40 protein-coding genes are annotated in these 49,153 nt (G+C 70.3%); 19 read left to right on the top strand and 21 right to left on the bottom strand.

Features of this window, described 5'->3' with window-relative positions; translation table 11 throughout:
- Nucleotides 1–393 precede the first annotated feature (393 nt).
- From IT371_25650 to IT371_25615, 8 genes are all read right to left on the bottom strand, one after another.
- Nucleotides 394–1,254, bottom strand: a complete 861-nt coding sequence (locus IT371_25650; GenBank protein ID MCC6751064.1) for a hypothetical protein — start codon at nt 1,252–1,254, stop codon at nt 394–396.
- Nucleotides 1,251–2,927, bottom strand: coding sequence for a hypothetical protein (locus tag IT371_25645; GenBank protein MCC6751063.1), 1,677 nt, complete (start codon nt 2,925–2,927; stop codon nt 1,251–1,253). Before IT371_25645 ends, IT371_25650 begins: the two co-directional genes overlap by 4 nt.
- On the bottom strand, nt 2,927–3,241 hold the full coding sequence (locus tag IT371_25640) for a hypothetical protein (GenBank protein MCC6751062.1): 315 nt from the start codon (nt 3,239–3,241) through the stop codon (nt 2,927–2,929). Before IT371_25640 ends, IT371_25645 begins: the two co-directional genes overlap by 1 nt.
- Before the next feature lie 539 nt (nt 3,242–3,780).
- Nucleotides 3,781–5,775, bottom strand: a complete 1,995-nt coding sequence (locus IT371_25635; protein MCC6751061.1) for a toxin-antitoxin system YwqK family antitoxin — start codon at nt 5,773–5,775, stop codon at nt 3,781–3,783.
- On the bottom strand, nt 5,772–7,709 hold the full coding sequence (locus tag IT371_25630; protein ID MCC6751060.1) for a hypothetical protein: 1,938 nt from the start codon (nt 7,707–7,709) through the stop codon (nt 5,772–5,774). Before IT371_25630 ends, IT371_25635 begins: the two co-directional genes overlap by 4 nt.
- 29 nt (nt 7,710–7,738) lie before the next feature.
- The gene (locus IT371_25625) at nt 7,739–8,764 is read right to left on the bottom strand and encodes an AAA family ATPase (GenBank protein ID MCC6751059.1); all 1,026 of its coding nucleotides are present in this window, start codon (nt 8,762–8,764) and stop codon (nt 7,739–7,741) included.
- A 14-nt stretch (nt 8,765–8,778) separates the two neighbouring features.
- On the bottom strand, nt 8,779–10,938 hold the full coding sequence (locus tag IT371_25620; protein ID MCC6751058.1) for a transglutaminase family protein: 2,160 nt from the start codon (nt 10,936–10,938) through the stop codon (nt 8,779–8,781).
- Nucleotides 10,938–12,209: a DUF58 domain-containing protein gene (locus tag IT371_25615; GenBank protein MCC6751057.1), complete on the bottom strand. Its 1,272-nt coding sequence runs from the start codon at nt 12,207–12,209 to the stop codon at nt 10,938–10,940. Before IT371_25615 ends, IT371_25620 begins: the two co-directional genes overlap by 1 nt.
- A 195-nt stretch (nt 12,210–12,404) precedes the next feature.
- Here IT371_25615 and ahpC point away from each other — a divergent pair, with 195 nt between their 5' ends.
- Nucleotides 12,405–12,968 (top strand): peroxiredoxin, encoded by a 564-nt coding sequence (ahpC, locus tag IT371_25610; GenBank protein MCC6751056.1) that lies wholly within the window; start codon nt 12,405–12,407, stop codon nt 12,966–12,968.
- Nucleotides 12,969–13,083: 115 nt separating this feature from the next.
- Nucleotides 13,084–14,649, top strand: coding sequence for an alkyl hydroperoxide reductase subunit F (gene ahpF / locus IT371_25605; protein MCC6751055.1), 1,566 nt, complete (start codon nt 13,084–13,086; stop codon nt 14,647–14,649).
- 39 nt (nt 14,650–14,688) lie between these two features.
- Here ahpF and IT371_25600 read toward each other — a convergent pair whose 3' ends face one another.
- The 3 genes from IT371_25600 to IT371_25590 all read right to left on the bottom strand — a co-directional run bounded on the left by IT371_25600 (nt 14,689) and on the right by IT371_25590 (nt 18,617).
- Entirely contained in the window at nt 14,689–16,236 is a 1,548-nt protein-coding gene (locus tag IT371_25600; GenBank protein ID MCC6751054.1) for a hypothetical protein, read from the bottom strand.
- 206 nt (nt 16,237–16,442) lie between these two features.
- On the bottom strand, nt 16,443–17,858 hold the full coding sequence (locus IT371_25595) for an MFS transporter (GenBank protein ID MCC6751053.1): 1,416 nt from the start codon (nt 17,856–17,858) through the stop codon (nt 16,443–16,445).
- A 75-nt stretch (nt 17,859–17,933) separates the two neighbouring features.
- Nucleotides 17,934–18,617, bottom strand: coding sequence for a hypothetical protein (locus IT371_25590; GenBank protein MCC6751052.1), 684 nt, complete (start codon nt 18,615–18,617; stop codon nt 17,934–17,936).
- A gap of 234 nt (nt 18,618–18,851) precedes the next feature.
- On the opposite strand from IT371_25590, the gene IT371_25585 reads away from it, so the two are divergent.
- On the top strand, nt 18,852–20,363 hold the full coding sequence (locus IT371_25585; protein ID MCC6751051.1) for a hypothetical protein: 1,512 nt from the start codon (nt 18,852–18,854) through the stop codon (nt 20,361–20,363).
- A gap of 27 nt (nt 20,364–20,390) precedes the next feature.
- On the opposite strand, the gene galE is transcribed toward IT371_25585, so the two are convergent.
- Nucleotides 20,391–21,371, bottom strand: coding sequence for a UDP-glucose 4-epimerase GalE (galE, locus tag IT371_25580; GenBank protein MCC6751050.1), 981 nt, complete (start codon nt 21,369–21,371; stop codon nt 20,391–20,393).
- A gap of 269 nt (nt 21,372–21,640) precedes the next feature.
- Here galE and IT371_25575 point away from each other — a divergent pair, with 269 nt between their 5' ends.
- Nucleotides 21,641–22,174 carry a hypothetical protein gene (locus IT371_25575; protein ID MCC6751049.1) on the top strand — a complete coding sequence of 178 codons (534 nt, stop codon included), beginning with the start codon at nt 21,641–21,643 and terminating at the stop codon, nt 22,172–22,174.
- Nucleotides 22,175–22,377: 203 nt separating this feature from the next.
- On the opposite strand, the gene IT371_25570 is transcribed toward IT371_25575, so the two are convergent.
- Nucleotides 22,378–22,746: a hypothetical protein gene (locus tag IT371_25570; GenBank protein ID MCC6751048.1), complete on the bottom strand. Its 369-nt coding sequence runs from the start codon at nt 22,744–22,746 to the stop codon at nt 22,378–22,380.
- Between the two features lie 232 nt (nt 22,747–22,978).
- Here IT371_25570 and IT371_25565 point away from each other — a divergent pair, with 232 nt between their 5' ends.
- From IT371_25565 to IT371_25540, 6 genes are all read left to right on the top strand, one after another.
- Entirely contained in the window at nt 22,979–24,280 is a 1,302-nt protein-coding gene (locus IT371_25565; GenBank protein ID MCC6751047.1) for a hypothetical protein, read from the top strand.
- 15 nt (nt 24,281–24,295) lie between these two features.
- Nucleotides 24,296–28,483 (top strand): hypothetical protein, encoded by a 4,188-nt coding sequence (locus tag IT371_25560; protein MCC6751046.1) that lies wholly within the window; start codon nt 24,296–24,298, stop codon nt 28,481–28,483.
- Between the two features lie 121 nt (nt 28,484–28,604).
- Entirely contained in the window at nt 28,605–30,143 is a 1,539-nt protein-coding gene (locus IT371_25555) for a hypothetical protein (GenBank protein ID MCC6751045.1), read from the top strand.
- Nucleotides 30,143–30,637 carry a hypothetical protein gene (locus tag IT371_25550; protein ID MCC6751044.1) on the top strand — a complete coding sequence of 165 codons (495 nt, stop codon included), beginning with the start codon at nt 30,143–30,145 and terminating at the stop codon, nt 30,635–30,637. Before IT371_25555 ends, IT371_25550 begins: the two co-directional genes overlap by 1 nt.
- On the top strand, nt 30,634–31,053 hold the full coding sequence (locus tag IT371_25545) for a hypothetical protein (GenBank protein MCC6751043.1): 420 nt from the start codon (nt 30,634–30,636) through the stop codon (nt 31,051–31,053). The genes IT371_25550 and IT371_25545 overlap by 4 nt, the downstream gene beginning before the upstream one ends.
- A 27-nt stretch (nt 31,054–31,080) precedes the next feature.
- Complete coding sequence (locus IT371_25540) at nt 31,081–32,745, top strand: GHKL domain-containing protein (protein ID MCC6751042.1); 1,665 nt, start codon at nt 31,081–31,083, stop codon at nt 32,743–32,745.
- 29 nt (nt 32,746–32,774) lie between these two features.
- On the opposite strand, the gene IT371_25535 is transcribed toward IT371_25540, so the two are convergent.
- Nucleotides 32,775–34,556 (bottom strand): serine/threonine protein kinase, encoded by a 1,782-nt coding sequence (locus IT371_25535; GenBank protein ID MCC6751041.1) that lies wholly within the window; start codon nt 34,554–34,556, stop codon nt 32,775–32,777.
- A gap of 46 nt (nt 34,557–34,602) precedes the next feature.
- Entirely contained in the window at nt 34,603–35,085 is a 483-nt protein-coding gene (locus tag IT371_25530; protein MCC6751040.1) for a metallophosphoesterase, read from the bottom strand.
- 135 nt (nt 35,086–35,220) lie between these two features.
- On the opposite strand from IT371_25530, the gene IT371_25525 reads away from it, so the two are divergent.
- Nucleotides 35,221–36,213, top strand: coding sequence for a hypothetical protein (locus IT371_25525; GenBank protein ID MCC6751039.1), 993 nt, complete (start codon nt 35,221–35,223; stop codon nt 36,211–36,213).
- Between the two features lie 551 nt (nt 36,214–36,764).
- Nucleotides 36,765–37,463: a sigma-70 family RNA polymerase sigma factor gene (locus tag IT371_25520; GenBank protein MCC6751038.1), complete on the top strand. Its 699-nt coding sequence runs from the start codon at nt 36,765–36,767 to the stop codon at nt 37,461–37,463.
- Between the two features lie 28 nt (nt 37,464–37,491).
- Here the strand turns inward: IT371_25520 and IT371_25515 are convergent, their stop codons facing one another.
- Both IT371_25515 and IT371_25510 read right to left on the bottom strand, forming a co-directional pair.
- Nucleotides 37,492–38,868: a sigma-54-dependent Fis family transcriptional regulator gene (locus tag IT371_25515; GenBank protein MCC6751037.1), complete on the bottom strand. Its 1,377-nt coding sequence runs from the start codon at nt 38,866–38,868 to the stop codon at nt 37,492–37,494.
- 49 nt (nt 38,869–38,917) lie between these two features.
- Nucleotides 38,918–39,604: a hypothetical protein gene (locus IT371_25510; protein ID MCC6751036.1), complete on the bottom strand. Its 687-nt coding sequence runs from the start codon at nt 39,602–39,604 to the stop codon at nt 38,918–38,920.
- Nucleotides 39,605–39,736: 132 nt separating this feature from the next.
- On the opposite strand from IT371_25510, the gene IT371_25505 reads away from it, so the two are divergent.
- The 3 genes from IT371_25505 to IT371_25495 are packed head-to-tail and all read left to right on the top strand — an operon-like array spanning nt 39,737 to nt 42,198.
- Complete coding sequence (locus tag IT371_25505; protein MCC6751035.1) at nt 39,737–40,165, top strand: single-stranded DNA-binding protein; 429 nt, start codon at nt 39,737–39,739, stop codon at nt 40,163–40,165.
- Between the two features lie 46 nt (nt 40,166–40,211).
- Nucleotides 40,212–41,033, top strand: a complete 822-nt coding sequence (locus IT371_25500) for a glycosyltransferase family 2 protein (protein MCC6751034.1) — start codon at nt 40,212–40,214, stop codon at nt 41,031–41,033.
- The gene (locus IT371_25495) at nt 40,987–42,198 is read left to right on the top strand and encodes a glycosyltransferase family 4 protein (protein MCC6751033.1); all 1,212 of its coding nucleotides are present in this window, start codon (nt 40,987–40,989) and stop codon (nt 42,196–42,198) included. The genes IT371_25500 and IT371_25495 overlap by 47 nt, the downstream gene beginning before the upstream one ends.
- Nucleotides 42,199–42,241: 43 nt before the next feature.
- Here IT371_25495 and IT371_25490 read toward each other — a convergent pair whose 3' ends face one another.
- The 4 genes from IT371_25490 to IT371_25475 all read right to left on the bottom strand — a co-directional run bounded on the left by IT371_25490 (nt 42,242) and on the right by IT371_25475 (nt 46,056).
- Complete coding sequence (locus IT371_25490; protein ID MCC6751032.1) at nt 42,242–43,156, bottom strand: sigma-70 family RNA polymerase sigma factor; 915 nt, start codon at nt 43,154–43,156, stop codon at nt 42,242–42,244.
- Between the two features lie 357 nt (nt 43,157–43,513).
- Nucleotides 43,514–44,800: a hypothetical protein gene (locus tag IT371_25485; GenBank protein MCC6751031.1), complete on the bottom strand. Its 1,287-nt coding sequence runs from the start codon at nt 44,798–44,800 to the stop codon at nt 43,514–43,516.
- 36 nt (nt 44,801–44,836) lie between these two features.
- The gene (locus IT371_25480) at nt 44,837–45,610 is read right to left on the bottom strand and encodes a hypothetical protein (GenBank protein MCC6751030.1); all 774 of its coding nucleotides are present in this window, start codon (nt 45,608–45,610) and stop codon (nt 44,837–44,839) included.
- A 23-nt stretch (nt 45,611–45,633) separates the two neighbouring features.
- The gene (locus IT371_25475; GenBank protein ID MCC6751029.1) at nt 45,634–46,056 is read right to left on the bottom strand and encodes a hypothetical protein; all 423 of its coding nucleotides are present in this window, start codon (nt 46,054–46,056) and stop codon (nt 45,634–45,636) included.
- A 138-nt stretch (nt 46,057–46,194) separates the two neighbouring features.
- On the opposite strand from IT371_25475, the gene tolQ reads away from it, so the two are divergent.
- From tolQ to IT371_25455, 4 genes are all read left to right on the top strand, one after another.
- Entirely contained in the window at nt 46,195–46,914 is a 720-nt protein-coding gene (gene tolQ / locus IT371_25470) for a protein TolQ (protein ID MCC6751028.1), read from the top strand.
- A 17-nt stretch (nt 46,915–46,931) separates the two neighbouring features.
- The gene (locus IT371_25465; protein ID MCC6751027.1) at nt 46,932–47,450 is read left to right on the top strand and encodes an ExbD/TolR family protein; all 519 of its coding nucleotides are present in this window, start codon (nt 46,932–46,934) and stop codon (nt 47,448–47,450) included.
- On the top strand, nt 47,447–48,226 hold the full coding sequence (locus IT371_25460) for a TonB C-terminal domain-containing protein (protein ID MCC6751026.1): 780 nt from the start codon (nt 47,447–47,449) through the stop codon (nt 48,224–48,226). Before IT371_25465 ends, IT371_25460 begins: the two co-directional genes overlap by 4 nt.
- Nucleotides 48,223–49,153: PD40 domain-containing protein (locus IT371_25455; protein MCC6751025.1), on the top strand; the 931-nt coding region annotated here is incomplete at its 3' end. The genes IT371_25460 and IT371_25455, both read left to right, overlap by 4 nt.

The following is a 49,153-nucleotide window of genomic DNA, read 5'->3' as shown; positions in this document are numbered from 1 at the left end:
CCCGGCGAAGGCTCGGGGTCGAAGCGACCAACCTTGCCGTAACAGGCGGGGCTCGACCAGGGTGGGTCGGGGGCCACCACCGCCGTCTCGGACGTCTGCGGCACGGCCGCCCGGCCGCACGCGCCGAGCAGCGCGACCGCGAAAACAACCCCGGTGCGTGGTAGTCGGACGAAAACAACCCCGGTGCGTGGTCGCCGGACGCCGAAGCAGGTCATGGAGTCGATTCATGCAGGTTGCGCACCAGAATGCGCCAAACCGCGTCCCTCCACTCTCTCCAGAAGCCTACGTGCTTACCGGCCTCGACGGGACGACCCATGCGGGCAGCCACCTCATCCGGGCTGGCCTGTATCCGCACGGTACGGGGCGGGGGTGCGGTCGCAGGGAGGTCGCGGGTCAGTTCTCGGCCTTGGTGAGCATGGCCAGGCGGGTGACGTGGACCATGATGAGATCGGTGTGGTCGAAGCAATGCTTGGTCACGCGGCGTAGCGCGTACCCTATCTGCACCGCGTACTCGACGCAGCCAATCTTCAGGATCCCGCCCTGCTTCTGCGCGAGGTCGACGTGGTCGTTGGCGCTCGCGATGCGCAGGCGCACCGGCTCGAAGGTGTCGGAGCCGTAGCCTTGATGTCGGCATTCCTTCTGTTCACGAGGACCGGTCACGTCCAGAGCCGTGATCGTGAGCTCCGGTACGGCGGCGCGACCGTATTCGTTGAGCGCGCCGTGGATCATGGCGGTGAGGAGCTGCTCGTCCTGGTTACGCAGGGCCAGCCCTTGCGAGCCCGGCGCGTCGGGCACCGCCACCGGGTCGGGGTCCTTGATGGACCGGGTGAGCACGACGGTCTGGTCGCTCGGGTCGGCGAGCTCCCATGGTGCGTACTCATTGAGAACGCCGACCACATCCGCTTCCGCGCGAAACGGCTCGCGGAGCACCACGTCGCCGAGCAGGAGCCGCCGGGGGCCATGGGGGTAGGGCCGGATGCTTACGACCCGCGCACGCAGGTGGGTGATCTCGTCGCCCCGGTCGCCGTAGCCTGCGATGCCCCCCACGTACGGCAGCGCAGCGTCCCGAAAGGTGAACGTCCGCGGGAGCGGACCCGCCGAAGGCTCGGGGTCGAAGCGCCCGACCTTGCCGTAGCAGGTGGGGCTCGACCAGGGTGGGTCGGGGACCACCACTGACGTCTCCGACGGCTTCGGCTGGCTGCAACCTGTCAAGCCCGCGACGGCGCAGGCGAGGTAGACCGATGGAAACCTCATGGGCATCCGTTGCCAGACGTACAGTCCGTGCAGCAGACGCCGAACTCAAGGGGGTGGCAGGAGTTGTCGCCGCAGAGGCGTGCGGGGTGCTTCAGCCTCTCCCACTCGTCGCAGTCACAGCCCACGCTCTCGTCCGGACAGGAGGTTCTGTCCTGTGGGTTGCAGAGAGGTCCGTTCTGTCCGTTCGAGTAGGACCAGCGTCGCACGCCGTCGGGGCCGAGGAAGCCATCGAACACGTAGTCCTTGTTCATGACGCTCTTCCTCACGGTGCCGTAGCCGTGGTGGAGATCGAAGTTGTGACCCATTTCGTGGAGCGTCTTGCCGCGTGAGGGCGGACCGTTCGTGGCCCAGACGGCCGAGAGCAACTCCTTGTATATGGCCTCGCCATGAACATCGGTGGCGGCGAGGCACCCATCGCCAGGGGGGCTCGATTCATATAGGGGATTGTAGTATATGCCGACGTTGCCCCCCTGGCCGGGCCGCTGGCCCACGGCCACGAAGTGCGAGATCGGCTTGAGCAGTGGGTTCAGATAGAGGCTTCGCAGCTCGTCGGCATGGGTCCAGTCGCTGGGGTTCTGCTTCTGGAAATGGCAGTAGCTGAGCCCCAGGTGCCCCTTGTTCGTGGTCGGTATGCCGGATAGCAGGTGTGTGTTGATCGAGTAGCCGGACCAGGCCGCGTCGTCGGTGAAGGCTGCCTTGTTCCATTGGCTCTCGTCGTTCGACAGCTTCGGCCCGGAAGCGAAATGGACCCAGGTGATGAACACATCGCGCTTCGCGGGCGAGCTCCCCAGGGCGTGCAGCTCGACGCCGACGTCCCCCCCGCCCATGCCGCTCGGATGGGGAACCCCGAAGACCTCCCAGTAGTCATTTATGTTGTCGCCATCGCTGTCCTTGCTGCTGTCGGAGCTGCCGAACGCTTGCTCCACGAGCAGTGGCACGCCATCCCCGTCGCTGTCGGCGTCTAGACCGCTATGCTTCACTAGCATGGCGTACCCTGGGTACACGAGCGACCAGGGAGCGACGATGACGGTGCACTCCGTGCTCGCGTCATTCACGCACACGTCGTTCATCGTCACCGTCGCCTGACGCGCGATATGGCTGTCGTCATCCCAGTGGAGCTGGGCGCCCGTACCCCCGAAGGCGTAGAGCAGAGAATCCGAGATCGGCGGCACCGCTTCCATGCTGGAATCGCCCACCACGGTGAGGGTATCTGCGGCGGTCCAGGGCCAGGAACCTGGCTGCCATCCACTGCCGAGTGTGCTGCGCCAGCCGCCGAAGGTCGCGTCATTGGCCTTCTGCACGTTGTTCACGACGACATCGCACGTTCCGCGCCGCGCGGGCGAGTACGCCACGACGAGCACGCGAAAGCGGTTCCCGGTGTAGAGGTTCGTGACCTTCGAGGCGTAGTTCTCGCTGCCTCCGTCGTCATCGGAGCCGGCCAGCACCCACAGCGCTCCGGTCCACCGGAACACATAGAGATACGTGTCGGGACTGGTCACGCCCGGCGCTGGCCGAAGGTCGCGGGTCTCGACCGTGTGGTACGTCGTCGCGGGATCATCGAAGGTCTGATCGTAGACCACCGAGTAGGCAGGGCCCCAGGAGACTTGCGCTGTGGCGGTGAAGGGCGCGGCCACGGAGGCCGCCGACAGAAGCAGCAAACCGAGAGTCTTCATCACGGCACCTCCTTGACCGCGAAGAGCTTCTTCTTGAGCTTTCCGAGCTCTTGCCGAGCCGAGTCGGTCATGGCCCCCTTGTGCTTGGCGAGTTCGGCCAGGTAGGCCTGCTCGTTCTCGGGCGTCGGGTTCGAGTTCTTGTGTATGCGATGGGGCGGGGGCGACACGACGGGCCCCTGTGCCCTGGGGGAGAGCCCATCGATCGTGGTGAGCAGGCTCTCGGCCGCCGCTCGGTCGGTCGCCGGCCACTGATCGAGAGGGAGCGCCCCGTGCTTGCTCTTCAGATCTCCCAGTTGGCGATGGAAGGCCGCCACACGGGCGTGCGTGGGATCGACGCCCGGCGGAACTTTGATCGTAGGGGCAGAGGCCGTGGGGCCGGAGACGGGCGCGTCACCGAGGCTGCAGGAGGCGACCTCTTTGGAGGTCTGAGCTTGGCTCCGCTGCCGAGTCGCATCGGGTGGCGCGTCACCACAGGACACGCCGCACAAGAGGAGCACTGTCGGCGCCATCGCTTGCGCGATCGGTCTCCTCCAGCGCGCGGTCACCACCCAGGGACGGACACGGCCGGTGTGCTCGATGCTGGGGGAGACGCTGGTGACGCGACTACGGTTGTTGGTCTGTTGGTCTGTTGGCGTGCGCCGAGCGTGGACGTGGAGCTGGCATTCGAGGACCCCCGGATAATGCGGCGTGGAACAGCGTGACCATAGCCGTATAGCAGGGCGTCATGCGCGCGTCAAGGCTTGGCTATGAAGGAAGAAATCGCGCAAGAGTTGCTTGCCTATCACGCAAACCTTGCGTGACTCCGCACGGCGGCGCTCCCCCGCGTCCCCCCGCTCCCCCGCGTCCCTCCCCGCTACTTCTCCACCCGCGGCGCTTCCTTCCCCTTCTGATAGGTCGCCTTCCGCCATACGGCGCCGTTTTCGCGCCACCAGACCCACTCGCCCTCGCGCAGGCCGTCTACGAAGGCCCCTTCGCTCCGCTTGGCCCCGCCCTCGTGCCAGGCGGTCCAGGCTCCTATGTGCTTACCGGCCTCGAAGCGGCCCTCGTCTTTCTTGCGACCGTTAGCGTGATAGTAGGTCCAGCGGCCGTGTTCTTTACCGCTCACGTATTCGCCTTCGCTCGCCAGGCGACCGTTAGCGTGAAAGGTGGTCCAGCGCCCCTGCTTCTGCCCCCGCTCGTAGGTCCCTTCGAAGCTCTTGCCCCCCCCGCGCACGTAGCCGGTCCAGCGCCCCTGCTCCTTCCCCTCGCTGTAGGTCCCCTCGAGCATCGGGCGGCCGTCGTCGTACCAGAAGGTCCAGCGCCCGTGCTCCTTGCCGTCCTTGAAGGTGCCGCGCTTCTCGCGCGCCCCGCTCGCGTGCCACCAGGTCCAGCTCCCGACGGACTTCTGCTCGATATGCCCATCGGTCTTCGGGATGCAGACCTGGCAGCCGAGGAAGCGCTGGTTCTTGTCCACCACGGGCGAGCCTCCCTCGGCCGTGCAGCTCTCGCGGTCGGAGTCGAGCTCGCGGTCCATGCGGTAGCGCACCTTGCGCCAGAACTTCCCCGAGGCCCACCACTCCGTGAACTCGCCCTCCTGGCGATCCTGCGCGTACGGTCCGCGCCGTGAGAGCTTGCCGCCGGCCAGGTACTCCGACCAGACGCCGTCCTTGCGGTCGTCGTCGAAGACGCCCTCGTTCTTCTTCTCGCCGGAGTAGTACCACTCGGTCCAGAGCCCGGTGCGCGCGCCCAGGCGGTAGACGCCCGACCAGACGCGCTGCCCCGTCGGGTAGAAGGCCTCCCAGCGGCCGGAGCGGAGCCCCTGCGCCAGCGCCCCCTTCACCATCAGCTCGCCGGTCTCGTAGTGGCGCGTGTACGGCCCGTCGGGGCGCCCGCCGCGATAGGTGATGCGCTCCTTCGCCCCGCCGTTCGCGTAGTAGCTGGTCCAGAGCCCAACCTGCACCCCGCCCTCGTAGCGGCCTTCTTCCTTCTTCTTGCCGCTCGGATAGAAGGCCACCCAGTTGCCCGTGCCGGCGAGGATCGTGGAGGTGCCGTAGAGCTGCTTCTTCGGGCCGAGGAAGGTGTGCGTCCCCGACGGCAACCCGAGCAGATACCGCCCCTGGTGCAGGAGCTCGCCCCCCGGGTGCAGCTCGCGGTACATCCCATCGAGCAGGTCCTCGCGGTAGGTCCCCTCCCAGGCGAGCTGGCCGTTTTCGTGCCAGCCGGCCCAGGGGCCCTCCTTGCGCTGGCCGATCTCGCAGCCCTGCGTGCGCGCCTTGTGGTCCTGGTGCCACGAGCCCTTCTTCTTGTCGCAGCGGCGCACCGCCTCGCCTTGCCGCTCGCCCCGCACGTACTCCACCTGCTGCCACCGCTGGCCGTTCGTGAACCACTCGGTGAAGGTGCCGTGCATCTGATCGTCCACGAAGGGGCCCTCGCGGATCTTGGCCCCCTCCTCGTGGTAGTAGATCCAGACCCCGTCGTGCTTGCCGCGACGGTAGGGTCCCTCGGCCGACTTGATCCCCGTCGGGTGGTACTCGATCCACAGCCCCTCGCGCTTGCCCGCCTTGTACTGCCCCTCGAGCGCCTTGATGCAGTTCGGGTAGTAGGCGCGGCTCGGCCCCTCGAGGACGTTCTTCTTGTAGGTCACCTCGAGGCGTCGCCCCGAGGCGGGGAGCGTGCTCCAGAGCCCTTCGCGACGCCCCCCGATGAGGCACCCCGCGAGCTCGCGCGTGACGCTCCACTGGCCCCCCTGCTTCTGACAGGCCTCGCGGGAGGCGAGCTCGGGTTCGGGGGCGGCGAGCGCGCCGCGCGGGAGCATCGCCAGCACGAGGGCCAGCGCAGCGCCCGGGCCGATGGAGCAGAGCCGGGTCATGGTCCGAGGATCTCCTTCAAGACCGCGTCCGCCTCGCCGCGCACCGCGCTGCCGTCGAGGCTGTTGATGTCCTGCTGGGTGAGGTCGATCATCGGCGCGAAGGCCCCCGTGTGGAAGGCGTCGATCGCCGCCGCGACCTGCGCGTCGGCGTCCTTCAGCCCCTTCAGCTCGGCGCGCCCGCAGGCGTAGCGCCTCCCCCGCGGGCCGCTCACGCAGAGGGCCACCTTGTCCCCCTGCTGGGCTATTTGCACCGTGAAGGCGTTCTTCGCCGCCACGCCCCCGAGGGAGCGCAGCCGTCGCGACCGGCCCAGCGTGCGCGCGATACGGTCGGTGACGGAGCCCGCGTGCGTCACCACGACCGTCGCCGGGAGCCGCACGCCGAGGAGTCGCAGCGCGGTGGGCCAGCGGTACATCACCTGGTCGAAGAGCTCGATCGCGTCGCCGGCCTTGCCGCGGCGCCAGGCGGCGTCGGCGGCCCACGCGGCCACGCGCATGCGCAGGAGCACCTCGTCCTTCGGCAGCGCGGCGAGCAGGCGTGGTGCGCGGGCGAGCGCCTCCTCGAGCAGCCCGTCCCGGTAGAGCATCTCCGCCTCGAGCGCTTCGAGGTACGGCAGGAGCGCGGGGCGGCCCGCGTTCCGCTGGCGGACCTCCTTGATCGCCCGACCGAGCACCCCGGCGCCGGCCACGTCGATGAGCGCGGGACTATTCCACGGGGCCATCGGCTTGAGATACGGGCGCACGAGCCCGAGGAGCAGCTCTCCCTTGCCGAGCAGGCGCAGGGCCTTGCGCCGCGCGGTCCAGGCGGCCACCTGCGTGCGGCTGCGCTCGAGCCAGAGCTTCAGCCGCGCGGTGAAGGGGCGCGCCGAGGCCTGCTCCTCGAGGAGCTCGAGCTTCGCGAGCAGCGCCGCGTGGTGATCGATCGTATAGATGAGGTCCATCAGCTCGCTCGAGTAACTCGTGAGGCCCACGCGGTCGGGGGCCCGGAGCACCCGCTCCGCCAGCTCGAGCGCCTTGTCGAACTGTCCGAGCGTGAAAAGGAGCCGCATCAGCCAGGCCGTGAGCCCCATCTCGAACTGCTGGCGGAGGCGCCGTTGCACGCCGGCCTGCCGCGCCTCCTTCACGGCGGAGACGGCGCGCTGGAAGTCAGAGCGCGCGAGGTAGAGGTTCGCGAGGTGCGGGTGCGCCGAGGCGGGGCAGTCCTTGAGCGGGGCCTGCAGTGACTTCAGGGCCAGCCGCTCCACCTCGCCGAACTTGAGCACCGCGAAGGCCGCCTCGGCCGTGTTCAGCGAGAGGATGCAGGACTGGTAGCCGGTGGCGTTCACCGCCTCCATCGCCACCTTGAAGCAGGCCTCGGGGCGCTCGCGCTCGAACTCGACCGAGAGGAGCCCGTTGTAGCCCGAGATGCGGGTCTCGAGCTCGTCGGAGAGGGTGGACTTGCGCGCGATGGCCAGCGCCTCGTCGAAGCGGTGGAGCTTCATGAGCGGCCAGATCCGCCGGTGGTCCTGGCGGGGCGTGTAGATCCGGTCGTAGCGGTCGAGCGTGGCGAGCTGCTCGTGCCGGCGGTCCATCTCGCCGAGGAGACCCTCCTGCGCGAGCAGGATGCGCCGGTGCCAACGCTGCGCGAGAGGGCCCTGGGGGAGCGCGCCGTAGCGCGCGCGGAGGAGCTCCTCGGCCTTGCGCATGTGATAGAGGGCGCGGGGGAGGTTCGCCTCCTCCTCGTGGAAGACCTGCGCCAGGGCGAAGCGCGCGATGAGCGAATCGGGACGGGCGCGGAGGATGCGCTCGGCTTCCTCACGCGCGCGGATGAACTTCTCCTTCTGCAGGAGCTTCATCACGGCCTGCTCGGCGGCGTCTCCCTCGAGCGGGTCCGCGGCGGCGCGCGCGTCACGCGCGAAGGCCGCGCTCGCCGCGCTCAGCACGAGCAGCAGGGCCACGCGACCCCAGGCGGCTCCTCCGCGCCTCCTCATGCGCGCAGCGTGGAGCGCGAGAGCGTTTCGAGCGGACGCTCGGCGGCGGTGAGGATGATCCCGCGCGGGTCGTCGGCCCCGGGGACGAGCTCGAGCCGGTGCGAGAGCAGCGGCGGCAGGAGGTACTCCACGTCCTCCGTCGAGACGTAGTCCCGACCGCGCAAGAGCGCGAGCGTCTGGAGCCCCGGGATGGCCTGCACGAGCGCGCGGGTCGAGACCCCCTGCAGGACCCGCTTGTCCTCCCGCAGGATGCGCGCCGCGTCGACCAGGCACTCCTTCACCCCGCGCGCGACGTGGATCTGCGCGCGCAGCGCCGTGCGCGCCGCGATGATCTCGTTCCGCCGCACCTTGGGCAGGCTCGAGGCGGTGCGCGGCGTCCCCCAGGTCTCGAGCACCTCGAGCTCGGCCGCGCGGTCCACGTGCTTCATCTTCACCTTGAAGAGGAAGCGGTCGATCTGGGCCAGCGGCAAGGGATAGGTGCCGGCCACGTCGAGCGGGTTCTGCGTGGCGATGACGAAGAAGAGGTCGTCCAGCCGATGGCTCACGTTGTCCACCGTGACCTGCTTCTCGGCCATGGCCTCGAGGAGCGCGGCCTGCACCTTGGGCGAGGTGCGGTTGATCTCGTCCACCAGCACCACGTGGGCGAAGATCGGCCCGTGGCGAAACTGGAAGGTGTTGTGGTCGGGGTCGAAGATCATGACCCCCGTGATGTCCGACGGCAGCAGGTCCGGCGTGAACTGGATGCGCCGGAAGGCGGCGATGGCGTCGTCGGGCTGGTCGTCCACGATCGACTCGCCGAGCGCCTTGGCGAGCGTGGTCTTGCCCGAGCCGGGGTAGTCCTCGAGGAGGATGTGCCCGTCGGCCAGGATCGACACCAGGACGAGCTCGATCACCTCGTCGCGGCCCATCACGTGATCGCGCATGCGAGCGCGCAGCCGCTCGGCCACCTGGCGCGCGGTGGCGAGCTCGGACGGAGGCCGGGCCTCGGGGGTGGCGTCGCTTACGGGCAGAGCAGCATCCATGGTCCTCTCCTCGATCACCGCGTGAAGAACCAGCCCACCGGATTCAAGAGGGCGAGCAGCCTCCGGTGGGTGGGCAGGTGCGTTTTCAGCTCGCGCCGCACGCTCTCGACGAGCGAGGCGAACTCGGGGGGCGCGGCGGCCTGGCGGCTGCCGAGCGCGCGTCCGAGGTGCGCGTGGGTCAGGGGCAAGAGCGCCGGGCTCAGCGGGGCCAGGCGGCCGGCGTGGCGTTCGCGCGTCTCGCCGGGGCGGCGGGCCGCTCCCAGGTCCGAGAGCTGGTCCAGCACCGCGCGGTAGGCGGTCCGGTAGTAGGCCTCGCCGCTGGCCAGGCCCGGGATGAGGCGCCGGTAGCCTTTCACGCCGTAGGCCAGGACGAGCAGCGCGAGCAGCCCGAGGCCCGCGCCGCGCCCGAGCTTGCCCCACGGGATGACGAGCGGCTTCCCCTCGGGCGAGAGGCCCCCGGTCGGGTCGTTGCGCGCCAGCTCCCCGAGGAGCTTCTCGAGGTCGTAGTCCACCGGGCTCGGCGCCGGCAGGTCCGTGCGCTCGGGGTAGACGTCGAAGGTCACCCACCCCACGCCCTCGACGTGGATCTCCGGCCAGGCGTGCGCGCGGTCCCCCATGATCAGCAGCGAGGAGCCGCCCCCCCGCTTGCCCATCTGCACGGCGTAGCCGAGCGCCACGCGGGCCGCGATCCCCTGGCTGCGGAAGAGATAGACCGCGGCGTGGGCGAAGTGCACGCAGTAGCCGCGGAGCGCCCCGAAGAGGAAGTCCGCCGTGGGGTCGGTCTCGCCGGCGTGGGTCACCTTGCGGGTGTAGAAGCCTTCCCGCTCGAGGTAGCGCTTGATGGCGTAGGCCTTGGCCAGGTCGTCGTGCGCGAAGCGCGGGTCCACGCGCCGCACGATGATGTCGGCGAGCGTCTTGTAGCGCGGGTCGTCGGGGAGCGCGGTGTAGTGCGCGCGGTCGGCGGCGCTCCAGCGCTCGGGGACCGACCGTCGGCCGAGGAGCCTGAGCACCGGCACCGAGAGGACCTGCGACTCGACCTCGTAGGCCGCCACGAACTGGCGCGGGTTCGGGTTCTCGACCAGGCGCAGCTTCTGCGCGTGCGTGAGCGCCGGCGGCTGCGGGTGGTCCACGAGCAGGTACATCGTGGTCGGGACCTTCAGGTGGTGGTCCAGCGTCTGGCTCGCCGCGGCCACGCGCTCCTTTCGCCCTGGGAGCTCGGTGATCACGTCCGCGTCCGCGCTCTCGGCGGCGATCAGGTGATGCCCGTTGTACTTGGAGAGGGCTCGCTGCCGAAAATAGATCACGGGCTCCTTGGGCTCGAAGTCGTCGCGCAGGATGGCCACGGCCACCGGCTGCGGAGGGCCCTGCTGCTCGTAGTTGTCCTTGAAGGGGTTGTCCGAGCCGCTGCCGCCGCGCCCCCCTTGACCGCCTTGCCCCCCCTTGCCGTCCCCTTTGCCCTTCCCCGTCAGGCCGAGCGCGTCGGCGGACTTGGCGGGCTCGATGCGCTTCTCTCCGACGAGGTAGAAGAGCACGCCCAGCAGACAGAGCAGCACCACGGTGCTGAGCAGCTTCAGGAGCGGCTGGTCGCGCAGGAAGAGAAAGACAGCCAGGAGCGTGGCCGCGGCGCCGAGTCCCATGAGCACCGTGCTCGGGTCCACGCCGAGGGTCCAGGCCCAGTCGGAGAAGAAGCGCGGGCGGTTGAGCATGCGATTGCGGTGCGCGGCCATGGCGGCCACGACCGAGCCGGCCACGAACATCACCTCCAGGATCGAAAAGGCGCGCGCGCGGTGGGCGAGCAGCCTGAGGAGAAAGGTGCCGCAGAGGGCGGCCAGTCCGAAGGTGAGCACGTCGGCGGCCACGACCGAGCCCCGCACGCCGAGGAGGCCGGCCATCGCGTCCGAGGCCAGAAGCCGGTCGCCGAGGAGCCCCGCGAGGACCAGGGCCGCCGGAGCCACGACGAGGGCCACGAGGAGGCGAAACCGCCGGCGGTGCGCGGCGTAGGCCAGCAGCATCCCACCGAGGGCGAGCAGGACCGCGGAGAGGATCCCCGCGCTCGAGGAGAGCGGGTGGAGGTAGAGCGCGATGGCGAAGGCGTAGAGGAGCGCCTTGATCACCGTGACGTGGCGTGGCTCGGCGCGAGAGGCCGGAGCGGCGAGGGCGCGTGCGGTCGGCATCAGCGGGAAAGGGCCTCGAGCTGGCCGAGGGGTACGAGCTCCCCGGTGGGGCGATGCAGGACCTTCACCTTGAGGCCCGCCTGGCCGAGGCGCTGCACCATCTTCGGCAGCTCCCGCGCCGCCTCGAGTCCGCGCTCGGCCGGGGCGAAGAGCAGGCGCCCGAGGCGTCCGGGGGCGGCCACGACCACCTGGTCGTCCACGGCCAGGATTGCGGTGGCGCCCGGGATGCGGGGGGCGGCGCGCTCGACCTGCGGAAGCCACGGCCCGGGGGCGGGCGGCAAGAAGAGCACGCAGCTGCGCCGGCGCCCCTCGTCCACGCGGTCGAGGAAGCGGGCCAGGCCGCTCCCGCCGGTGCGGCGGTGGCGGATGGAGCCGACGATCAGGTCCAGCGCCTCGGCCGGGTCCTCGGTCGGCTCCTGCGCCCCGTCGGCCGAGAAGAGAAAGCTCGAGCCGAGCAGCCCCTCCTCGATGAAGTAGCGGGCGGCGCTGGCGGTGGGCTCGTCCCCGGGCCCGGCCACCAGGTAGGCGATGGCGCTAGGGCTCGGGGCGATGGCCCGCTCGGGGGTGCGTACCAGGAGCTGGCGGCTCCGGGCGTAGACCTTCCATAGTATGAGGCGCAGGGGGTCCCCGGGGGCGTAGCGCCGCATGTCCAGGTACTCGCCCTCGACGGGACCGGACGGGTGCGAGAGCGCGTCGCCGCCCACGAAGTGCGTGATCACGTGCCCCGTGACGCGGGCCTTGGGGGGCCGGATACGTACGCGCTGGAGCGTGCGGCGGGGGAGGCCGAGGCGGGCCAGGCCGAAGATGTCCGTCACCACGAAGCGGCGGAGGACTCCGGCGGTGGTCCCGCGCTCGAGGGGACGGACCACCTCCTCGATTCGCCCCTGGGTGCGCTCCATCCAGACCTCCACCGGGGAGGGCTCGAGCCATTCGAGCTTCACCTGCACCATCGGCCAGCGGGCGAAGCGCGGGAAGGTATAGCCGGTCCCGGAGGTCACGCCGCTCTCGAGCTCCAGGTCTCCCCCGGCCTCGGTCAGCCGCAGCCCCCGGCGGAGCTTCAGCCAGAGGAGCAGGGTCACGAGCAGGACCATGAGCATGGCGAAGGCCACGAGGAGCATGGCCACCAGCGCCCCGCTATACAGGACAAAGTCCATTTCTCCCGTGGCATAGCGGAAGTAGACCCAGAGGGCGACGGCGACCACCAGGGCCCCGGGCGCCGTGAGGGGCAGGTAGTAGCGAAGCGCCCAGGCCCGGCTCATGACCTGTCGCATGGCCGTAGCGTGGCCTAGCTCTCTGGCGTAAGCAAGGGTCGGGAGGACGGTGCGGGGCCCGCGGTCCGAGGCGGGCGAAGGAGCCGGAGCGAAGAGGGTGGGCCCGGGGAGGGGCACTCGGGTAAGCTCCCGTTCCGCAGCCGTCCGTTCCCGCAAACGAGAACGCGAGAAAACCGAGCAGAGAGGGAGAGCAAGATGCCGATCATCAATTCCATGATCCCCGAGTTCACCGTCCAGGCCTACCACAACAACGAGTTCAAGACGGTCACCCGCGCGGACCTGAAGGGCAAGTGGTCGGTGTTCTTCTTCTACCCGGCGGACTTCACCTTCGTCTGCCCGACGGAGCTCGGGGACCTGGCCGACAAGTACCAGCAGCTCAAGGAGATGGGCGTCGAGGTCTACGGCGTGAGCACCGACACGCACTTCGTGCACAAGGCCTGGCATGACGCGTCCGAGACGATCAAGAAGATCAAGTACCCGATGCTCGCGGACCCGACCGGCAACCTGAGCCGCGCCTTCGGCGTGTATATCGAGGAGTCGGGGCTGGCTTATCGCGGAACCTTCGTGGCCGACCCCGAGGGAAAGATCAAGCTGGCCGAAATCCACGACAACAGCATCGGCCGAAACGCGAGCGAGCTGGTGCGCAAGATCCAGGCGGCGCAGTTCGTGGCCACGCACGCCGGCGAGGTCTGCCCGGCCAAGTGGACCCCCGGCGCGGCCACGCTGAAGCCGGGCCTCGATCTCGTAGGCAAGATCTAGGTTCGTCGGCGGCGCCCCCACGCGGGGCGCCGGCGCCTCGCCTTCAAGCGCCTCGCCCGTCCGCGCCCTCTCGCCGTGCTATCTTCCCCGGCACTTCGACCTGGGGAGGCAGCCCATGCTAGACGACGCGCTTCTGGAGCAGCTTCGAACGCACTTTTCGTCGCTCGCCGCGGAGTACACCTTCGCGCTCTTTCCGAGCGCCCACGACAAGCAGGCCGAGCTGCGGGGCCTGCTCGAGGGCCTCGCGTCGGCCAGCCCGAAGCTCCACCTGGTCGAGCAGGGGCCCGAGCAGCCGGTAGTGCAGTTCGATCTCCTGCGCGGCGGTGCCGCGACGGGGGTGCGCTTTCGCGGCGTCCCCGGCGGACACGAGTTCACCTCGCTCGTGCTCGCGGTGCTGAACGCCGACGGGAAGGGGAAGCTCCCCGACGAGGGGATCGCGCGGCGGGTGAAGGCGCTCAAGGGGCCGATCGACCTTCGCACCTACGTGTCGCTCTCGTGCACGAACTGCCCCGACGTGGTGCAGGCCCTGAACGTGATGGCGCTGCTCCACGGGGACCTGCGGCACACCATGATCGACGGCGGCCTCGTCGAGGAGGAGGTCGAGCGGCTCGGTATCCAGGCGGTGCCCACGGTCTACGCGGGGGACAAGCTTCTGCACGTCGGGCGCGGCTCTCTGGCCGAGCTGCTGGATCGCCTGGAGGAGCACTTCGGCAGCGCCCCCGCCCCCGTCGGGGAAGCCGGCGCCGCGGCGGTCCCGGCGGCGAGGCACTTCGACGTGGTGATCGTGGGCGGCGGCCCGGCCGGCTGCTCGGCGGCGATCTACACCGCGCGCAAGGGGCTGAGCACCGCCATGGTCACCCAGACGGTGGGGGGCCAGGTGCGCGAGACGCTCGGCATCGAGAACCTGGTTTCCGTGAAGTACACCGAGGGCAAGCGGCTGGCCGCCGACCTGGAGCAGCACCTGCGCGCCTACCCCGTGGAGCTCCTCGAGCACCGCAAGGTGCTGGAGATCCTCGACGGAGAGCGGAAGGAAGTGCGCCTGGCGGGGGGCGAGGTGCTCACTGCCGACGCGCTGATCCTGGCTACCGGAGCCCGCTGGCGGGAGCTCGGCGTTCCCGGCGAGAAGGAGCACCTCGGCCGAGGCGTCGCGTTCTGCCCGCACTGCGACGGCCCGTTCTACAAGGGGCGGCGCGTGGCGGTGGTCGGCGGCGGCAACTCGGGCGTCGAGGCGGCGATCGACCTGGCCGGCATCTGCTCGCACGTCACGCTGGTCGAGTTCCTCGAGGCGCTCAAGGCCGACGCCGTGCTGGTGAAGAAGCTCAAGACGCTGCCGAACGTGGCGGTGATCCTGAACGCGCGCACCACCGAGGTGGTGGGCAACGGCGACGGCGTGACGGCGCTCCGCTACAGCGACCGCCACACGAACGAGGCCGGCGAGGTTGCGCTCGACGGGGTCTTCGTGCAGATCGGCCTCGTGCCGAACAGCCAGCTCGTCAAGGAGCTCCTCGAGACCAACCGTCACGGCGAGATCGTGGTGGACGCGCGCGGCCGCACGAGCGTGGCGGGGATCTACGCGGCCGGCGACGTGACGACGGTGCCCTTCAAGCAGATCGTGATCGCGATGGGGGAGGGGGCTAAGGCGGCCCTGACGGCCTTCGAGGACCGCATGCGGGCGGGGTAGGGCGCGGCCGGAAGGGCCGTGCGGCCAACGTGGCCAGGTTCACTTCGCGCGCGTGCGAGGCAGCTCCACCTTGACCCAGTAGGCCTCGTTGGCCGAACGGAGCTTCTCGACCAGCGCCGTGAAGCGTTCGTTGGCGATTGCGACGTCGATGTCGACGCGGCTGAGGTCATAGACCCCCTTCTCGGCCAGCCCCCCGTTGCTGATCAGATTCCGTACGCGCTCCCGAAGCTCGGGTTCGAGCGGGCGCCCCTGCTCCGTGGCCTCCTTGACCGCCCTGAGGAGCGCCGTCGTATCGGTGGTCCGCTTCGCGACCAGCTTGAGGAGGCTCGTCCGGAGCAGCGAGACCCACGGCTTCTCGTGCTCGGCCGGCAGCCGCGCGTAGCTGTCGTGGTAGGCGAGGCCGACGAAGGGCTCCGCGAGGGCCCAGAGCTCCTGGAAGGCGTCGCCCTGTGCGGCCTTCGCCCGGGCCACCGCGAGCTGTGCCGTGGACTGCTCGGTGAAGCGAGAGAGCAGGGCGCGTCGCACCGCCTGGGTCTTCCGCCGCGCCGCGGTCGCCTGCGGCGTCCACGCCGTGTCGCGCACGACGCGCTCGGCCAGGACCTCGTCGAGGTTGCGCACCGCCGCGCGGAGGTGCAGTCCCGTGAGCGGTCCCTTCGCCGCCGCCTTGCTGAGCTGGACCTCCGACACCACCGCGTCGAGCCAGCGGGTGAGGAGCCGCATGCGTTCGGTCTGCACGCGCGCCACGAGCTTCGCGTCGCTGCCGCGCACCTCGGGGGCCACGAGGTCGCCGGAGCTGCGCAGCGTGTTGCGCGCCTCGGAAGCCCAGGCGTGACTCCGTCGCTCGATAGACCCGGGGCGCAGTCCCTTCTCCGCCGCGCGTATGGTGAGCAGCGCCTGGGCCACGTCCATAGAGAACGCGATCGGCGCTGCCTTCTGGAGGATCTGCTGTGCGCGGTGCTGGAGCTGCTTCTCGGTTGCCCCGTCCGGGACGTCCACGCGCGCGAGCAGATCTTCCACGAGCCGGGGCACTCGGTCGTAGTTCATGGTGCGGTCCCGATGACGCGAGCTGACGAGCCGCTCGAGAAGAAGCAGCCGGTGGTCGGCATCCTCGGGGGCGATGCGTCGGAGGGCGTCGCCCAGGAAATGCGGCGTGACGGCCCAGTTCGTGGCGCTCGGGCTTGCGGCCCAGCCTCCGCGCAGCTCGAGCTCCACGCGGTCGAGCACGTGCTGGAGCTGTCGGGCGAGGCGCACGCGCTGGGCCGGTTCGAGGGCCAGCTCGAGCTTGCCCGAGGCCGAGGCCTCGAGGACCTCTTGCGCCACCTTGGCCACGCGCTCCACCCTCTCGGCGGCCGAGACATGGCGGCGTCCAGGGCCGTTCAGGTGGTGCTTGGCCCACTGCACGGCCTGCTCGAGGCGCTCCGGACTCGAGTAGAAGGCGCGGTCGGTGAGCTTCACGCGACGGGGCTGCGTCTTGCCGTCCGTCGGTGGCGCCTTTCCCGGCTGCGCGGCCTGGGCCGCGGGGCCGACGAGCAGGGCGACGAGAGCGGCCGGCAGAAGACCTGCGCGGAGGCGGGCAGGCCAGCCCAACCGGGACGTATGGGCGCGAGCGAGATCTGGTTGTAGGCGGTCCATGCGGCCACCAGAAAGCACGGCGTGTGCCAGGACCGTTTCTCGAGACTCCGGCGGTCTGGAGGGAAGCGCGACGCCCTCGGATGGATGGAGGAGCCGTCCTCCGAAAAATAGCGCAAACGACCGTTCGCAGGTCCGCCCCGGTCGGCGCAGCGCGGCCGGGCTCAGGCGCCGGTGCGATTCACCGTCGCGGCGAGCCACCGCCGGGCGACGAGCAGGAGCACCGTCGAGGAGCAGGCGATGGCGCCGTGGATGGCCCACATGGTCTCGGTCCGCATCGGCCCCTGCTCCGGGCAGTAGCGCGCTAACAAGATACCGGCATAGAAGCTGGTGATCACCTTGGTCAGGAACCAGGGGAACTGCGCCACGCCCATGTAGGCCCCCACGCGATCCGGCGGAGCGATCTCGGCCGCGAGCTGGTAGAAGCGCGGCTGCCAGAGGGCTTCACCGATGGTCTTGATCACGATGAAGCTCCAGAGCCCCCACTGCGTGGGCCCGGCGCAGAGCAGAAAGGTGGGCAGGGCCATGATGAGCGTACCCACGACCATCAGGCGATAGACGCTTACGCGCTGGGTGAGCGAGGTGAAGATCGGCACCAGCACGAAGATCAGGATCGGGTTCAGGTTGGTGGCGGCCTCGAAGTTGTCGCCCACCCAGGTGCCCCGGTAGGCCCGTTCCACGTACTGCGGCAGGGCGAGCCAGGAGAGCGCGAAGAGGGTCTGCACGGGGATGAGCGCGAAGATGAAGAACGAGAAGCGGGCGTCGGCGAGCGGGTGCTGCTTGAGCCATTCGAGGGCCCGCGCGAAGGGGCTCGTAGCTGCGGCGCGCGCGGGCGTTGGCGACGTCGCTACCGGGGCGCCGGTAGCGGCTCCCTCCAGAGCGGGCGGCCGCGCGGCGTCGAGGGCGCGTTTCTCGGCGCGCCGCGTGAGCAGGGCGATCGTGCCGAGGAGCGAGACCAGGCTCACCCCGACGTAGACCCAGAAGACGCCGCCGATGCCGGCGCTCTTGCGCACCGGGGGCGAGACGAAGGTGGGGAGCCAGCCGCCCAGGTTGGCGAGCGCGTAGAGCATGGCGTAGCCCATGGGGGCCTGCTCGGCGGGCGAGAAGCGCCTGACCGCGGCGTAGACCGACGGCTGATAGAAGCCGTTTCCCACGACCATGATCAGACTTCCGCCGAGGACCAGCAGGTGCGCGGGACCCCAGAGCCCCTTCGCCAGCCCGAGCGTCGGGGCGAGCGCCACCACGGCCCGCCCGACGACGAGGAGCAGGAGCGCCACCAGCACCGAGCGCCGGACACCCCAGCGGTCCGAGAGGCCCCCGAGAAAGAACATCGAGATCGTGATCCCGCCCGTGAGCGCCCCGATCATCGGGCTCGCCTGCTCGTCGGTGAGCCCGATCTGCTTGTTGTAGAACATGGCCAGGAGCGACAGCATGCCGAAGTAGGCCAGGCCGTCGAGGAGGAAGGAGTAGTTCACGCCCCAGAGGACCTGCGGGGCGCGTCGCAGATCGAGCAGGGGCTGCACGATCTGGCGCAGGATCGAGGGCGTGGCGGGTGCTGCTGCGAGATCGAGCTCGGGCATGCGCGCATCAGCGCACGGGGAGCGGGGAGGGGTCAAGCGCGGGCGAGCTGTTCCGGAGGCGGGGCTATGCCGTGCCTACCGATAACCCTGAGGCTGGGTCACCCGCGTGCGGCCGCCGGCGATGGAGCGCACGGAGTAGCCGTCTGGCCCGTAGGCGTTGCTCTTCACGAACGCGCGGCCGGCTCGCGTTCCGCGCGCCGTTCCGTCGGGGGCGAAGGTCTCGCTGCGACCGACGTGGAGGCGCCCCTCCTCGAAGTTCTTCTGTCCGGCCTGCGCGGCGTACTGGACCGCCAAGAGGCTGCGACTTCCGGAGGCCACGTTGGTCGGCAGGATGGAGACGCCGAAGCCGCGGCCGTTGGCCTTGACCGCCGCCCAGTCGGCCGCCACGGGACTCGAGATGAACGCCTTCTTGATCACGCCGATCTTCACGCCGGCCCGGTAGAAGGTCAGCGAGCCGGCGCTGTTGTCCACGCGGTCGGCCTGGCGGGCGAAGTCCTGCACCGTGGAGACGAAGCCCTCGAGGATCCCGCGGGCGCCCCTGGTCGTCTTCTGGCCGTTCGCGGTCGCGATCTCCTTCACGCGCTTGCCGCTGATGGCCACGCCCTCTCGGAGCACGCCCACGGGTCCGGTCACGCCGATCTCCTGCAGCCACTGGTTGATGCGTGCGAGCTCGGTCTCGCCCGCGAAGGCCGGTCCGGCGAGTCCGAGGACGAGGGTCGCAAGTGCGATCCGAAGCAGCCGGGGAGTGCGATGCCTCATGGTGGTGGATCTCCTTTCCGGCCGTCCTGAAGGGCAAGGGGCATGCCGCTTCCGGTGCTCGCGTAACGTGGGCTGATCGCAGCGAGTCGACCCTTCGCCGTGCCTTTGGGGCGCGGCCACCCGAGGCGCGGAGCCGGAAGGCTCGACAGCCGTGCAATCGGCCGTGGGCAACGCGTGGGCCGGCGGGCCGGTCCTCGGATTGCGTCGTCCGGGGCAGCTTGGCATCATGCCCGCGTGTCCTCGCCCCCCGCAGCGCCCGACGATGATCGCCCCGCGCGCCGTCGTCGCTTCGCGGCGCTCGGCGTGGTGCTGCTCCTGGCCGCGGCGGTCTTCGCGCCCTTCGCGGTGAGCGCGGCTCTCTTCGTCGGCTTGCCGCCGGCCGGCACTCCCCTCGAGGAGCTCGGGTACTCGGGCTCGCCGGTAGGTCGCCCGGTGAAGATCGTGGTGGAGCCCTCGGGGCGCACGGCCTGGTTCGTCCTCCTCGGCTATCGCGGCACCGGCCACCTGGTGCTGCGGGCCTGTCGCGTGGAGCTCGCCACGGGGCGGGCTCTCACCTGTCCGCTCCTCGCCGAGGCTACGGGGGGCGATCACTTCGGACGCCTGCTCCACGCCTACGGGGAGGGACGGCTGCTCGTGCTCGTCCCGCAGCGTGACGCGCGTCGCGGCACCCGGCTGAAGCTCGCCCTCCTCGGGGACGCGTCACCGGTGCTGCGCGAACTTCCCGGGGCCTGGAGCGCAGCCCACGGGGACGGCAGCGAGCCCCTCACGCTCACCTTCGATGCGAAGGCCCGGCGCTTCGAGCTCTTCGCGGCCACCACGACCGCGCCGATCGCCGGGCAGCGCCTGCGCATCGCCGCGGACGGGCAGGCGGGCCCGCTCGAGCCCGTGCGCCTCCCCGCGGCGCATCCCCCCGGCGTGACGATCTGGACCCCGATGGGGGCTCTGCCGGGTGACCCTGCGCGGGTGGTGCTCTTCGACCTGCGCGGTTACTGGCTCGCCAACGGGGCGAAGGTCACGCGGCTGGGCGCCGTGACCTGCACCGCGGCCTGGGCGCGCTCGTGCCTCGTCCTGCCGTCGACGGTTCAGCACGACGACCTCGTGCTGCGCTGGGCCACGAGTTGGCTGGACGCGAGCGGCACGCTTCAGCCGCTGGCCGACGGAGGACCAGCCGCTCTCGGCGAGCTGCGGCGGACGCTCGTCGAGCGCGTCGAGCCGAGCGGAGCGCTCCGACCGGTGCTGGGCTGGCATGCCGTAGGGGGCGCCGAGGAGGCGTTTCGCACCCGCCTGCCGTCGGGGGAGCTGCTGACCGCCGCGATTCGCGTCCGGGGGAGCGAGCAGGTCTTGCTCCTGTCGAAGGGCAGCGGTCCCGCGCGACGCGTGGCCCGCGAGGCCCACACCCTCGGGGACTGGACCTTCGTCCCCTGGAAGGGCGGTCTCTTCGCGCTGCAGCGAGACCGCGCGCTCCCCCTCGACCTCGAGCTGCGGCCCGTGGTGCGCGTCTCTCGACTGGCCAATCTGGGGAGCGTGCTCGCCGAGCGCTTTCGCCTGGCCGCGCCGGCCACCGCGATCTACCTCGCGAGCCTCTTGGGCTTTCCGATCCTGGCCGTTTGGGCGCTGCGCCGGCTCGCGGGGCAGCGCCGCGCGGGCAGCGTACCCGTGGGCGGACCGCTCGTCGCGCTCGTCTGCTACGTGCTCGTGGCGGGGCTTCTGCTCCTCGATAACTGGCGCTTTCTCTTCCCGCCGTGAGCGCGCTCGTCGTCGGAGGTTCTTCGATCAGCGATACCCGTCGGGGTGCGCGAGACGCCAGGCCCAGGCGGAGGAGACGATCGCTTCGAGGCTGGAGCGCTGCGGCCGCCAGCCGAGCTCGCGCTGCGCGGCCTCGGCGCTCGCTACGAGGACCGCCGGATCTCCCGGCCGCCGCGCCGCTTCCACGACGGGGATCGCGTGCCCCGTCACGCGCCGTACCTCGTCGATCACCTGGCGCACGGTGAAGCCGGTGCCGCTCCCCAGGTTGTAGATCAGCCGCCCGTCGCCGCCCGCGAGCGCCTCGAGCGCCGCGACGTGCGCGCATGCCAGGTCGCTGACGTGCACGTAATCTCGCACGCAGGTCCCGTCCGCCGTCGGATAGTCCGTGCCGAAGACCGTCGCGTGTGCGCGTCCTCCGCGCGCGACCTCGAGCAGGTTCGGGATCAGGTGCGATTCGGGGCGGTGGTCCTCGCCGCGCTCGGGCGTGGCCCCCGCGGCGTTGAAGTAGCGCAGGGCCGCGTAGCGCAGGCCGTGGACCCGATGCCACCAGGAAAGCATTTCCTCGACCATGTGCTTCGAGGCGCCGTAGGGGCTCGTGGGGCGCAGGGGCGAGGACTCCCGGAGTGGCAGCTCCTCCGGGTCGCCGTAGAGCGCCGCCGTGGACGAGAAGACGAGCTGGCCCACGCCGGTCGCCAGCATGGCCTCGAGCAGGGTCAGGCTCCCCGCCACGTTCACGCGGAAGAAGCGCTCCGGCGCACGCATCGACTCGCCGGCCTCGATGAGCGCCGCGAAGTGCAGCACGGCCTCGGAGCCGGCCGAACGCAGAGTGGCCTCGAGCGTCGCGCGGTCGGCGAGGTCTGCCACGACGAGCTGCGCCCGTCGGGGGACCGCCGCGCGGTGGCCGCGGCTCAGGTCGTCGTAGACGACCACCTCGTGACCCGCGGCGAGGAGCTCCTCGCTCACGACGCTGCCGACGTAGCCGGCTCCACCGGTGACGAGCACGCGCATGCGCCACCTTCGCATGCGGAGGGCGCGGCGCCAATCGGTCTGGCCACCGGCCTGGCCAGCGGGGTGTGATCGCAGACCGTCGGTCTAGGGTGCCGGGCCTGGCGACGGGAGGCGGGCAAGAGCGCGAGCGGCGGTGGGCGCATGCGGGGGGCGGGGGCGGATCGGTGCGGCGGGGGCGGATCGGTGCGGGGCGGAAGAAACAGCCGGGCAGCGGGCTGCCGCATCGGATGCGGCCGCGGCTCGCGAGCCGTTTTCCGGTGCACGTGACGATGAAGGTCGTGTCAGACCTGCCGAACCTCCGTGCCAAGCCGCAGCTCCGGGTGATCGAGGCCGCATTTCGGGCGGCGCTCGGCTGCCACGGGCTCAATCTCGCGCACTACTCGATCCAGAAGAACCACCTGCACCTCATCACCGAGGCCAAAGACTGCGACGTCCTGATGAAGGGGCTCAGGGGGCTGGCGATTCGCCTCGCCCGGCGACTCAACGACCGCCTCGGGCGGCACGGGCGGGTCTTCGCCGACCGCTACCACCAGCGCATCTTGCGCACGCCGAGCGAGACCCGGCACGCCGTCGCCCATGTGGTCCAAAACCGACGGAAGCACTGCGCGCAGCGCGGCAAGTGGGTGCCCAGGCGCGAGCTCGATCCGTGCTCCTCGGCGCGCTATCTCGTAGGCGGCTGGAAGGACGTCGCGCCGGTGCCGCCCTCGGGAGAGCCTACAGTCGGCGAGCCACGAACCTGGCTCCTGCACACGGGCTGGAAGCTTCGAGGGAAGCTGCGTACAGACGACGTTCCAGGACGCTGAGCGTCGAGAGGCGCCCGCGCCCGTGTGCGCCCTCCGCCGGCGAAGTGGGGCCGGCGATCATCGTCCCCGACGACGACTAGACCTGGTCACCTTGGCCAATGCGACCATGTTTGATCGCGTGACTACTTGCTTCTGCGTAGTCACGATCGCGCGATTTAGCTAGATAGACGGTACGAAGCGTGCGGAGAGGGAACCTGCGCGGACTACTCGACCGGAGGCATGTCCCCGGTGCCCGGGTTCGTGCCGGGGTTGCCGCCGGCAGCGCACGTCGCGCCGCACATGTCGGCGGCCGGGTCGAACTTGCAGTTCTTGAGGGCGTTGTCGGCCATGGTCTTCGCCGCGCCGTCGCAGGACGTGCTCCCCGTGCCGCCGGTGCTCCCGGTGCCGCCCTGGTTCTGCGCGTTCTTGAAGGCCTGGCACTGCATGCCGGCGACCCCCGAGAGCTTGCTGCAGTCCGCCGACTTCCAGCAGTCCGCCATCTTCGACGCGAATTGCTCGCAGGAGTTGCTGCCGCATCCGACGCCGAACATCCCGAGCGTTCCGGCCACCACGATCGTCGCGAAGATCCTCATTCGTACACCTCGTCTTGCTAAGGTTGGCGTCCGCGGAGGGAGCGGCCGGTCGGGCCATTCCTCCAGCGGTCGCGTGAAGGGGCCATTTCAAGCGCGCGGGGCCACCCTGTCAAGAGCGCTGGTCACACCCCGGGTTTCCGGGGCGGTCCTCGCGTTGACCTCCCGGGAACGGACAGTGTAGGGTCCGGCCGTCGCGTCCTCCCAACCACCAGCCTTTTTGTGAGGTTCGAGAATGGCTCGCCGCCCCCTGCTCGCATCCGCGCTGACGCTGCTCCTCGGCGCGCCCTCTTGGGCCCAAGCTCCCACGACGCAGCCCGCGGCGGCGCCGGCGACGCAGCCCGCACCTCGGCCCGTCGCCCCGGCCCCGACGCCGGCCGCGCCCCCCGCACCATCCACCCCTGGTCCGGCCGCCGCCCCGCGCCCCGAGCGCTACGATCCGTCGGCCTACGTGCCGCGGCCCCTCGAGGAGACCGAGGCCGCCGCCGACCGCGTGGTCGCGCGCGATCTGGACACCAAGGTGGAGCTCGTGCAGCGCGGTAACTTCTCGCTCCACATCGGAGCGCTCCTGCAGCTCCAGGGGGCCTTCTACGTGGGCAACGAGGCGGGGATGCAGCTCAACGACGCCGCCGACACGGAGGGCTTCCGCGTGCGGCGCGCGCGCCTGGCCTTCGGCGGCCAGCTCCTGCGGCACGTCTCCTATTATCTGGGCGTCGACCTGAAGGACACGGTCATGATCGCCCTCGGCGGGGACCGCGGCAGCGAGATCCTGGACGCGCGCATCGCCTGGGAGCGCTTCCCCTGGGCCCACATCTCCGTCGGCATGGACAAGGTCCCCTTCTCGACCTTCGCCATGATGTCCTCGGGCCGCCTGGCGATCATCGAGCGGCCGCTCGGCGTCACGCTCGTCGCTCCGGATCGGCGCGTGGGGATCACCGTCTCGGGCCGCCTCTCCCGGGGTCACGCCTTCGCGCGCTACGCGGGCGGCGTCTACAACGGCTCCGACGGCGTCACCTCGGGGAACCGGATGGCCGGCACGGCCGCCGCGGGCTACCTGCAGCTCGGCTACGCCGTCCCGACCGTGCGCTGGGAACCGGAGCCCGTCGGCGTCACGCTCTCGGGCGGCTACATGTACGACGACGGACCGGCGGTGAACCGGCACAAGGCGAGCGGCAGCCTCGCGCTGCACGGCTGGCTCTTCCGCGTGACCGGCGAGCTCCTCTGGGAGAAGGTCATCCCCGACGCGCAGCCCGCCGCGGCGCCCACCTCCGGCACGTTCTCCCGCTGGGGGCTCGTCGGCGAGGTCACCGCCTTCCTCTGGCGCAACTACCTGCAGGCCGCGTTCCGCTACGAGTACTTCCGGGACAACGACCAGCTCCCGACCTTCGGCAAGCAGCAGCTCCTCTCGGGCGGGATCAACGTCTACCTCTGCCGCGACCGCTTGAAGGCTCAGCTCAACTACATCCGGCGGCAGGAGCTCGAGGGGCCGGGCGTGGATAACGACGTGGGGCTCGCCCAGCTCCAGGCCATGTTTTAGGGCGAGAGGAACAACATGCGTCGGTGGACTCTCTTCGCGCTCCTCGCGAGCGTGCCGGTGCTCCCGACCTGTCGGGACGAGCAGCAGTTCGCCCGGGTGGTCGTGATCGACGACATGGCCCAGGTCATCGGTGGGCCGGCGGCCCAGGCGCGCGTCGGCGACTTTCTCCTCGAGAACGACCGCCTGCGGGCCGTGGTGCACGGGCGCCACAACCAGCGCAGCACCTTCCCCATCTCCAACGGAAGCCTGGTCGACCTCGACATCCAGCGCCCCGCGGACCGCTACGGCGTGGGGAAGGGCTCGGATGCCTTCTACGAGCTCGGGCCGATGGTGAACCTGAAGGTGAGCGGCAGCGGCTCCATGCAGCACGGCGCGTGCGACGCGGTGGGAGCCTCGCCCTGTCCGAGGGACCCCGACGGGCGCGCGCTCGCGGGCTGCGTGCGCGTCAGCGGCACCGGCAAGGGCGAGAACATCATGGGTGTGCTCGGCCTCCTCGATCTGGCGATCCTGAAGAACTACCCCGCCGACGAGCTCGAGATCGTGAACGACTACGACCTGTGCCCGGGCGAGACCTTCGTGCGCATCACCACCACCGCTCGCTTCTACGGCAAGGGAGCCGAGCTCAAGATGGCCGCGCTGAACGCGCCGGCGAGCATCCTGGACATCATGCTGGGCGAGAACACCGGCGTCGATTGCGCTCGTGCTCCGTGCCCCTCGGCGAGCCCGCACTGCGACGACCTGCTCAAGGTGCTCGAGTTCGGCTCGCTCAAGACCGAGATGAAGCGGTGTCGCAGTCCCGCGCAGAAGCTGGCCGGCCTGCTCGGCGGGGACTTCATGCTCTTCTCGGGGAAAGTGCACGTCTTCATCCCCGGCAGCGGTTTCGACCACGAGACCTACATCCGCAGCCTCTTCGACGCGGGGGGCGACGTCTTCTCGAACCCGCTCTCCCTCGACTACGTGACGGCCATCGGCCCGGGCGTCTCGTACGCCTACTTCGCGGACGGCACCGTCTCCATCCCGGTCTTCTCGGAGGCCTTCACCGCGGCGATCACGAACCGCTTCGCCTGCCCGCGCTCGAACAAGGAGTGCTTCAAGGGCAACGAGCTGCGCTTCACCCGCTACGTCGGCGTAGGCGACGGCAGCGGCGCCTCCGCGCTCGAGGGGTACTACCGCCTGCGCAAGATCCCGACCGGCGAGCTGCGCGGCCACGTGGTGGACTACCGCACGCGCAAGCCGGTCTCGGGCCTCGACGTCGTGGCCTACGGCCTGCCGAAGTCCTGGGCGGGGCTCGACGACGCGGCGATCGCGCGGAAGGGCTACGTGGAGCTCGCGGCGGCGCACCGCGACGAGTCGCGCACTGCGCTCAATCCGGCGGGCCACGTGGGGGCCATCTCGCACTTTCTCACCGACAGCGGGCTCGACTCCGTCAAGGACGGCAGCTTCGAGGGCCGGCTCCCCGCCGGGCGCTACGTGCTCGTGGCCGCCGAAGAGGGCCGCGCTATCTCGTCCCTCGTGCCGCTGACCATGGGCGTGGGGCAGAGCGTGAAGGCCCTCGTGGTGGCCGGCGAGAGCGGCACCCTGCAGTACGCGGTGCGCGAGGCGTCGGGACGCCTTTTGCCCTCGAAGATTACGCTCGGGCAGTGCTTCGTGGAGTGCGCGCGCAACGAGGACTGCGGTGGTCCGACGCCGGTCTGCGACGGCGAGACGGGGCTTTGCCGTCCCTCCGCCGGCTACCAGGGCCCGGGGGATTGCCGGCCCGATCAGCGCTGGGACGCGGCCGCCCGCACCTGCCGCTGTCCGAGCGTCGGGAAGCTGCCCCTCGAGCTGGGCGGACGGCGCTACGCCGACGGCACCGTGCGCGTCGAGCAGGCGGGGAGCGGCCAGGGCCAGCTCGAGCTCCCGCCCGGCGTCTATCAGGCGGTGATCTCCCGCGGCGTCGAGTACGAGCTCCACAAGCAGTACGTGACGATCACCCCCGGCCTCGTCTCGCGCGTGACGGCGACGCTGCCGCGCGTCGTGGACACGCGAGGCTGGATCGGCGCCGATTTCCACGTACACGGCCCGAACAGCGTGGACTCGGGCCTGACCCACGAGGCGCGCGTGATCTCTTACGCCACCGAGGGGGTCGAGCTGATCACGGCCACCGATCACGACCAGCTCACCGACTACGCCCCGACGATCCGCCGCCTCAACCTGGCGCCGTGGGTGCGCAGCCAGGTGGGCGTCGAGATCTCGCCCCTCGACTACGGCCACTTCATCGGCTTCCCCTTGCGCTTCGACGAGACCGCCGAGCTGAAGGGGGGCTTCCACTGGCGCAAGCCCTTCCCCGGCGGGGACCCCGACTGGGTGAACATGCCGCCGGTCGAGATCTTCAAGAACCTGCGCGAGCGGGGGAGCCTCGGGCCCGACCGCACGGTGGTCTTCGTGGCGCACTACTACGATCACTTCAGCTTCTACGGCATCGACCCGTGGACGCTCGAGCTGCCGCCGCTCAGCGTAACGGCCTTCTTCAACCGCGTGCTCATGCCGGCGAACTTCTCGGGCAACTTCGACGCGGTCGAGCTCTTCAACGGCAAGAACCTGGACCTTATTCGCCGGCCCACCTGGAAGGAGATCCGCACCTACAACAACGACCTGGCCACGCTGCTCGGCGACGGCAAGCTCTCGGCCGAGGAGCGGCTCCGACGGTGGATCCGGCTCTCCAGCGACGCGCAGCGCGAGTTCATGCGGCGCACGCCGAGCGAGCAGAAGCTGGCGCTCTCCGGCGCGGGCAAGGACTTCCAGTGCCGCTGCACGGCCGACGCCGACTGCGGTGGAACGACGCTCTGCGACGAACGCACGGGGGCCTGCACGCCGGGTTGCGCCGACAATGGGGGCTGCGATGCCAAGCTGGTGCAGGCCGGTCGCGAGGCCTGTCAGCCGAAGAACGTCGCCGAGCCCGCGCGCAAGGTCTGTCAACGCGTGACCACGAGCTGCGCCGGGGACGAGCAGTGCACCGTCACCTGGGCCGAGGGGAAGGTGAAGGAGCGCTGTCTCCCCGACCCGACCGGCGGCCTCGGCAAGCGCTGCGAGCTCGCCTGTACGGGGGATGCGGACTGCAAGAGCGCGGGGGACGCCCTTCGCCCTGTCTGCGAGCCGAAGAGCGGTCGGTGCGTGGCCGAGGCCCCCGCCGCGGCCGCGAGCGACGAGGAGCCCTGCCCCACGCTGCGCGGGACGGTGGACGACTGGTTCGTAATGCTGAACCGCGGCATCCGGCGACCCGCGCTTGGCAACTCCGACAGCCACGGGACCTACAGCGGCGAGGCGGGCTTGCCGCGGACCTACGTGCGGGCGAGCGGTGAGCTGCCGTCGCAGATCACGCCCGAGGAGGTGGCCGACCAGGTGAAGCAGATGCAGGCGCTCTCGACCTACGGCCCCTTCGTCGAGTTCTCGGTGAACGGGCAGGCGCTGGGCTCGACGGTGAAGGTCAAGAAGGGCGAGACCGTGCAGCTCAAGGTGCGCGTACAATCCCCGCGCTGGTTCGACGTGGACCGCATCGAGATCTACGCCAACGGCGAGCTGATCAAGGAGATCACCGGACGCACGAACTGTCCCCCCGGCGCCACCGACTGCATCCGCGTGCCGAACGACAGCGTGGTGAACTTCGATGGCACCCTCTTGCACACCCCGCAACGGGACACCTGGTACGCGGTCGTCGCGCAGGGCCTCGACGGTAAACCCATGTCGCCGGTCTACTCCTCGTCGCCGGTGGCGCGGCTCGGGGTCTACGAGCTGATCCAGCGCCTCACGCCGCTTCTGCCGCCGTTGCGCTCGCTGCGCACGCCGCTCTCGCCGTCCATCACCATCGTGCGGCCCTACGCGCTCACGAATCCGATCTGGGTCGACGTCGGGGGTGACGGCTTCTCGCCGCCCCAGTCGCTGCCGAGCTGGGCCACCGAGCGCGATCGCGCGGCGGTGCCGGGGGGCGTGCAGGCGAGCAGCCGCCACGCCGCCGATGGGCACACCCACGGGCCCGGCCAGGCCGCGCACGAGCACCCACCCTCACCCACCTCCGGTCCTGAAGCCCCCGCCCACGACCACCGTCGGGGGCTCGGCCGCTACCGCGCCGATGCGACCGAGCTCGTGCGCCTGGCCAAGCAAGGCCGCCTCACGGCGCCGATGCTTCAGCAGGCCCTGGATCAGTTACGCTTCTTCTCGCACTGAGGTCCCCGCGGGCGCGCCGTCCAGGGCGAGCTGCCGCAGTGGCGGTCGCCGTCCCGCTCCGCGTCGCTGTCCGGGGCTCAAGGTCTGTCCCGCGGTGCCGATGAAGGAGATCGAGCAACGTATGCGCGATGGACGGGAGGAGTTCGGCGTGAGGAGCGGGCGGAAGCGGGGATGGGGGTGGTCTCGCAGCGCGGCATGCGTCGGGGCCCTCGCGCTGCTCGGGACCCTCCTCGGGAGCGCGCGCGGGGCGTGGGCGCAGGAGCCTTCCCCAAAGGGCGATCCCCCCCCTCCGGCCAGCCAGCCCTCCGGGTCCACCGTCGAGGTGCTCTTGCGCCAGTTCAAGGCGCGGCTCGACGCCCAGGAGGCGCGGCTCAAGACGCAAGAGGCCCTGCTCAAGGCCCAGGCGGCGCGGCTCTCCGAGCAGAAGGAGCAGCTCCAGCTCCAGGAGGCCAAGCTCGAGGCGCAGGCCGAGGGCGGCGAGGACTCCGCCAAGGAGTCCATCTTTCGCTTCTACGGCTTCATGGACATGGGGCTGCAGAGGTGGTTTCTGCCGAGCGGCAACGTCATCCAGGCCAGCGTTCCCACGCAGGGCACCACCTTCGTGCTCGGCAACATCAATCTCTACGTCGACGTGCAGCCCTTCGACTCCTGGCGCGCCCTGCTCGAGGTTCGGCTCACGAATTACCCGCACGGCGCGGAGCTGCGGATCGGTGACCCCTTCGGTGGCAAGTACACCCGCACGAGCACCTCCATCGCCGACGTGAACTCGGCGAGCGGGGGCTGGGGACGCATCACCTGGAGCGCCTTCGTGCTCGAGCGGGCCTATATCGAATACACCGCGCGCGACTGGCTGATCCTCCGTACGGGCTACTTCTTCACCCCCTACGGCATCTGGAACGTGGACCACGGCACGCCGACGCTGATCTCGCTCAAGCTCCCCGAGTTCATCAACTCCGAGATGCTCCCCACGCGCCAGCTCGGGGTCGAGGCCCTCGGCACCTTTCATCTCGGGCACTGGCGACTCGGCTACCACGCCTACGTCTCGAACGGTCGTACCCCGGCGCGGCTCGATTTCACCGACGACAAGGCGCTCGGCGGACGGCTCTTCCTCGAGACCAGTCGACCGGCGCGGCTCAAGTTCGGCGTGTCCTACTACTGGGGACGCTACAGCGACGAGACCCGCGCCTTGACCAGCCTGACGCCGTACAAGGTGGACCGCACGGAGGTGGTGGCGTTCCAGGAGCACGTGGCGGGCGCCGACCTGGCCGTGGACGCCGGTGCGCTCCGCATTCGCGCGGAGGGCGTGGTGCGGACGGTCCGCTTCGACCAGGGCAAGCACGAGCCCGCGGTCTTCGGCGTGGGCACCTTTCAGCCGAGCCGCGTGGAGTGGAACACCTACGCCCTCGTGGCCTACCGCCTGCCGTGGTGGGGACTCGAGCCCTACCTCTACTTCGAGCTCTACCGCAATCCGACGCCCATCAGCGAGGCGGCGGTGGCCATCTCGCCGGGGCTCAACATCCACTTCAACCCGCACGTGCAGCTCAAGCTGCAGTACGCGCACGGCTGGTTCTTCGACTTTCCGGGCTACGATCCGGGGGTCGCGCGACCCACGGGTCCGAACGCGCACTACATCTTCACGCGCCTGGTGCTGGCCTTCTGATGCGCGCGCGGGTCGCATACGTCGCTCTGGCGGCGGCGCTCCTCAGCCTCGGTGCCGCGCCGGGCTCCTCGCTGTCGGAGTCCAAGGCGGGTGCGCCCGCGGGGCCCCCGTCCGAGCTACTCGTGATCGTGCATCCGGCGGTGCGGGTCGCGTCCCTCTCGGCCGCCGATCTGGAGTCCATCTTCAGCGGCAGCCGCCGACGCTGGCCCGACGGCGGCGCGATCGTGGCCTTCAACTACCCGGCCGGGGACGGCGTGCGTGTGCTCTTCGACCGCGTCGTGCTGCGCCTCGACCCCGACGCCGTGGCGCGCTACTGGATCGACCAGCGCATCCGAGGCATGGGACGGCCTCCGCGCCAGGTCCCGAGCGCGGCGCTTCTGCCCCGGCTCATCGCGCGCCTGGCCGGGAGCGTGGGCTACGTGGCGGCCGCCGCCGCTCCCCCGGGGACGAAGCTCGTGGCGCGTATTCGCCGCGGAAAGGTGGTCGCCCCATGAGCCGTGCATTCTGCGCTGAGGCGCGTCGTGGGCTGCGTGGCCTCGCGCTTCTGGCGTGCCTCGCGTGGTTCGCCGGGTGCCCGGGCGCGCCGTGCGACCCGGGTCAGGTGCTCGAGAACTCCGTCTGCCGCATCGTCCCTCCCGACGCGGGGAAGCCCGACGCGCGGCGGGACGGGGGCGCGCGAGGCGACGGCGCGGGCGACGCGGCGGCGAAGGGCGTCTTCGGCGCGGCCTGCGCCAAGCCCGAGGAGTGCGGCAAGCCTCTCGACTTCTGCGCCATCAAGCCCGGCGAGGCGAAGGGCTTCTGCACCCAGACCGGCTGCGACAAGGACAAGAGCCTCTGCCCCAAGGACTGGACCTGCTTCGACCTGTCGGCTCTGCAGGCCGGGCTCCCCTGGATCTGCGTAAAGTTCTAGCATGACGAGCAGGGAGCGACCTTGCCGATGACCGGCCCCACCCCGACGCTGCAAAGTCTCCGCGGGAGCGTGCTCTCCGAGCGCCGGCTCAAGGTGCTGCTCGTCTCGCTCATCGCCGGCCTGCTTCTCGGCATCTTCGGCCTCGGGTACGTGGTCGTGCGCCAGGTCTTCGATCAGATGCTTCCCTCGCTGCGGGACGATCTGGTCTGGAAGACGGTCCACGGCGCGAAGGAGATCGCCGCCTCGGCGGAGCTCGGGATCGCCGCGCACGACGCCTCGGCCATTCGCCCCCTCATCCAGGACATGCTCAAGGACGCGGACACGCTGGCCGTGGTCGTGACGGACGAGAGAGGCACGCCTCTCGTGGTGGCGGGCCAGCTCCCGGAGACCACCGCGGTCTTCTTTCACGGGCGTCCGGGCGCGCTGCGGAAGACCGATGCGTACCTCAGCGCCTGGGCTCCGGCCGTGATCGAGGGGAGCGCCGTGGGGCGAGTGGCCGTCATCACCGCCACCCGCTCGCTCAAGGCCGGCGAGCAGCTCGCGCGGCGCATGATCCTGATCGCCGGGGTCGGCTCGATCGCGGCCCTGCTCGTGGGCCTCGGCTTCATCGCCTTCTACATCGGGCCGCTCGTGCGGCTGAACCGGGAGGCCTTCGTGCAGCTCGAGCAGACCACCTCGGACGCGGTCAAGCTCTCCGAGGAGAAGGTCGAGCTCGCGGCCAGTCTCGAGGTGCGCGTGAGGGAACGCACCGCCGAGCTCTCGGCGGCGAACCAGGCTCTGGCCACGAACCTGGAGAAGCTCAAGGAGGCTCAGCGCAAGCTGGTGGATATCTCCCGCCAGGCCGGCATGGCCGAGATCGCGACGGGGCTTTTGCACAACGTCGGCAACGTGCTGAACAGCGTCAACGTGTCGGCCTCGCTGGTCGCGGACCGGCTGAATCGGTCGAAGATCTCGGGGCTCAAGAAGGCCGTCGAGCTCCTGCAAGAGCAAGGGGACAAGGTCTCCGAGTTCCTCGCCACCGACCCGCGGGGACGGAAGCTCCCCGAGTTCCTCGGGCTGCTCTCCGAGCACCTGGCGTCCGAGGTGGCGGACAACCGCACGGAGATGGCCTCGCTCACCAAGCACGTGGACCACATCAAGACCATCGTGAGCATGCAGCAGGCGCACGCCCGCGCCGGGGGGGTCAAGGAGGTGCTCTCGCTGCAGGGGCTGGTCGAGGATGCGCTGAAGCTCCACGAGGGGTCCCTGTCGCGGCACGACGTGGACCTCGTGCGGGACCTCGAGGACCTGCCGCTCCTCTCCATCGATCGCCACAAGACGCTGCAGATCCTCCTCAACCTCCTGTCGAACGCGAAGCACGCGCTCCTGCACGTTCCGCCCGGGAGGCGCTCCCTCACCATCCGCGTGCACGCGAACGGCGACGAACGGGTGCACGTGGCGGTGGCCGACACGGGGACCGGAATCGCCCCGGAGAACCTGACCCGCATCTTCAGCCACGGCTTCACGACCAAGAAGGACGGCCACGGCTTCGGCCTGCATTCGAGCGCGCTCGCGGCGCAGGAGATGGGCGGGAGTCTCACCGTGCACAGCGATGGGCTGGGCAAGGGGGCCACCTTCACCCTCTCGCTGCCCATGGAGCGGATCTCCGAGCACGGGACGACGAGCGACCGGCACCCGGCGATCAAGGCCTGAGAACCTGGCCTGCCGCGGGAGCTAAGGGGCTACGGATTCCGGGTCCGCCGCTTCAGCTTCACCTGGATCGACTTGTCCCGATCCGGTCGCACCGAGAGGGACTCGCTGCGATAGCCCTTCGCGCGCACCTCCACGCTGAACTCCTGCGTGGAGCGGGGCAGACGGATCGGCTGCGTGACCTGATACACGCCGTCCACGTAGATCTCGGCCCGCTTGGGCTCCGTCTCGATGAGCAGCAGCGCCACGTCCGGGGTGGTGTTCTTGCGTTCGGGCTCGCTGGCGCCGAAGAGCTTGTCCCAGCCGAGCCAGACGCCGAAGCCGGCGACGGCGACGGCTCCGAGGGCCACGAGGGCTCGCACCAGCGCACGGGTGTTGTCGCGCTGCGCGGCGCTGCCGTACATGGTCGTCCCCACGCCCACGGCCGAGTGCTTCTCGGTCGTGGCCGGCGCGCTGGCCGCGGTTGACGGTGGAGCCTTCGGCAACGGGCCGACCCTCGAGGTCGAGGCGCGCGCGGCGCGGTCGTCCAGCACGAGCTCGAGCGGCTCTTCCTCGACCGCGTCGGGCATGAACAGGCGGTCCTCGGCGCTCGGCACGGCCGAGAGACCGCCGCCGGCAGCCGCTCCGGCCCCCTTGGAGGGCGCGGCGCCGGCCCCCTTGGAGGGCCCCGCTCCAGCCCCCTTGGCGGGCGCAGGGGCGGGGGCCGCGGTCTCCGCAACGCGTGCCGCTCCGAGCAGCGAGAGGGGCAGGTTCTGCGGCCCCGGGGCGCCCTGCACCTCGTCGAGAGCGACCAGCGAGAGCTCGTCCAGCTCCCCGGGCGCCGCGACCGGCGCTGGCGCCGCCACGATCTGAGGCGCCGAGGGGACGGGGACCAGCCCCGCCGCTCGGGCGAACGGCTCGAGCGCCTTGCGGAAGGTACGCGCGTCGGCGAAGCGGTCGGCGGGGTCGGTGGCCAGCGCGCACAGCACCACCGCGTCGAGCGCCGGGGAAAGATCCGGGCGCAGGCTCGACGGAGGCTGCACCTTCCCCGCCAGCACCCGGGCCACGAGTTCGGGGAGGGAGCTACCGCGATGGGGCGGCTGCCCCGTGAGCAGCGTGTAGAGGATCGCTCCCATAGCGTAGATGTCCGCGCGGTGGTCGACCTGGGCCACGCCCGTGGCCTGTTCGGGGGCCATGTACTGCGGCGTCCCCACCACGAGGCCCGGCGTGGTCAGCCCCGCCGCCCCCTCCTCGCCCTGCACCTTGGAGATGCCGAAGTCGAGGATCTTCACGTACTCGTCGCCCTCTTCGTCGAGCACGACCATCAGGTTCGCCGGCTTCAGGTCGCGGTGGACGATCCCCTTCTTGTGGACCGCCTCGAGCCCGCTCAGGGTCTGGCAGACGAGCGTGGACGCGCGAATCGGCGCGAGGGGCGACTCCTGCTCCACGAGATCGCTCAAGGGGCGCCCGTCCAGGTACTCCATGACCAGAAAGAGCGACCCCTCCTCGGTCCAGCCCATGTCGGTCACGGAGGCGACGTTGCGATGCCCGGTGGCGCTGGCCGCCCGCGCCTCGCGCACCAGGCGGCTCGACATCTGCTTGTCGTTAGAGAGAGCCGGGTGGATGACCTTTACGGCCACCCGCTTGTTGAGCATGGTGTGGGTGGCTTCGAAGACCGCCCCCATGGCGCCGTTTCCGACGAGGCGACTGATGCGGTACTTCCCTTCGAGGAGCGTGCCCGACGGAAAGACGCGCGCCGCGATCATTCGCCCCGTCGCCGGACAGAAGCGGTGGTGCGCGTCGTGATGCTCTCCGCAGTGCTCGCAGCCTTGCACGGCCCCATTCTACCAGTTTCCCGCGCCGGGAAGCCGTCGGTGGCTGTCAGTCTCGATGGAGCTCCACGATTTCGACGGAGAGTCGTTCTGGCTCGAGCAGGGCCACGGTGGCCCGCCCCGTGAGCCAGGCGCAGCACTCCCCCGGGTTGAGGAGCAACCGCCCCTCGCGCTCCTCCACGGCCACCGCGTGCGTGTGTCCGCTGATGACGACGTCGGCCCGGGCCAGATCGGCCGGCTTGCACCAATCGAGGAAGTGATGCACGAGGATGCGCCGGCCGCCGAGCTCCACGAAGAGCGGGCCGGTCTGGATCTGCGGCAGCACCTCCTTCAGGCCTTTGCGCTCGCCGTCGTTGTTGCCGTAGACCACGTGCAGCGGGCCCGTCCAGGCCGCGAGCCGTTTCGCCGCGAAGGGCGCGACGAGGTCTCCGGCGTGGATCACGACCTCCACCCCGCGCTCGCGAAAGAGGGCGAGGGCGCGGTCGATGAGCGGCAGCCGGTCGTGGGTGTCGGCGAGCACTCCGATCCGCATGGGCTCCTCCTCCGGTGCTGGCCCTTCACCTTGGGGGTGGCGCCGGGCGGCCGTCAAGGCGCGCGGGCCACGGCCTCCGGGCCGACGGTGGATCTCGCCGGGGAAGTGCTCTACCCTTGCGCGCGCGAGGACACGATGCGCGCGCGATGGCTCGTTGGCAGCGTGGTGGGGGCGGCGCTCGTCGTCGCGACGGCGGCGCACGCCGATCGCGGCGAGGCGCTGCTGCGCCAGGCTCTGCGGCATTACGCGCAGGGGCGCTTCGAAGCGGCCATCCGGGTGCTGCACCACGCGCTGACCGCCACCACCGCACCGAAGACCCTCGGACAGGTGCAGCTCTTCCTGGGCGTCAGCTACGCGGTCACGGACCGTCCCGCCGAGGCGCGCGAGGCCTTCGCCGCCGCCTTGCGCTACGACCCGCAGGTGACGCTCGACCCCGAGCGGTTCAAGCCCGCTCTCGTCCGGCTCTTCCTGGCCGTGAAGCAGCGCGTCCTTGGCGGACCGAGCTCGGCCCCCGTCTCTCCGCCGCCTCGCGCGGGAGGCGCGTCCCCCGCGGCGGTCGCCTCCCCGGCTGCGGCCGCCCCGCCGCGTGCCGCCCCGGTCGCCCCCCCTTCTCCCTCGGGACCGAGCCGCGCGCAGGTCGTGCTGCGCCCCGGCACGCGCCGAGGCTTCTTTCTCCTCGCCGCCGGGCCGGGGATCGGTCTCACCACGAACGTGCCCAGCAACCTCAAGCTCTCCGAGGTGCTCGGCTTCCATTTCTTCCGCCGCTCGTCGGGGCCTGGGCTGGCGCTCGGTCTCGGCCAGGGTCTCGGCGGGGACTGGCTGCTCCTCGAGGCGGGAGTGCGCTTCTTCTGGGACATCCAGCTCGGCGGACGCTACGCGGTGCACCTCACGCCCTTCGTGCAGCCGGGCTACATCCTGGCGCACTTCACCGGCTACCCCTACGACATCGCCGCGCCGGTGGAGCCGACGGCCCATGCCTTCAACGTCGCCTTCGGCCTGGCCGTCCAGCTCCTGCTCGTGGACCGCGCGATCCTCCACCTCCAGCTCGTGGGGATCGATCTCGGGGTCAACGCGAACGGCGCGGACGTGCGCTACGATCTGCTGCTCGGCGGAGGCGTGACGTTCTAGAAACGAAAACGCCACCAGGAGCGCTGGTGGCGTCTTCTATCACTGTCTTTTACCGCCACTGTCTTTTACCGCTGCTGTCGAATCGGCTCTCGCCGGGATCTGAAAATGACGAGGCCCGTGACTGCCTTGGGGGGAGACGACGTCACGGGCCCCGGAACCTCACGGTCCAAAAGCAAAGTGCCATACTCGGGTAGCGAAGGGAAGTCCTTTTTTTCAACTGAGCGAACTTTGCGCATCGCCCCACGTAAACCACTGGAATATATTTGTTATGTCCCCTCCTGAAGAGCGCAAAAAAGCCCCCGGAAGTTATTTTGGAGTCCGACATATCTCTGCGGAAGCGATACTTCGGAGTCCAAAGCGACGCCCGAGATCTCGGTGTTCCCGGCCCAGGCCCCACCGGAGAGACTCGGTTCGGCGGATGTTCGCACAAAAGCATTAAATAATAGCGCGTTACATGGCAAGTGGCTCCCCGTGACGATTCTCTAACAATCGGAGCGCCTCGCTGCGTATGGGCCCACGACAGCCCGAGCAGCGAGAGAAGAGGAGTCGTCATGCAGTCCATGGAACGGGGTGAGGTCACGGGATCCGCCAGCGAACGTCCGAGCTCGGCACGCGAGCGCGCCGCCGCGGAGGACGAGGCGCTGCTAGCCCGCGCCCTCGCCGGGAATCAGCAGGCCTGGAATGCCTTCTGTCGAAGATTCGACAGTCTCATCGCGGGGTGCGTGCTGCGCGTCCTGCGCCGCTACACCGCGAGCTTCACGAACGCCGACCTCGGCGATCTTGTCTCCGAGGTGTGGCTGTCCCTGTTGCGGGACGACCGGCGTCGTCTGCGCCTCTACGAGCCCGGGCGGGGTTACCGTCTGAGCAGCTGGCTGGGCCTCATCGCCACGAACACGACCATCGATCAGCTCCGGCAGCGCGGAGCCGAGCACCGCTACCTGGAGGACCTCGTGGGGGTCGAACGCTGGCTCGTGGACTGGCGGCGCCCCGACGACGCACTGGAGGTCCAGCAGTCGGCGGACCTGGCCCGTCGGGCGCTGGAGCGGCTCACTCCGGAGGAGCGCGCGTTCGTCGTCTCCTGCTTTCACGACGAGCGGGCGCCGACCGAGCTCGCGGCCGAGCTCGGCATCACGCTCAACACCGTCTACAGCCGCAAGTTCAAGCTGCGACAGAAGCTGGTGCGCATCGTGAACGAGCTCGACGGCCGCTCCGGCGACGTGCCGGCCTGCGGGGCTCCGCTCGCCGCCTGAGCGAGGGCCCCGTGCGACCCACGAGGCGTCAGCTCCGCTGCAGGTTGTAGGCCTTGATCTTCTTGTGCAGGTTCGTGCGCTCGATCCCCAGGATCGACGCCGTGCGCGAGATGTTCCAGTCGTTCTCCTCGAGCCGCATGAGGATGAACTCCCGTTCCACCTCTTCCTTGAAGTCGCGGAGGCTCCGGTTCTTGTAGCCGTCGAGCTCGACGAGCTTGCGCCCGGCCTGATGCAGGTAGGGGGGCAGGTCCTGCAGCTGGATCGCGTCATCGCTCATGATCACGACGCGCTCGATCACGTTCTTCAGCTCGCGCACGTTCCCCGGCCAGTTGAAGGCCATCAGCCGCTCCAGCACCTCCGGCTCGACGGTCTTCGTCCGGAAGCCGTTCTCGCGGCAGAGCTCCTCGACGAAGTGCTGCACCATGTCGGGGATGTCCTCGGCCCGCTCTCTCAGCGGGGGCGACCGCAGGGGGACGACGTTGAGCCGGAAGAACAGGTCCTCGCGAAAGCGCCCCGCCTCGACCTCCTTCAGGAGGTCCTTGTTCGTGGCGGCGATGACGCGCACGTCCACCTTGACCGTGCGCTCGCCGCCCACGCGCGTGAGCTCGCCCGTCTGCAGCACCCGCAGGACCTTGGCCTGCGCCGTCAGCGCCATGTCTCCGATCTCGTCGAGGAAGATGGTTCCTCCGTCGGCGACCTCGAAGAGCCCGCGCTTGCGGCTCACCGCGCCGGTGAAGGCGCCCTTCTCGTGGCCGAAGAGCTCGCTCTCGAAGAGCTCGGGGGGGATCGCCGCGCAGTTGACCTTCACGAAGGGGCCGCTCGCCACCAGGCTGTTGTCGTGGACCGCCCGGGCGATGAGCTCCTTGCCGGTGCCGCTCTCTCCGGTGATCAGCACGCGCCCCTTCGACGGCGCCACCTTGGCCAGCTCGGCGAAGAGCTTCTGCATCACCGCGCTCCGGCCGATCATCTCGTACTGGCCCTTGACCTGCCGCCGCAGCGCCCCCGCCTCCTGCGCGAGCTGTCGCTGGCGCAGGGCGTTGCGCACGGTGATGACGACGCGCTCGCGGTCGAGGGGCTTTTCGAGGAAGTCGAAGGCGCCGAGGCGCGTGGCCTGGACCGCGTCGCTCACGGTGCCGTGCCCGGAGATCACGATCACCGGGACGTTGGTCTCGCCGGGGTGCTCGGCCTGCAGGCGCTCGAGGGCCTCCATCCCCGAGATGCCCGGCAGCTTGAGGTCGAGCAGCATGGCGTCCACTCGCCGCACCTCGAGGAGGGCGAGCCCCTCCTCGGCGCTCTCGGCGTCGTGCACCTCGTAGCCCTCGGACTCGAGGACCATCCGCAAGGTGCGTCGGATGTTCTTCTCGTCGTCGATGACCAGGAGAGTGGCGTGGCCGCTGCCCGACATGCGCGGCAGCATAGTGCAAGCACCCGGGGCTGTAAACGCGACGAGGCTGCTAGTTGCCGCCGCAGGGCGCGAAGCCGCCGCGAAGGATCGGCGGCGTGTCGCTGAAGTTCCCCGAGGAGCTTCCGACCGAGGTGACGACCGTCACGGTCACGTCCGCCTTCATGGCCGTTCCGCCGGCCTGAAGGGCGGCCTGCCCGGTCCCCGTGTAGGTCACGGTTCCGCCGCTGGTCGTGACGGGAAAAGACCAGCTGAAGCTCCCCTTGCCGTTCTGGTCGATGGGCAGGGTGAAGGTCCCCTGACCGCTGCCGCCGCCCGAGACCACCATCGTTCCATTCCAGGTGCCGTAGAGCCCGCTGCAGTTGTGCGCCTTGATGGCGATGCTGGCGCCTCCGCCGCTGACCACGAAGTCGATACGCGCGCTCGGTCCCCCTCCGCTATCGCTCGTCGGTCCTCCTCCGCCGTCGCTCCGCGCCGCGTCTGCTCTGCTCGCGCCGTCGGCCCGGCTCGCGCCGTCGGCCCGGCTCGCACCGTCGCCCCCACCGCTGCCGTCGCGGGCGGGTTGCGCGTCGCCCCCCGGGCCGCCCTCGGCGCTGGCCGTGGCGCCGTCTGCGGTCGTGGACGAGCTGCTGCAGCCGCAGAGCGCAACGGCGCAGACCACGATCAGGGGCCAGGCGCCCCAGCTACGGGTCGCTGCGCTGGCCGTGCGCGGCGGCTCGGTCGAATGTGTCGGATGCATGGTAAGTCTCCTCATTAGGTGAACAGGCAAGCATGGCGCCGCGAGGAGAGATCCGCCACCCCGAGGCTCCGGCGCACCTTGACAGTCACCGGGGGGTTGGGCAATGGTTCCCACCGTTTTCAGGAGGAATGAATGGCCGGTGTGAACAAGGTCATCCTGGTGGGCAACCTCGGGGCGAAGCCCGAGTTGCGACGCACGAGCGGTGGACAGGCGGTGGCCGAGCTGCGCGTGGCCACCTCTCGCCGCTACACGGGAAAAGACGGCGCCACGAAGGAAGAGACCGAGTGGCATCGGGTCGTGGTGTGGGGCAAGCAAGCGGAGCAGTGCGAGCAGTACCTCGACAAGGGACGGCAGGTCTTCGTGGAGGGGCGACTTCAGACGCGGCAGTGGGAGGACAAGACCGGCAACAAGCGCTACACGACCGAGGTGGTGGCGCAGCAGGTGCAGTTCCTCGGAGGGCGCGGCGGCGGAGGCGGTGGCGGCATGGGCGGTGAGCCGCCGGCCCCCGACGACATCGACGCGCCAGCGTCGGACTTCGGCAACGACGACATTCCGTTCTAGCCGGAAACCCCCCTCGGGCCGACGCGGCCGACGACGAAGGATCTCCGTGTATCGCGGTTGCCCGATTGCTGTCGTGATGCCCGCCTACAACGCGGCTCCGTTTCTGCCGGCGGCGATCGCCGCCGTGCCCGACTACGTGGACCATCTGGTGGTCGTGGACGACGGCAGCGTCGACGAGACGCCCGGGCTGCTCGCGCGGAGCGAGCGGCCGGGGCTCGTGGGAGTGCGGCACGAGACGAACCGCGGGGTGGGCGCGGCGATCGCCACCGGGTACCGCCGCGCGCTCGAGCTCGGGGCGCGCGTGGTGGCGGTGATGGCCGGCGACGGCCAGATGGATCCCGCCGATCTCCCAACGCTGCTCGACCCCGTCGTCTCGGGCGAGGCTGACTACGCCAAGGGGAACCGCTTTCGCCACCCCGCCGTGCGCCGGGCCATGCCGCGGGCGCGCCTCGTCGGCAACGTGGCGCTCAGCCTCCTCACCAAGGTGACCTCGGGCTACCACCGTCTCTTCGACTCGCAGTGCGGCTACACGGCCATCTCGCGGGCGGCGCTCCTCGCCATCGAGGGGCGTCTCTTCTCGCGCTACGGCTACCCGAACGACCTGCTCGCGCGCTTGCGGGCCGTCGACGCGCGCGTGGTGGACGTGCCGGTGCGGCCGGTCTACGAGGGGCAGCCCTCGGGGATTCGCCTTTGGACCGTGCTCTATCCGATCTTGTTCGTGCTCCTCGGCTCGATGCTGCGACGCCTCTGGCGTCAGCGGCTCCGGCCGCTCTTCGGGATGCCGCGGGTCCGCCTGCGCGCCGCGCCACCGCTCGTGCCGGATGCGGATCGGACTGCTGACCACCTCCTACCCGCGCCACCCCCATGACCTGGCCGGCCGGTTCGTCGCCGAGCTGGCCGGCTGGTTCGCGGAGCGCGGCGATGCGCTGGAGGTCCTGGCCCCCGAGCCCGCGCGGAGCGATCACCCGCGCGTGCAGGTCCATGCGCTCCACTACGCGCGACGGCCGCTTCTCTTCTATGGGGCGGGGGCGCCCGACAATCTCCTCGCGGGCGGGCTGACCTCGCTCGATCGCCTGCGTCGATTCGCCCAGGTCCCGGGCTTCGTGGCCGCGCTCGCCGCCGAGACGCACCGACGGAGCGCGCGGTGGGACGCGCTCCTCTCGCACTGGCTCGTGCCGCCTGGCCTCGTCGGAGCGCTCGCCGCCCGCGGGCTGCCGCACCTCGCGATCGGGCACGGCACGGACGTGGAGCTCCTCGCGCGCCTCCCTGGGGCGTGGTCCGCGCTGCACGCCCTCGCGCGGCCCCGCACCGCGCTGGTGCTGACGCACGAGGCGCAGCGCGCGCTCCTGGCGGCCCGGACGCGCACGCCGCGCGCCCGTCGGCTCGTCGCGGAGGCCACCGTGGTCCGCATGGGCGTGACCCTTCGCCCGCGTGGCGTCACCGGGGCAGAGCGACGGGAAGCGCGCGCGCGGCTCGGGCTCGACCCCGGCCCGGTGGCGCTCTTCGTGGGTCGGCTGGTGCCCGTCAAGGGGGCGCGCGTCCTGCTCGAGGCCTGCGCGGAGCTGCCCGAGCTCACGTTGCTCGTGGTGGGCGAAGGGCCCGAGCGGCTCGCTCTCGGACGTCAGGCCGAGGCGCTCGGGGGGCGCGTGCGCCTCGTGGGCGAGAAGGTGGGCCCGGAGAAGGAGCTCTACGTGCGGGCGGCCGACCTCCTGGTCGTGCCCTCGCTGATCTTGCCCGACGGGCGCACCGACGCGGCCCCCGTCGTCCTGCTCGAGGGGATGGCGGCGGGGCTGCCGGTCCTCGCGACCCGCGTGGGCGGGGCGGCCGAGCTCGTACGTCACGGCGAGAACGGCTGGCTCGTGCGCCCCGGGGAGCCGCGCGCCCTGGCCGAGGCGCTGCGCCTGCTCCTCACCGACCAGGCGCTGCGGCGCCGGCTGGCTGCCGCGGGCCTCGCAACGGCCCAGGAGCACTCGTGGGAGCGTGTGGGTGCTACTCTGCGCGAGCGGTTGAACCGACTGGTGGCAGGAGGATAAGAGCTCCGAGCGGAGCCCGGTTCCGACGCGACGGCGAGCTAGATTAGATCGCGGCCCGCTCCTGCAGCCGCTCGCGGATGCGCGCCACCGCGCGGTGCTCGATCTGGCGCACGCGCTCCCGCGACAGCCGGTGAACCTTGCCGATCTCGCGCAGCGTCTGCTCGGGCTTGTCGTCGAGGCCGAAGCGGCGGCGCAGGATGTCCGCCTCGAGGCTGCTGAGCTGGCCGAAGAGCTCCTTCACGGCGGCTTGCAGCTGGGCGAACTCGAGCTGGCTCGCCGCCGACGCGACGTTCGGATCTCCGAGTCGGTCGATCAGGCGGCGGCCCCCGTTCTGCGGCGTGGACTCGAGCGAGGTGGTCCAGGTCGAGATCCCCTCGAGGAGCTCGACCTGCTTCACGCTCAGGCCCACTTCCTTCGCCACCTCCTCGCGGTTGGGCACCCGCCCGAGCGTGGAGGTGAGCTGCTGCTGGTTGCGCGTCATCTTCTGCAGCGCCTCGATGCGGTGTACGGGGACCCGCACCGTGCGTCCGTGCTCGGCCAGCGCGCGATTGATGCCGTGCCGGATCCACCACGCCGCGTAGGTGCTGAAGCGAAAGCCGCGCTGGTGGTCGAATCCTTCCGCCGCGCGCATCAGGCCGAGGTTGCCTTCCTGGATCAGGTCCGCCAGCGGGAGCGGCCCGCCTCGATAGCGGCGGGCGATCGCCACGACCAGGCGGAGGTTGGCCGCCACGAGCCGCTGACGGAGCCTCGCCGCTTCCCGTTTTCGTCCGCGCGCCTCGGCCGAGGCGATCTTGCGGGCCAGGGTCTGCTCCTCCTCCACGCTCAGCAGATTGAGCCGCGAGAGGTCCTTGGCGTACATGCGGTCCGCACGCGGGATGTTTGCCGCGTCGGCCCGGTCGGTCGCACGTCTACGGCGACCGGTTCCGGTCAGTCGCGGGGGTTGATTTGCTGCGCTCATTGCACCCTCCTGGCGGCCCGTCGCCTCGGCGCGTCTCGCGCGACAGCTCGCCCGTGGTTGGTGGAACACCTGCTCGTCCAGCGTCCTAGGTCCAAATAGGATCGATTTTGTCTCCTATACGCCCGCAAGGGAGGCCGGGTAACGCGGGACTCACTGTCCCGGTAGCGGCCCAAACGGGGCTCGGGAGCCCTAGAGCGACGAGGAGCGGCCGCAGCCTTGAATTGATGAGCGCACGTTTGTGACGATCAAGTCTTCGGCCCCGGTAGTACTCGAGCCCCGCCGAGAACTAACGCTGGGTATTGACGGCCAGGTCGAAGGCGGGATCAAGGTGCGGCGGACCCGAAGCGGCGATGGACGCTACAGGCACGCCCCGGAGTTGCTGATGCGGGCCAGGTCGTGGGTCACGACCGGGTTCAGCGAGCCGGCTCCCACCATGATGTCGATGGTGTCGGCCATCGTCTTCGGGTCCCGTGTGGACCAGCAGAGGTCCATCGCCGTGGACGGCGACGCGGTGATCTTCAGCTTGTAGGCGCCCCACTTCAGCCCGGAGATGGTCTGATTCATGTTGGGGTCCCAGCAGGAGCCCTTGTCGGCGCCGTTCGTCATCGGGCAACCCGACTGGCCCGGGCCGCACACCGGTTTCGTGATCGGAGTGCCGTCCAGCTTGAGCAGCACGTACTGGCTCGCCACCTTCGGGTTCGGGCCGCCGCAGGACTTGCCGCCCTCGTAGGTCGTCTTGAAGAAGTAGTCGCCCATGGTGCTCGACTTCTTCGGCTCGAAGAAGGAGTTGAAGAGGAACTCGAAGGCCTCCTGGCTGCTCGAGCCCACCGTGGCCGTGAGCGTGTCCGAGGCCTCGGTCGTGAGCGCGTTGTTCGCCGCGTCGAGGAGCTTGACCTTCACCTGATGCGCGCCGGGGCTGAGCCCGCTGATCGCGGTGGACATGGCCACGCTGTTGCCGACGCCGTTACAGGGGACCGTGCGCGGCGTGCCGTCGATCGTGATCATCACGTTGGCGGCGCCCACCTCGTCGCAGGTGTCCCAGCTCGGGCCGCCGGCCGTGCCGTCGGTGGTGCCGTTGATCTTCCACGAGACGTGCAGCCAGGCGTTGCCCGTCGTGCAGTCTGCCGGGCAGGTAGCCTGGGTCTCGCCCGTTTCGCAGATGCCGTTGCCGCAGGTCGTGATCTTGCAGTCCTGCGGACAGGTGGCGGTCGTCTCGCCGCTCTCGCAGATGTTGTTCCCGCAGACCGCCTGGCCCCCGCGGAAGTCCGAGGAGGTGAACTGGATGTCCGCGGTCCAGATCGTCTGCACGTCGGAGATCACGGAGATCGTCTTGGAGCGGCTGGCGAGGGTCCCGCCTCCGGCGCTCCGTGCGGTGACCGTGACCTGGTAGTTCCCTTCGGCGATGGCGTACGCGCCGCGGAACGCCGGGCCCGTGTTCCAGGGCTGGTCGCACGGCACGTCGGCGTTCGTCATCTCCGGACCGACGAGGTCGATGTGCCACATGGCGATGCCGTAGGTGGCGCAGATCGCGGAGCTGTTGCGGACGCCGTCCACGGACCAGCTCACCTCGAGGTCTCCCTCGAAGACGAGCAGGCAGGCCCCGAGGCCGAGCACGGCGAGTAGCGAGGTTAGTCTACGTTTCATGGGATCCTCCCAAGCCTCTACGGCTGGTTTCGTACCCTATTCACAGGCCGGCCGCGAGAGCCGGGCCAAGTCATGCTGCACTACCGGGTTGTCGCCCACTCCGACGGTCACCGCCGTGGTGCGCTCCCAGCAGTTCTCCCCAGCGACCGTCTGGCCAAAGAGCTCTATTCTGTACTGCCCCCAGGGAAGATTGGCAATCGTCTGCGACGCGGAGGTCCCCTGGCAGGGCAGCGGCGTCGCGCCGTCGGCGGGTACGCACCGCTCGGTGGTGCAGAGGAGGGCGCCGGCGAGGCGTCCGTCGCGGTGGGTCACGCGCACGCGCTGGCGCGCCGGAGTCGCCTGGCCCGCCACGGGGCAGCTTTGCCCGGCGTAGCTCACGGCGAAGCGGTAGGTCCCGGGCAAGCGCAGGGGCTGCTGGGTCCGCGGGTCCACGAAATCTTCCGGCGCGAAGTCCACGCGGCCGAGTCCCGTGAGGGGCGTCACGCTGGCGACGACCTCCTTACCGCGCGTGAGCGCCCGCCCCGTCCCGTCGAGGAGCTCGACCCGGACGCGGTAGTCGCCGCTCGGCAGGTCGATCAGCGTGTGCTTCGGCTCGTGGCCGCGACAGGGGGCGAGCTCGTCGGCGGGGCGCACCGGCCCGCTCAGCGTTCGCACGCGGGCGGTGACCGCACCGAGCTCCTCGCACGCGTCGAGCGACCGGTCAGGCCTGTCCGCGCTGGCGCTGCCCGAGAGGGTCCAGCGCAGCTCGAGCGCCCCGAAGTCCGCGTCGCACGCCGCGGCCCCCGTCGTGCCGACGATGAGACAGCCCATGGCTCCCATTCGTAGCAGGCGCGTCATCGCTCGACGATGATCAGGTTCACATTCAGGTTCGTGAGCTCGCCTTCGCGCAGGTCCCGCACCACGGGGAGCGGCACGCGCACCCCGTGCTGGACCGTGAGCGGCTTCCCCTCGAGGTCGAGCGGCAAGATGGCCACCGCGTAGCGTCCCTCGGGGATCACGAACCCCGAGGTGCCGACCCCCCGGTCGCAGTCGAAGCGGCACGAGGCCTCGGTCGCGCACGGGTCGCCGCCCCCCGCCATCGGTTGGAGCGTGAAGCGCACCGCGCCGACGCCCCCCTCGGTGCAGCCGATGCGCCGTCCGTCGAAGCCGCGGAGCTCCCAGCCGGCTTCGAGCGCGCCGCCGGCCACCGAGACGCAGCCCGCCAGCCCCACGCAGAGCAGCACTCCCTGGACGAGCCGACCGAGCCGCGCGTGCATGGGGCCAGGCTAGAGAAGGAGCTGTGGGATGTCAAAGTGTTCGCCGTGTGTGGCACCGCGGGCCAAATTGACTTGCCCCGGGCGGCCGTGGTACTTGCCGAAGGCGCTCACCTCGAGGCGGCAGGGAGGCCGGTACGCATGCACTGGGCGGTCTTGCTCGCACCCGAAGCGGCGTCCCAAGAGCTCGACATCCTCTCGCTGATCGTCAACGCGTCGGGAGTCGTGCTGGGCGTTCTCGGGCTTCTGGCCTTCTTCAGCCTCGTGAGCTGGTACATCATCGGCTACAAGTACTTCTACCTGCGGCGGGCGCACCGCGACAGCCTGCGCTTTCTCGACCAGTTCTGGACCTCGAAGCGCCTCGACGCCATCTACCAGCACGCGCAGGAGCTCAAGCGCAGCCCGCTCTCGGCCCTCTTTCGCGCGGGGTACGTCGAGCTGGGACGGCTGAAGAGCGGGGCCACCACCGAGCGGGACGAGAAGGGGGACTGGCTCGGGGACCTGCAGAGCATCGAGCGCGCGCTGGCCCGCGCGCAGACGAGCGAGATGACGCACCTCGAGAGCATGATCCCGTTTCTGGCCACCACCGGCTCGGCGGCGCCCTTCGTCGGGCTCTTCGGCACGGTGTGGGGGATCATGAACTCCTTTCGCAGCATCGGGGCCAAGGGCGCGGCGAATCTGGCCACCGTGGCCCCCGGCATCGCGGAGGCGCTCGTGGCCACGGCCATCGGTCTGATGGCGGCGATTCCGGCGGTCATGGCGTATAACTATTTCACCCGGCGGGTGAAGGTGCTCTCCGCCGAGATGGACGCCTTCGGCAACGACTTCCTGAACATCATCAAACGCCACTTCTTCAAGTAGGAGAGGGCAGACCGACCATGGCCATGGGAGGCAGCGGCGGCGGCGGCACGATGCTGGCGGAGATCAACGTCACGCCGCTGGTGGACGTGATGTTGGTTTTGCTCATCATCTTCATGGTGACCGCGCCGCTCATCCAGCAGGGGGTGGACGTGGACCTGCCGAAGGCCCAGGCGCAGAACCTCCAGGCCGAGGAGAAGAAGCTGGTCCTGAGCGTGGACCGGCAGCAGCGCGTCTATCTGGGCAAGACCTTCGTCCCGTTCTCGCAGCTCGGCGAGAAGCTCAAGCACAACGAGAAGCTCCAGGCCGACAAGGAGCTCTACCTGCGCGCGGACCGGAACCTGCCCTACGGGCTGGTGGTGAAGATCATGGCCATGGCCAAGCTCGCGGGGATCGACAAGGTGGGGATGATCACCGACGCGGCCGAGGGAGAGGAGCGGGGGGCCGAGAGCGAGGCCGGATTCGGCAAAGGTGTCAAAACGGGTAAGTCTGGCAAAGACTCCAAGGGGGCCGACGACGAGGAGGGGAGGGCGAGGTGAGCGCCACCGGACGGCAGGCGCCCGGTGCCACTCTCGACCCCGGGCCGCGCCCCGGGCGGGTGCGGCGCTTCGAGCCGATTGCCGTCTGGGGGCTCCTCGTCACGGTGCTGCTCCACGGCGGCGCGTTCGTGGGGATCATGCTCTACCGGCAGAGGCTGCAGGCTGCCGTGACGCCGCCGCCGCCGACGAGCTTCGTGGTGGCCAAGCTCGTGCGGCTCGGCAAGCCCCTCGACCCGAAGCGCCTCCCCGACCGGGAGGTCCCGCAGGAGGCCACCCGCAAGGACGACGGGGTCGATCTGTCGCAAGACGCCGACGTGAAGCCCACGCCGAAGAAGCCCAAGACCGAGGACAAGCTGGCGGACAAGCTGCGCAGCGCGCTGAACAAGGCCGCGCTCATGGACAAGGCGCAGCGCGAGTCGGACGTGGAGGGGGACCCGAGCGGCTCGCCGAGCGGCACGGCCAAGACGGCGAGCGAGGGAGACGTCTACATCACGCGCATCGCCGACCTCTGGAATCGCACCTGGACCTTGCCGTCGATCATCGCGGCCGACGAGGCCAAGAAGCTCTTCGTGCTCGTCACGCTCAAGATGGACCGGCAGGGCAAGCTCGAGCTCCCGGTGGCGCTCGACCGCCCGTCGGGGAACGAGCACTTCGACAACTCGATCAAGGCGGCTTGGGAGCAGATCAAGAAGGTGCCCGCGCCCCCCGCCGAGCGCGCCGCGTCGATCGTCGCGCACGGGCTCAAGCTCAAGCTCACCTGGAAGGGACTTCAGTGATCACGAGACAGCAGGCCGTTCGTTACGCGGCCGTCCTCCTCGCGCTCCTCGCCTCGGGCCGCGCGCAGGGGCAGGGCGGCGGCTCGTACACGGAGATCCAGGGAACGGGACAGTCGCTCTACCGCATCGCCGTCCCCCCCGTGCTCGACGATGGCGGCGCCGCGCCGCAGGCGCAGGTGGCGACGCAGGTCATGACGCGCGACCTGAAGCTCTACGGGCTCTTCAAGGTGCTCGACCCGAAGGGCTTCCTCGCCGACCTGGCCAAGGAGGGGACGGGAATCGACGCGTCGGCCTGGGCCAACGCCGGGGCGCAGGCGGTGATCAAGGCGCGGGCGAGCGCGCGCGGGATCGAGTTCTTCCTCTATGAGGTGGGCAAGGGGGCGCGGCCGGTGCTCCAGCGGCACTACCTCGGCGACGGCAAGCAGGCCCGGCGCATGGCGCACCAGTTCGGGGACGAGGTGGTGCGGCACCTGACGGGCGAGCGCGGCATCTTCACCACGAAGCTGGCCTTCGCCGCGGGGAACCGCCGGGCCGGCGTCTCCCACATCTACGTGATGGACTACGACGGTTACGGGGTGACGCGCGTCTCGCGCACCGGGCAGCAGAACGTGAGCCCGTCGCTCGGACCGGGCGGGCTGCTCGCGTACACGTCGTTCCTCTGGAAGAACCCCGACCTCTTCGTCATGCCGCTCGGGGGCCGGGCGAACCGCATCTCGCGGCAGCCGGGCCTCAACACGGCGGCGGCCTGGGCCCCCGGGGGCGGGCGCCTCGCCGTGACGCTGAGCAAGGACGGCAACTCGGAGATCTACGTCATCAGCGCGACGGGGCAGGTGCTGAAGCGACTCACGCACAACGCGGCCATCGACACCTCGCCGACCTGGTCCCCCGACGGCTCGCAGCTCGCGTTCGTCTCGAACCGCGGCGGCT

Source organism: Deltaproteobacteria bacterium (assembly GCA_020848905.1).
Lineage (GTDB): Bacteria > Myxococcota_A > Polyangia.
This window is presented reverse-complemented; position numbering and strand designations above follow the sequence as displayed.

Coding starts and splice junctions, on each gene's coding strand:
- IT371_25650 (MCC6751064.1), bottom strand. CDS start 1,254: ATGAGGTTTCCATCGGTCTACCTCGCCTGCGCCGTCGCGGGCTTGACA.
- IT371_25645 (MCC6751063.1), bottom strand. CDS start 2,927: ATGAAGACTCTCGGTTTGCTGCTTCTGTCGGCGGCCTCCGTGGCCGCG.
- IT371_25635 (MCC6751061.1), bottom strand. CDS start 5,775: ATGACCCGGCTCTGCTCCATCGGCCCGGGCGCTGCGCTGGCCCTCGTG.
- IT371_25625 (MCC6751059.1), bottom strand. CDS start 8,764: ATGGATGCTGCTCTGCCCGTAAGCGACGCCACCCCCGAGGCCCGGCCT.
- IT371_25620 (MCC6751058.1), bottom strand. CDS start 10,938: ATGCCGACCGCACGCGCCCTCGCCGCTCCGGCCTCTCGCGCCGAGCCA.
- IT371_25615 (MCC6751057.1), bottom strand. CDS start 12,209: ATGCGACAGGTCATGAGCCGGGCCTGGGCGCTTCGCTACTACCTGCCC.
- ahpC (MCC6751056.1), top strand. CDS start 12,405: ATGCCGATCATCAATTCCATGATCCCCGAGTTCACCGTCCAGGCCTAC.
- ahpF (MCC6751055.1), top strand. CDS start 13,084: ATGCTAGACGACGCGCTTCTGGAGCAGCTTCGAACGCACTTTTCGTCG.
- IT371_25595 (MCC6751053.1), bottom strand. CDS start 17,858: ATGCCCGAGCTCGATCTCGCAGCAGCACCCGCCACGCCCTCGATCCTG.
- IT371_25590 (MCC6751052.1), bottom strand. CDS start 18,617: ATGAGGCATCGCACTCCCCGGCTGCTTCGGATCGCACTTGCGACCCTC.
- galE (MCC6751050.1), bottom strand. CDS start 21,371: ATGCGCGTGCTCGTCACCGGTGGAGCCGGCTACGTCGGCAGCGTCGTG.
- IT371_25575 (MCC6751049.1), top strand. CDS start 21,641: ATGAAGGTCGTGTCAGACCTGCCGAACCTCCGTGCCAAGCCGCAGCTC.
- IT371_25570 (MCC6751048.1), bottom strand. CDS start 22,746: ATGAGGATCTTCGCGACGATCGTGGTGGCCGGAACGCTCGGGATGTTC.
- IT371_25565 (MCC6751047.1), top strand. CDS start 22,979: ATGGCTCGCCGCCCCCTGCTCGCATCCGCGCTGACGCTGCTCCTCGGC.
- IT371_25560 (MCC6751046.1), top strand. CDS start 24,296: ATGCGTCGGTGGACTCTCTTCGCGCTCCTCGCGAGCGTGCCGGTGCTC.
- IT371_25555 (MCC6751045.1), top strand. CDS start 28,605: ATGCGCGATGGACGGGAGGAGTTCGGCGTGAGGAGCGGGCGGAAGCGG.
- IT371_25550 (MCC6751044.1), top strand. CDS start 30,143: ATGCGCGCGCGGGTCGCATACGTCGCTCTGGCGGCGGCGCTCCTCAGC.
- IT371_25545 (MCC6751043.1), top strand. CDS start 30,634: ATGAGCCGTGCATTCTGCGCTGAGGCGCGTCGTGGGCTGCGTGGCCTC.
- IT371_25540 (MCC6751042.1), top strand. CDS start 31,081: ATGACCGGCCCCACCCCGACGCTGCAAAGTCTCCGCGGGAGCGTGCTC.
- IT371_25530 (MCC6751040.1), bottom strand. CDS start 35,085: ATGCGGATCGGAGTGCTCGCCGACACCCACGACCGGCTGCCGCTCATC.
- IT371_25525 (MCC6751039.1), top strand. CDS start 35,221: ATGCGCGCGCGATGGCTCGTTGGCAGCGTGGTGGGGGCGGCGCTCGTC.
- IT371_25520 (MCC6751038.1), top strand. CDS start 36,765: ATGCAGTCCATGGAACGGGGTGAGGTCACGGGATCCGCCAGCGAACGT.
- IT371_25515 (MCC6751037.1), bottom strand. CDS start 38,868: ATGTCGGGCAGCGGCCACGCCACTCTCCTGGTCATCGACGACGAGAAG.
- IT371_25510 (MCC6751036.1), bottom strand. CDS start 39,604: ATGCATCCGACACATTCGACCGAGCCGCCGCGCACGGCCAGCGCAGCG.
- IT371_25505 (MCC6751035.1), top strand. CDS start 39,737: ATGGCCGGTGTGAACAAGGTCATCCTGGTGGGCAACCTCGGGGCGAAG.
- IT371_25495 (MCC6751033.1), top strand. CDS start 40,987: ATGCGGATCGGACTGCTGACCACCTCCTACCCGCGCCACCCCCATGAC.
- IT371_25490 (MCC6751032.1), bottom strand. CDS start 43,156: ATGAGCGCAGCAAATCAACCCCCGCGACTGACCGGAACCGGTCGCCGT.
- IT371_25485 (MCC6751031.1), bottom strand. CDS start 44,800: ATGAAACGTAGACTAACCTCGCTACTCGCCGTGCTCGGCCTCGGGGCC.
- IT371_25480 (MCC6751030.1), bottom strand. CDS start 45,610: ATGGGCTGTCTCATCGTCGGCACGACGGGGGCCGCGGCGTGCGACGCG.
- IT371_25475 (MCC6751029.1), bottom strand. CDS start 46,056: ATGCACGCGCGGCTCGGTCGGCTCGTCCAGGGAGTGCTGCTCTGCGTG.
- tolQ (MCC6751028.1), top strand. CDS start 46,195: ATGCACTGGGCGGTCTTGCTCGCACCCGAAGCGGCGTCCCAAGAGCTC.
- IT371_25465 (MCC6751027.1), top strand. CDS start 46,932: ATGGCCATGGGAGGCAGCGGCGGCGGCGGCACGATGCTGGCGGAGATC.